Below are 56477 nucleotides of genomic sequence, written 5' to 3'. Positions count from 1 at the left end.
AGGCTGGAACCGCAGAGGCGGTTGACCGTGCTGGCAGGGGTGGACGCCGGCAGGCCGGCCAGCAGCGCGGCCATGCGCGCCACGTTGCGGTTGTCTTCGCCGGCCTGGTTGGCGCAACCATAGAGCACATCGTCCAACAAGGCCCAGTCCGCGCCCGGATTGCGTTGTTGCAAGGCGGCCAAGGGCAGGGCGGCCAGGTCGTCGGCGCGCAAGGCTGACAGCGCGCCGCCGTAGCGGCCGAAGGGCGTGCGGATGGCGTCACAGATATAAGCCTGTCTCATTGGACATCTCCTTGGCGGGCGTCGGTCAGCCGAACCGGAGTCAGCCGCTGCAATTCATCGAAATCCAGGCCAGGCACGCATTCGCGCACCAGCAACTCTCCGTCGCGGAGGTCTATCACCGCAAGGTCGGTGTACACACGGTGTACACAAGCCACGCCGGTCAGAGGATAGCTGCAGGTTTCCACCAGTTTGCATTCGCCCTGTTTGTTCAGATGCTCCATCATCACGAACACTTGCTTGGCGCCGATGGCCAGGTCCATCGCGCCGCCCACCGCCGGGATGGCGTCCGGCGCGCCGGTGTGCCAGTTGGCCAGGTCCCCGCGTCTGGATACCTGAAAGGCGCCCAACACGCAGATGTCGAGATGACCGCCGCGCATCATGGCGAAAGAATCGCCATGATGGAAAAAGCAGCCGCCCGGCAATAGCGTGACCGGCTCCTTGCCGGCGTTGATCAGGTCTGGGTCCGCCTGACCTGGAGCCGGCGCCGGCCCCATGCCCAGCAGGCCGTTTTCACTGTGCAGGAAGATGTCCAGCTCCGGCGGCAGATAGTCGGCCACCCGGGTGGGCAGGCCAATGCCCAGGTTGACGTACGCGCCCTCCGGGATGTCGCGCGCCACCCGCGCCGCCATCTGCTCGCGATTCAGTCGTTTATTCATGCCGGCCTCCTTGCGTTAACTGGCCGCCGACGCAAACCAGCTTGTGAACGAAGATGCCCGGCGTCACCACGGTTTCCGGGTCCATTTCGCCTAGCGGCAGCAGCTGCCCCACCTGGACGATGGTCTGGCGCGCGGCGGCGGCCATGATGGGGCCGAAGTTGCGTGCCGCCTTGCGGTATTGCAGATTGCCCCAGCGGTCCCCTCGGCAGGCCTTGATCAGCGCGAAGTCGGCGTGGATGGGGAGCTCCAGCACATAGTCGCGGCCATTGATCCGGCGGGTTTCCTTGCCTTCCGCCAGCAGAGTGCCGTAGCCGGTGGGCGTGAAGATGGCGCCCAGCCCGGCGCCGGCGGCCTGGATGCGCGCCGCCAGATTGCCCTGCGGCACCAATTCCAGTTCGATGTCGCCGGCGCGGTAGAGCGCGTCGAACACCTGTGAGTCCGCCTGGCGCGGAAACGAGCAGACGATCTTGCGAACCCGGCGTGCCCGCAGCAAGGCGGCCAGCCCGGTTTCGCCGTTGCCGGCGTTGTTGTTGACGATGGTGAGATTGCGCGCGCCATGGTCTATCAGCGCGTCGATCAATTCCGCCGGCTGGCCGGCGACGCCGAAGCCGCCAATCATTACCGTGGCGTCGTCGTGGATGTCGGCAATGGCGGCGGCGGGCGAGCTTACCGTTTTATCTATCATCGACTGTCCTTTGCGGGCTGCGTGCAGCCATAAAAGAGGTTGTGCGATTATCGAACCAAATAACTTTAATCGCGCATTCAGCATGCTTGCCGGCCAGCCGCGGGGTCAATACGATGATCGCAATAGTGTGCGGCAATCGCTCAAGATGAAAAAAAGGAGGCAAGATGCAACAGCGGCAAGACCCCATTTCCGAAGAAGGCGTGGAAGAGACCTTTAGCGGCGACCCCAACTACATGGCCTCGCTGGCGCGGGGCTTGGCTGTGATTCAGGCGTTCTCCGCACAGCGGCGCCTGCTGTCCACTTCGCAGATCAGCCAGCGCACCGGCATTCCTCGCGCAGCGGTGCGACGCTGCTTGTACACCTTGAACAAGCTGGGTTTCGTGGACAGCGAGGACGGCCGCCATTTCGCCCTGCGGCCGCGCATCCTGGCGCTGGGCCACGCCTATCTGGGCTCAACGCCGTTGGCGCGCGCCGGCCAGCCTGTGCTGCGCCACGTCAGCAGCAGCGTCAACGAATCCAGCTCTATCGCCATCCTGGACGGCGACGACATCCTCTATATCGCGCGTGCCTTCACCAGCCGAATCATGACGGTGGATCTGGATATAGGCAGCCGTTTGCCCGCGACGTGCACATCAATGGGCCGAGCGATGCTGAGCCGGCTGCCCGCCGCCGAGCTCGCTCAACTATTGGACCGGGCGAGGCTGGTCCAGCACACGCCGCACACCATCGTAGAGCGGCCGGAGTTGGAGGCGGAGCTGGCGAGGGTGGCGGAGCAGGGCTACGCCTTGATTGATCAGGAATTGGAAATCGGTCTGCGTTCCATTGCCGTGCCCATCATCGGGGGCGATGGCCGCGCCGCGGCGGCGATCAATGTCGGCGTGCAAGCCGCGCGCGTCAGCCGCGAGGATTTGTTGCTGCGCATCTTGCCGGTGCTGCGCGAGGCGGCGGCGGAACTGGCCTTGCTGCTTGCTTGAGCAAAGCGTTGTCGATGAAGCGGATAGGACATCAGAATTAACAGCGCTTGAGAAAACCCTATGCTAAACCTACAGCAATAAAACATAGGAGAAAGCAGGGCGAGATGTCGTTCAAATTTCCGGAAAAGGTTCCTGCCGCGGGCGCCGCCGGTAATGCCGGCCTGGCTTCCGTCGTAGAGGCCGCCCCGGTGGGGGTGTTGGTGGTGGCGGCCGATGGACGCATGCTCTACGTCAACAGCGCGCTGGAAAACATGTTTGGCTACAGCAAGGCCCAGCTCCTTGGACAGCCGGTGGAAATGCTGTTGCCGGCGGATATTCGCGAACGCCATCTAGATTTTCGTCAGCTGTTTTTTGCCAATCCCACGCCCAGAACCATGGGCAGCGGCCGCGAGCTGTTTGCCCAACACGCAGATGGACGCCAGTTCCCGATTGAAATCGGCCTGGGTTCGATGCCGCACGACGACGAAGTCTGCGCGGTGGCCTTTGTCAGCGACATCACGCCGCGGCGCCGGCTCGAGCATCGCTTTTCCAAAGTGGTGTCTTCACTGCCTATCGGCCTGCTGATGGCGGGCGCGGATGGCAGGATTTCAATGACCAATCAAGCACTGGACGCCATGTTTGGTTATCCGCCAGGCGAGCTGGTCGGCAAGCCCGTGGAGGTGCTGCTGCCGCAGCGCGTGAGAAACGGCCACCCGGCTTTGCGCTCCGCCTTCGCCAAGGCGCCGGAAGTGCGGGCGATGGGTTCCGGGCGCGACCTGCTGGCCCAGCACCGGGACGGCAGCGAATTTCCGGTGGAAGTGGGGCTGACCCCGCTGGAAACCGAAGGGGAGCGGCAGGTGTTGGCCGCAATCACCGACATCTCTTTGCGCAAGAAATTTGAGGAAACGCTGCAGCAGGCCAATGCTCAACTGGAGGAGTTCACTTATGTGGCCTCCCATGATTTGCGCTCGCCTTTGCGCGGCATCGCGGATCTGATTTCGTGGATTCGCGAAGATTTGGATCCGTCCCAGCTCAGCGCGGACATAGAGAAAAACTTTGCCCGGGCCGAAGAGCGCATCGCCCGCGCTGAACGCATGATAGAAGACTTGTTGGAATACGCGAGGGCAGGGCGCCAGGATGAACGAATCGAAGAGATCGACCCCGGCAAACTGGTGCGCGAAACCCTGGAGCTTCTCGATATTTCCCCCGATTTCCGGCTGGATGTTGAAATCAACGCCAGGCCGTTTCCCGCCGCCCGCACGCCGCTGTCCTTGGCGATCCGCAATTTGCTGTCCAATGCCTGCAAGCATCACGGCGGAGGCAAAGGCGTGATTCGCATTACGGTGGAGGAAGAAGGGCGCTTTAATCTGTTCACGGTGGAAGACGACGGCGTTGGCGTGCCGGAGGGCTCTGAAGAGCGTATTTTCAAGTTGTTTCACCGCGCCAGCAGCCAGGCGGCGGGGCATGGCGTTGGACTGGCGGTAACCCGCCGCATGGTCAACAGCAATGGCGGCACCGTGGTTCTGGATCGAAACGGCACGCTGGGCGGCGCTTGTTTCCGTATCCGCTGGCCGCGGTTTCCGCTCAAGGAGATGGAATGATGGCAAGCGCGGTGATATCAAGCGACATTACGGTTTTACTGGTGGATGACGATGACGTGGCCATTGAAGGCGTATTGCGCGGCGTGCGCCGCCAAGGGCTTGAGTGCAATATGGTGACCGCCTGCGATGGCCTTGAGGCCTTGCAAATCCTGCGGGGAACGCACGACAGCAAGCGGATCACCAGCCCCTTTCTGATTTTGCTGGACCTTAATATGCCGCGGATGGACGGTTTTCAATTTCTCGAAACCGTCCGCGCCGACAACCAGTTGCGCAATTCGGTGATCTTCGTGCTGACCACCTCGTCGCGGGACACGGACCGCATGCGCGCTTACGAGGAAAACGTGGCGGGCTATATGATGAAATCCGCCGTGGGTCCGCAATTCGTGAAACTGATGGATCTACTGCATTCTTACGCCCAGTCCGTGGTTTTGCCGGCCCGGTAATCGCAATGATCGACGATGTCGAATGCCTGCAAGAGGCGCCGCAGCAAGTCAGCGTGCTGGTAGTGGACGACGACGACGTCGACCGCGAGCGCATCATCCGCCTGCTGCACAGAAACGCCTTATGTTCGCAAATCCTGGAAGCGGACTCCAAGGCCAGCGCCTTGAGTCTGTTGGGCCGGGAGCTGTTTGACTTTGTTTTTCTGGATTTCAAACTGGACGACGGCGACGGGCGCGAACTAGTGCCCTCAATCCAGCAACGCAATCAATCCTGCCTGATCGTGGCGGTCACCGGCACCGGCAATGAGCGCATTGCCGCCGAGGCCATCAAACTGGGGGTATACGAATACCTGCCCAAGTTCGAGCTGACCGAGGACCGGCTGCGCCAAACCATCAGCGACGGCGTGCGGGTGGCGGCGATGCAAGCCAAGCTGCGTGAAACCGAGCTGCTATTGCAACACCGCAGCCTCTACGATTCGCTAACTGATTTGCCCAACCGCAATCTGTTTCTTGATCGCCTGGAGCAGTTGTGCGCATTGCACGCTCGCAATCAGTTGCCGTTTGCCGTGTTGATGATAGATCTGGACCGCTTCAAGGAGGTCAACGATAAACTCGGCCATCAGACCGGCGATTTGGTGCTGCGGGAAGTGGGCACGCGCTTCGCCAGCCTGCTCAGAGGCTCGGACACCATCGCTCGCCTGGGCGGCGATGAGTTCGCCGCCTTGCTGCTGGAGGTGGATGGAGCGGAATGCGCGTTGGCCTTGGCGGAGAAAGTGGGGCATACGCTGGACGCGCCGATTCTGGTGGGCGAACACGCCTTGTCGATAGGCGCCTCCTTCGGTGTGGCGATGTGCCCGCAACATGGCTGCGACCCTGTCCAGCTGTTGTCTTGCGCCGATATCGCGATGTATCAGGCAAAAAGCAATCTCGGCTCTGTTGCCTTGTACGCGGGCGAAAACGACAAACCCTGGCCCAAGTCGGGGCAAACCACTCAGGCCTTGATTACCCAGCTAACCCGGGCGCTCCAGCACAAGGAGCTGGAAATGCATTATCAGCCCAAGGTCCGACTGGACACCGAGGAAGTGGTCGGCTTCGAAGCCTTGGTCAGATGGAATAGCCCGATACAGGGACAGGTAAACCCCGATGACTTCATGCCCACGCTGGAATCTTGCAATCTACTGAGCCGTTTCACTTATTTGACGCTGGAACTGGTGCTGTCCCAGCAACAGATATGGATCAACCAGCTGCGGGAACCCTTCAAGGTGGCGGTGAACATTTCCGCGCGGATGCTGGAAGATAGTCGGTTTGTGGAAGAGGTGATGGCGCGGCTGGCCAGCTACAAGATTCCACCCAGTCTGCTGGTGTTGGAATTGACGGAAACCGCGCTGGTCATCAACCCGGTCAAGGCTAAGGCGATGATAGAACAACTTCACGCCCATGGCGTGTCCTTGTCGATAGACGATTTTGGGGCGGGCTTCACTTCTTTTACCTACCTGAAAAACTGTCCAATCACCGAGATCAAGCTGGACAAAGCGTTTGCGCAGGGATTGGAACCAGGTTCCTTCAACGCCTCGTTGATTCAGTGCATGGCGGTATTCTGCCAGAGCCGCGCCATTGACTTTATTGTCGAAGGCGTTGAGCGCAAGAAATATTGGCCAGTTTTGATGCGACTAGGCTGCTATTTGGGTCAGGGCTACAGCATTGCCAAACCCATGCCTGCGGCAAAAGTGTTGCCGTGGCGGGAAATGTGGGAGCGCGGCAAGAGACGAGCTTGATTGACGTTCACAACGGAAGCCGTACTCGTTGGGAACGCTGAAAAACAAAACAATGTCGATTTTTATTGTTAAAGTAAAGCTCTTGCAAATTGCCTTGCTCATTTAAACAAGGGCAAAGCTTCTATCTCTGGCTTCGCGTAGTAAAATCCTTGATGCCAGTTTATTCCAATCGTCGAAAGAAACTCAGCTTCTCCTTGGGCTTCTATTCCTTCGGCTATAATATTTATATTTAACTTTTTACATGCAAGCGCAATGGCCTCCACAACCACCTGCCTGGTGTTGTCCAAGTGGATGTCTCTGGTGAGCTCCATGTCGAGTTTTATTATGTGGGGTTGAAATTGCACAAGAAGATTCAAGCCTGAATAGCCAGCCCCAAAATCATCAATGGCCGTCATCATCCCTATGCGACGATATTCGTCGAATATTCTTTTTAGGTGAGCGCTGTTTGAAACCTTTTCCCCTTCAGTGACTTCAAATATCAACCTGGAGTGGGGGAGGCCAAATTTTTTCGTGGCCTCCATGGTGGCGCGAATGCAAGCGGATGGATTGTAAATTGCGTTTGGCAAAAAATTAATGCTTAGCTTGCAGCTTGAATCTTTCGCCAGGCCTAGGCGAGAGGCCAGTTCAATAGCTTTTACCCGGCAAGATTGATCGAATCGATATCGATTCGTATCATCAATTTTTTCCAAAACGCTTGATGCGGATTCACCATTTATGCCTCTCACAAGGGCTTCAAAAGCAATCGGCCTCATAGTCTTGGCATCTAAAATCGGCTGAAAAGCCATGGTGAAATCAAAAGAAAGAGCGGTAAGGCTTTTACAATTCGAACAACCAAAATCATCGAGCATTTCGGTACTTTCCATGGATTTTTTCATTGAGCTTGATATGATATTTTTCCTGCAACAGTGGCTAAATTTTTTGCACGCAAACCCGTGCAGGACTCTCTAGAAATACTGGCGACTGTAGCGGTTACTTGGCAATCAATATCAGTATAGTACCCGGCGGCATAATTTCAATTTTTTATAATGACAAATGAGATTTATGTTCTTGAAAAATATAATTTTTGCCTTGTAAACCCTATAACTTGTTCAAAATTTAGGGCCGCTTTTGCAGGAGACAATTTTTGGGGACGGTGTTTTTAAATGCACTTAACCCGTTTTTGCGACGGTTTCTAATAATTTTTTTAGCAATGGCGACAATGAGCGCCGCTGCACGGTAATAGCATAAAAGGTTTCTTCAACTTGCGGTACTTCACAATATTGCTGTAGCAGCCCTTTTTCCAGTTCGTCTTTGACCACGATGGCAGGCAGCAAAGCTACGCAGCCCGCGTCACGCGCGAGTAGTCGCAACATGGCCATGTCATCTACTTCGGCGCGGATAGCGGGCTGTAGGGTCAGCTCTTCGCACAGTAGGTCAAAGCGCAAGCGAATCTCACTCTTGCGGCTAGGCACCAGCAGAGGCAGCGTAGGCAGGTCGCGCTCGAAGTGGAAGGGCAGCCCCTCCGGCCGAGGCGGCCCCACCAATACTACCGGCTGGCGCGCCAGCGTGCGGCAGCGCCAAGATTGTTTGTCGTCGCCAAGCACCGGCCGGTTGGACAGCACCACGTCCAGTTCGTGGCTCTTGAGCCGCTGAAGCAATTCATTCAGGCTGCCAGACTCAAGTACTAGCCGCACATCGGCTTCTTTCAGCACCGGCTGTAAAAACCATTCTTGGAAATTACGTGACAGCGTCGCCACGCTGCCTATGCGCAAGGTGCCACGCCCTTGGCCTGAAGCGGCGACGGCCAATAGTTCGTTGCCCAGCGCGAAAATCTCCTCGGCGTAGCGCAGCACCACCGCACCTAGCTCCGTCAACTGCAGCTTGCGGCCTTCGCGCAGAAACAGCGGCTGGCCTAGTTGCTCTTCCAACTGACGGATTTGCGCCGATAGCGCCGATTGCGAAACATGCAGTCTCTCCGCCGCACGCGTCAGATGCCCTTCGCTGGCAACAGCCCAGAAATAATGAAGATGGTGGTAGTTGAGCCGGCTCATCGTTCTAAAATAAAGAATAAAAAGTGATATTTAATCTATTTTACTGAACACAATTCGCCAGGCAAAGTGCAATCAGCTTAAACAACGGAGCTCATCATGCCCCAAACCCTGCTGGCCGCGCTGCCGTTCGCTATCGCGCTGGCCTGGTTGTTGCCCACCCTATGGCCTGGCCGCGCATTGCCTCGCCACTGGCGAGCAGCCGAATTTGCCGCCATCGGCGGCGGTCTGTTACTGCTTGCTCCGATATTCATGCCACAGCCTGCGCCCTGGTTTTCCGCCGCTTGGCTCATGCAGGCGCTGATTCAGTTGCTGGGTTGGATGGTTCTGCGCTATTCGCGCCGCTATATGCAAGGCGAGCCGGGACAGGCGCGCTTTTTGCGCGCCATCGGCAGCCTATTGGCGGCAGTGACGGTGGTGGTGCTAGCCAACCATCTCATGCTGATGGCGGCGGCCTGGATAGCTTGCAGCCTGTCTTTGCAGGCGCTGCTCACTTTTTATCCTGATCGTCCAGCCGCACAACTGGCCGCGCGCCGTGAATGGCGCGCAAGCCGGCTGGCCGAACTGCTGTTGTTTGGCGCGCTGTTGTCATGGTCCTACGCCGGGGGCAGCTTGAGTTTGTCGCCGGACGCGCAGACGCCGCTGGCAAGTGACGCTCAGGGCTACGCGGCGGCGGCTGGATTGCTGCTGGCCGCAGCGGTAGTCATCAAGGCCGCCCAGCTGCCTTTTCATGGTTGGCTCACTCAGGTGATGGAAGCCCCGACACCGATTTCGGCGCTGCTACACGCCGGAGTAGTCAATTTGGGAGGCGTGGTGTTGATTAAAGCGGCGCCGATACTGCAGGCCGCGCCGCAAGCCAATATCCTGCTGATGCTGTGGGGAGGCGCCAGTGCGCTGCTGTGCTGTGTGGTCATGCTTACGCGCATCAGCATCAAGCTGCATTTGGCTTGGTCCACCTGCGCGCAGATGGGCCTCATGCTGCTGGAAATTGGGATGGGTTGGTATTCGCTGGCCTTGCTGCATCTGCTTGCTCACTCGTTCTATAAGGCTCACGCGTTTCTATGCACGGGTGAGGCCGTGCGCAAGACCACAACGCAACATATGCGAGGAGAGAAAGCCGCCGCAAGTCTTTGCGCCTACTTGGCAAGGGGACTGCTGGCGGTGCTGTTGCTGGGCGTCTCGCAATGGCTGTGGCAGCGCTGGATATCCGTCGCGGCGTTGCCTCCGTTGTTTTGGTTAGTGATAGGGCTGGGCATGGGCGCGCTGCTGCGCGGCTGGGCTGGCTGGATAACAGCCATAATCTTGACCCAGTTTTATCTGTTTCTACACATCCTGGCAGCCCAAATCCTGCCGTTACATGGCCCGACTCCGCCGGAGTGGGCCCAAAGCTTGCTGGCCGGGATGTTCCTTTTCGTTTTTCTGTTGCAAGGCTGGCTGCTGCGCCATCCGCAAGGCGCGCTGGCGCGTCGGATCCACCCGCGGGCTTTCGCCGGTTTTTACTTGGATGAATGGTGGTGCATGCTGGGCCGCCGCCTTCAAGGCCCAGCCATTCCCTTGCTCCTGAAATGGCCCCAATTGCAGGAGAGCCGCCGTGACTGAGCATGAACAAGCCATAGCCCGAGCCCTGGCCGCTATCGCGCCGGCCTGGCCGCTGGATAGCCTGGTGGCCAGTTCGCCCTACTGGGGGCTGCGAGACCAGCCCTTTCACCAAGCTGCCGATACCTTGCGCCAGGCAGCCAATAGTCCGCTGCACCTGCCTCAAAATGAATATATGGATGCTTGGCGACGTGGTGAAATCAGCCCAGACGCATTGGAGGTTGCGCTATCGGAAACGGGGTGGACCGACGGCGTGCAAGCCTGGCTGGACGCCTCGCCCCCCCAAAGCGACAGCGATTCGCTCTCGTCGCCGGGTGCGCTGGCCACTTATCACCGCGAAGCGGCCGGGCCGCTTAATGTGCAAAGCTGGACAGATGTCGTTATCCAGCAAATCAGCCAGTATTGTGCGGCTTGGTTTGATCGCGATCAGGCCAACTGGCACCTTGACCATGAGCATGGCTTTTATGCGGCCTGGCTGGAACAGATACGCCAACCTTACGGCCTGAGCGTCTTGCCGGAGCGGCGGGAACAGATCCGCCTACGTGCCGAGCAGCTACCCGGCGACGCGGAAGCCATGCTGACGGTTGGTCTCACGCAGCTGCAACCGGAGTCATTATGGCTGACGACTTGGCTGCAGGCTTTATTGATGCGCAATAATGGCTGGGCGGCTTGGTGCGCCTATCTAAACTGGCAGGCAGGGCTGAACGGCGAAAGCGACGGCCACCTGCGCCAGCTATTAGCCATCCAGATAGCCTGGGAATGTTTGCTCGACGACGGCATGCGCGCGCCGGACAGCCCCTGGGCGGCCTGGCGCCGCGATTGGGATCGGTGCCGGCATGGCCGCGCCGACGCGCGCTTGCTGATCTGGCAGCGAGCCCATGAGCTGGCGCTTCATGGTCCGCTAACCCAGGCGTTGTGCCGTGAATCCTCTATGGAAGACGCCGTGCGTCCGGCAATGCAAGCGGTGTTTTGCATCGATGTACGTTCCGAACCGCTGCGCCGCGCACTGGAGGAAACCATTCCTGAAAGCCGCACTTATGGTTTCGCCGGATTTTTCGGTCTGCCGCTGGCTTACCGTGTACCAGGCAGCGAGACGGCCCAGCCGCGCCTGCCGGTGCTGCTAGCGCCGGGCTGGGAGGCGAGCACGCCGCTTGAGCCTAAGCCCCTTATAACGCGGCACGGCTGGCAGACCTTCCAACGCTTGCCTCTCTCAGGCTTCGCCCTGGTGGAAAGCGCTGGTCTTGGCAAGCTGACCGCGCTGATCCGGCGCAGCAAAACGCGCAGCTATCAAGCCACGCTGCCTCAGCTCGACCCCTGGCTTACGACAGAGGCGGCCAAACCAGTGCCGCAAGACCAACTGGGCCTGGAAAAACGCGTGGAAATTGTCTCTGGCCTGCTGCCTGCCATGGGGCTGTCCGGCGTGCTGGCGCCTTGGGTGCTGCTGACCGGCCATGCCAGCCACGCCAGCAATAATCCGCAAGCGGCGGCGTTACAATGCGGCGCTTGCGGCGGTCATGGCGGTCACCAGCATGTGCGGCTCCTGGCCAACTGGCTCAACGATCCCGCCTTGCGCGCGCGGCTGGCGGAGCAGGGCCAGCCCATCCCCGCCGACACGGTATTCCTGCCCGCGCTACACCTTACCCACAGCGACGAAATCCTGTTGCTGGATACCGACGCCCTGCGTGCGGAGGCGCACGCGCGCCTGCCCGAGCTGCAGGCGAAGTTGCGGGCGGCCTCTGCCTTGGCGCGGCGGCGTCGCGCGCCGCTATTGGGTCTGGAGCCGGCAGCGAACGACGCCATTTTGCTGAAAAAAATGCGACAGAAGGGCGACGACTGGGCGGAAACACGGACCGAATGGGCGCTGGCAGGCAATGCGCTGTTCATCGCCGCATTGCGGGCCAAGACGCGGAAGCTGGACCTGGGCGGCCGAGCCTTCCTGCATGAATACGACTGGCGCGCCGATCCGGACGGCAAAGGGCTGCAAGCTATCCTTGCCGCGCCCATGGTGGTGGCTCACTGGATCAATATGCAATACTTCGCCTCCACGGTAGACCCGCGCCGCTTTGGCAGCGGCAACAAGCTGCTTCACAATGTGGTGGGCGGCCGCATCGGCGTGTTCGAAGGCAATAGCGGCGATTTGCGCATTGGCTTAGCCTGGCAGTCCGTCCATGACGGCCAGCGCCTGCGCCACGCTCCGCTGCGGCTGGCCGCTTGCATAGACGCGCCGCCGGACAAGCTGGCGGAAGCGCTGGCGGCGCAGCCCATCCCACGCCAACTGGCGGAAAACGGCTGGCTGCACCTGTATTGCGTGCACGGCGACACGCCGCTGCGCTGGCATGCCGACGGCGGATGGAAACATGACTGAATGTCATGCCGCCTTGCTGACCCGGCACGGCAAGCATGCTGCCATCGCCCCCAAGCTTGCCGGTATTGGCTGGGGCCTGACGCTGGTGGATAGTTTCGACACCGACAGCCTGGGCACTTTTACCGGCGAAGTTCCGCGCGCAGGCAGCCAGCGAGTCGCAGCACTGGCCAAGGCCAAGTTGGCTTGTGAGTTCAGCGGCTTGCGCTATGGCATTGGCAGCGAAGGCAGCTTCGGCGGCGACCCGTGGCTGGGTGTTTGCGGCTGGGGCGCCGAATTATTGCTGTGCTGGGACGCGCAGCGCCAATACGCGGTGGAAGCCTGGGTGAGCGGTCCAGAAACCAATTTCTGCCGCTGGACGCTGAGCCATCTGGCGGCTTTGCCCGACATTCTTCGCCTATCAGGCTTTCCGACACACGGTTTGATTGTCGGCCGACCCGGCGAGGCAGCCTTCCATAAGGGATTAGTAGACGAAGCGGCGTTGCAAGAGCATCTTGCCCTGTATCTCGTCGACGGGCCTCTGCATCTGGAAAGCGATATGCGCGCCCATCGCAATCCAACGCGCATGGCGATGATCGCACGCTGCGCCGCTGTATTGGCGGAAAGACTGATCTGCACATGTCCAGCGTGCAAGGCGCTGGGTTTTGGCGAAATCTCCCCACTAGCCGGAGCCCCATGCAAAGACTGCGGCGCGCTCACCAGCCAAGCCAGTGTTCGCCGCTGGCAATGCCCATGCTGTCAATACCGGCGTGAACAGCGATTACATGCAGCGGTTTCACCGCAATACTGCGACAACTGCAATCCCTAGCCTTATAAAACCTGTTCACGATCTGCTCCGCACCGTTAGAGACCTTGTGCGATAAGTGCCGGCATTCAAAATGCCCGCGTGCCGCGCGAACATTCCACTTCCTCAGCTGTTTTCGCCTTATCTCGCCTTACGACTTTTTTTGGCTTGACTGCTGACTGCTCGTGGCAATGGAAGGCAAGAGGCGGTTGCCGTTCGCCTCTCATGTTAACCGCATATGACTGTCAAATAATAATGCCTTTCGTTTTCTTGATGCACATGGCAAGTCATTTGTATTTATTTTTATTTGTGGAATAATTTTTCAATGGATTAATGTGACGAAGGATCAGTAATTGCGATTTGGTAATGTTGCTTGAGGCATAAAAAGTTATCGCTTTAAGGAAATCCTTATGGATGCATTTGTTTTAAATACGTATTCTCGACGCCACTTGCTGCGGTAGTGAAGCGGGATTTGCTGCTGGTGACAGCAAGCTTTTTGCAATAACAAAGCATCATCTGAGGTGACGCTGAATTATTGCCAATTTTTCATGTGGAGGTTTTTGTGAAATATAAAAGTTTGCTTTTGGTGTTGGGGGTTGCGTTTTCTGGGGTGTCGCAATTGGCTTCGGCAAATAGCGCGGATTTGCTGATTACCGGCAAATTGGTGCCGCCTTCGTGCACGCCGACTTTGAGCGGCGGTGCGGTCATCGATTATGGCGATATTCAGGTATCCGAACTGGGCACTAACGCGGCGACCACACTGGAGGATCGAAAAGTCAGCCTGACAGTAACCTGCCTGGAGGATACCGCGCTGGGCATTCGCATCACCGATGCACGCTCGGAGAGCAAGCCCTTGTTGATAACCGAAATTCCTCTGCCAACTAATCCTGCCGGCAGCCATGCGGTAGCCTTTTCCAACAATCAAACCATGGGTTTGGGGAACGATGTGGCAATGGGAAAGCTGGGCGTATGGTGGCTGAGCATGGAGTTCGACAAGCTGAAAGCAACCAATAAAGCTAATGATGAAGTGGGCGAAACTGGAAAACTATTGTACTCAATTAATAATGGCGTTTCTTGGGGAGAGACGACTACCACCCCACTTGATCCGCATTACATCGGCGGCAATGTCACCACTTTTGCCATCAAAGGAAAAGCGACTAATACCCCTGCGGTAGCCACCGTGCATGAGTTCCCCATGGTGGTGGCAGCGGCATTGAACATCAAGGGACGCTTGAATGTGAAGGACGACACCAAACTGGATGGCAAAGGCACTTTCACTATTTATTACCAGTGATTTGCTTGAGCGAATCAGCGCTGAATAAGTCTTGAGTCAGCGCGCTTGAATACGGGCCGGCGGCATGCTTGCCGGCCCGGTTGATACGGTTTGGCGCGGTGAATAAACGCCGTCCTTGATGGAAAAGAGTTTCATATGATGCATGCGCTGAATGTATTTGCCGTTGCGGTCCGCGGCGGCGCAATGGCCGGCGCCTTGGCGCTGGCCCTGCTGCCCGCGGCGGCCTGGTCCGCCGGCGTGGTGCCGGAAACCTCGCTGGTGGTGGTGGAAGAGGGCGATGGCGAGGGCGTGATCAACGTCAAGAATACCGACGCCCACGCCAGCCTGATGTATGTGCGGCTGGAAAACCTGCCAGAAGACCCGGAGCAGCTATTGCTGGCGACGCCGCCAATTTCCAGGGTGGAGGGTGGGGAGAAACAACTGGTCCGCTTTTTGTTGAAATCGCCGCAGCCGCTGCGGACCGAACGGCTGATGCGGGCGTCTTTCGAGGGGATTCCTGCGGTGTCCGCTGATAAGGGACATCGCATTCAGATGACTTTCAATCAGAACCTGCCCGTGCTGATCCGCCCCAAGGGGCTGCCGCGTGAAAGAGAGCCATGGACCAAGTTGCAATGGAGCCAGGCGGAGAACGGCAAGTTGGAAGTCAAGAACGACAGCCCCTACGTGGTGCGGCTGTCCACGCACAAGGTGGAGTTACAGCCTGGCAAGCAAGCGCTGGAGCTGCCCAAGGCCTATATCCTGCCGGGCGAGCGGCTGCAACTAGAGTCGGCAGGCCAGGCGCTGCCGCTGGATGCTACTCACGTCAAGTTATGGCCGGCAACTAGTTACGGCTATGCGATGGACTCATTCACCGCGTCCTTGAACTGAACGGTGAGGCCTGGCCATGAACATTAGCCAAGCGATTACCGCGGCGATGCGCGTTTCCATGCTGGCCGGGCTGCCGTGCATACCGGCCCTGGCGGCGAACGCGCCATTCGCGATGACGGCCGAGGTGGTGCCCCCCAGCTGCACGCCCAGTTTTTCCCATAACGGCGTGGTCGATTACGGCCTCATCCCCTGGTCGGCCTTGAATCCAGGTGCGACGCTGCTGGGCGAGCGGGAGATCAGCTTGCATGTGCAGTGCGATCAGCCGGCGTTGGTGGGTTTGAGCATACGGGACAACCGCGGCGACAGCCGCGCCACCATCGCCGTCATGGGCCGGCTTCAGCCGACGGGAGGAGGGGCGTTGCCGTCGCTGCCGGCGGAGGCGGAACAGACCCTGGGGCTGGGCCTGGATAGCCGAAAGCAAGCGTTGGGCTATTGGTGGCTGAGCCTGATCGAGGCCCATGCGGACGAGCATCCAGCGACGCTGATGCGCAGCGCTGGCCGGCAGGAGGGCTGGTTGCAAGCCAACGCCGAACCGTTGGATTTGCGTTACGGCTATGCACTGGGCTCGCCGCAGCGCCAGACCTTACAACCGGCCCGCTCCCACGCGTTCAAGCTGCGCGTCGGCGCGGCGCTCAGGGGGCGGCAGACACTCAGCGCGCGCGAACCGGTTAACTTGGACGGTCACGCCACCATCACGGTCTTCTATCCCTGATCTCTCCATCCAAATCTTGGGTCCTGTTAGATGAAGTATTCAATTGAATGGCTGCTCAGGCCCATCCCGTTATTGCTGTGGCTGGCCGGAACGTTCCCGACGGCGGCACTGGCGAAGAACGAAGCCCGCGACATAAGCGGCGAGGGCGTGCAGTTTGACTTGGGCGTGTTGAAGGCGAGCGGCATCGACCCTGGGGTGGCGGAGTACTTCAGCCTGGGCGCGCGCTTTGTGCCGGGCAGGAATCGGGCGTCCTTATCCGTCAACGGCGCGGATCGCGGCAGCGCCGAGGTGAGCATAGACGAGGGCGGCCGCCTGTGCGTCGACGACGGATTCTGGACGACGGCCGGTTTGCAGCCCACGGCCGGCCCGCCGCCGGCAGAGGCCGGCTGCCGGGAGTTGACGGCCTTTTATCCGCAGGCGGTGGTCAAGCTGCGGCCAGAGCTGGCACGGGTGGATATCCTTGTGCCCAGCGGCGCCTTGCGGCGCAAGCAGGAGCAACTGGGCGCTCACGATAGCGGCGGCACGGCCGGCGTGTTCAATTATGAGGTGTTGGCCATGCGCAGCAGCGGAGGCGGGCGGAGCCAGCAGTATCTGCAAGGTTTTACCGAAATCGGCTTCAATTGGCAGGACTGGATGGTGCGCAGCCGGCAAAGCTTCGCGCGCAACGGGACGAGCAATCGCTTCCAGTATCTCTACAGCTATGCGCAGAAGACCCTAGTGAACAGCAAGGCTATCCTGCAAGTGGGCGAATTATCGCTGAACAACCCCTTGTTTGCCGGCGTGAACTTCTCCGGCGCGCAGTGGCTGCCGCAAGGGGCCTTGCTGCCGCGCGGCAATCTGCCGCAGGTCAGGGGCATCGCTCAGAGCGAGGCCCGGGTGGAGGTGAGGCAGGCAGGTGCTTTGGTGTACAGCACGCTGGTGCCCCCCGGCGCTTTCGAACTGAATGATGTGCCCATCCTTTCGGCGGGCTTCGACCTGAATGTCACCGTTACCGAAAGCGATGGCGGCCAGCACGCCTTCACAGTGCCGGCGGCGGCGTTTTTTGCCAGCCCGGGCGGCGATATCGAGGGTTTCAATATGACGGCGGGCAAACTGCGTCAGTTCAGCGGCCAGGATGGCGACACGCCTTGGTTGTTCTCCGGCAGCCGCAGCTGGCGGCTGGGCCGGGAACTGGATCTCAGTTTGGGAGGCATGTGGTCCGAACGCTTTCATTCCATCGGAGGGGCCTTGTCTTATCTGTTAAGCCCTGGAATGGTGGCCGGCATGCGTGCCGTGACCTCCCGCGACGGCGAGGCGGGAAGGAGCGGCGCGCAATACAGCGCGTCCTTGAGCGCGAGCTGGAGCGAGCGCCTCTCCGGCGCGCTGAACCTGAGCCGGCAGAGCGCCCATTTCCGCACGCTGTCGGATTATGCGGCTCGTCGGCAAGAGGCGCCGGCCGCGCTGACGCAGTACGGTCTGTCCCTGTCCTACAGCCATGAGTTCTTGGGCGTGTTCAGCCTGAGCGCCACGCGCTCGCATAACGGCGGCGATGCTTCCCCGCGCTTGAATGGAGGCTGGTCACGGCGAGTGTGGGACGCCAATGTTTCCTTGAACGTGGGCCGAGATCTGAGTCAGGGCTCTGGCGCGCATCGTAATCAGTTTTACTTGAACGTCGATCTACCGCTGGAACGCGCCAGCTTAAGCGCTTATCTACAACGCTATGGTCAAAGCCAGACTTTGGGGACCAGCTACCGAGAAATCGTCAGCGATAGCTTGAATTACGGCGTGGCGGTGGATCGCGACGCCGACCAGAACAGCACCGGCTTCAGCGGCAATTTGCACTGGATTCCGCGTTACGCACAGTTGGGCCTCGGCATGAGCCAGCGCGGCGGCACCCAGTCGTACAACGCCAGCCTGCGCGGCGGCGCGCTGCTGCATGAGCGCGGCCTGACCTTCTCGCCCTATCCGCTGCGCGACAGCGTCGGGGTATTGTCGGTGGGCGGCTTGCCCGGCGTGAAGTTCAGCACGCCCAGCGGCCCGGTGTGGAGCGATAGCGAAGGCCATGCGGTATTGGCCAATCTGAACGCTTACGCCGACACCCGAGTGGAGTTGCAGACGCCTAGCCTGCCGCGCAATGCGGATGTGAAGAACGGCTTGAAAGTCGTGCGTGCCGGGCATGGCTCGGTCAGCCGGGTGGACTTCTCGGTGCTCAAGACCCAGCGTTTGCTGATCCAGATCGCGACAGAGGACGGCGAGGCCTTGGCATCCGGCCTGAGCGTGGTGGATGGGGAAGGGCGCTTCATCACGATCACCGGGAGCGGGGGCGAGGTGTTTCTGGATCAAGCCACGGCGCAAAACGGGCTGTATGTGGAATCTCCGCCAAGACGGCGTTGCCGCTTGGACTATGCCTTGCCGGAGGAGGACACCTCCGTGATCTACCAAACCATCAGGGCGCGATGCGCGCCGGGCGCGCAGCTCGAAGTGGACGCATCGGACCGCAGGCTCGCTGGCTGAGATGCTGTTCACCGCCAGCGACAGGAGTAAGTATCCATGTGCCGAAGGAATAAAGATATGAGAATGAACAAGTGGATTTTCATCGTGCTGACACTGCTGAGCACCGGCGTCGCAGCCGAGGAGCCGCCGTGTGTATTGACGTTGAGCACGCCCAGTCTGGACTATGGCGCGGTGCCGTTGGCCGCACTGCGCGAGGGTTTCGACCGGAGTGCGCCGAGCGGGGGCCTAGAGGCACGGATTTTGAGTTTGCAAGCCGTCTGCGAGCGCCCCCAGACGCTGGCCCTGCGTTTCAATGGTCCGGCGGCGGATGCGGCATCCTATCGTTTCGGACCTCAGGGCGTGGTGCGCCTGATCATGCGCTCGGCTACGCTGGATGGTCGTGACGCTTACTTCCTTGATGAAGGGGGGAGCGGCGGTGAGCGCTTGCGCTCCGTCCAGTTGCGTCCTGGTCAACTGGTGCATATCCATCCCGACAGCGGCGGCTCGGGCCGGGCTTTGCAGTTGGAACTTGAGGTACTGCCGGCCTTGCCGATTGGTACGGCGCATGCCCGCGAACGTGAGCGCTGGCAAATGAACGGGGTGTTCGAACTGCAGGCCTCCACCGCGGAATGAAGCGCTGGCCTCCGCCATTTACGGTAAGTGCTGCATTGCGCCGGTTAGCACGTCTCGACGCCACCTTCTGCGACCGCATTCTGGTAACGGTAAAACGTCTAGCCATGGGGTTACTCCTGCGCTTGCGCGCTGTTTTTGAGCCTGGCTTGCGCACATTGGCGTCTTGCTCTCTTTCCCGAGATGCAAAAACATCTGTTTAATCCTAGATTCGACATCCATTTTCATGCATTTCTTTCTGGACGTCCCTGAGCTTTTGCATCGTATCTGGTTCTTTATTCATCCCAGGCTCTAGCATTCGATCGTAGTAGTTCCGTATTTGCTTGAGCATTTCACAGCTTCTTTTCACCTGGATCACTGGCGCTGAATTTTGTGACCCTTGTGCCGCAGCGATACTGGGATCTCTCGTGTTGAAGTTAATGCCCTTGAAACGTGTCCCGGCCGGGCAAAACTGCGCGGTCGTATACATGATTTGTGATTCGCTAACATAGCACTCCAGCACCCCCGCCTGCAGATTGGGGCGTCGAGTAGGCTGCTGTGCAGCTCTGGGGGCTATGGGTCTAAGCAAGTCGTCCCCTTGAGCTTGGCCCTGAGTCATCTGTCGTTTAAATGTTGTGCCAGGAGGGCAGGTGGCCTCATTGGTGAGGTGGCTTTTCCCGTCCTTTGTTTTGCACTCAATCACGCCAGCCTGTGCCGTGGCGGCCCATGTCACGATCAACACAAGACTCATTCGCTTCATGCCTTTTGCTCCAGCCATCACCTGGGCTCATGCTAAACGAATTTTTCACTGAAGGGCTAGCGGCAGGGCATGAAAATACCCCCCCCCGGTAACAACCGTCAGGATTTTGCATTTAATCGTTACCGTAACGAAAAATCTTCTGCGGAGCCGTGGACCGGGCGAGCATCTGAGCCCTTGACGCCATGACCGCATAAAACCCTCCGGGCTGTGCCCGGGGATTGAGGGCTTGCCCGAGCATCCCCGGGGACTGCCTCCCGGCGAGGGGCTTGGCGCTGAATGCCATAGGGCAAGCCTGCGAGCGACGCTGAGCGCTCCAGCGGAGCAGGGCGCGCAGCGCGGGCGGCGTAAGCCGCCCATCAAGACGGGTGACTCAGTAATACCGGTCTTTTGTCTCATTTTGAAACTTCATCACCGAAGGGAGCCCGCCTTTAATCGTCGCCCAGGAGCCTGTTCAACAACATGCCGAAGCGGGCTTGTCGGTGGCAGTTGTCGCGGTAGAAATTGCGCTGAGTCATCAAGCGTTCGATGAGGTCAGCTTGCTGGGCTGCTAGGCGTCGAGCATTGCGGTACTCGCTCAGGAAGGCGACTTCTTCATAGTTGATGCGTTCTCCTGTGGCTGGGCACACATAGGCTAGCTCCTGAGCAGGCATGCCAAGCTCATTGGCCATCTGCTCGATGTCACCAAAACAAACAGCTCTGACAAGCTCGTCAGGGCTGCATTCAAACTCACACCACGGATTGCTGCGTTTCATTTCTTGTACTGAATGTCGTTGTCGGAACATCAAAAAGACAGGTGTTTGAGTGCCTGGAGCAGGCTGCGGGCCTGCGTCGCATATTTCTTAATTTGACATAATATACATTATGCGAACATTGGTTAATTGAGTCTGCCCCGTACTCTTGAGTTAAGTTGGCTCATCGACTAGTAACGAATCACGCGGTAGCCTCGCGCGGCTAGTTCTTCGCAGAATGGCCCCGTCCATCGAATCATCTGTGTTCCCAATCCGGCAATGAGGAGGATCGTGGGGTTGGCTTCGTCGCCAAAGCTTTCGTAAGCCAGCTTAATGCCGTTTGCTTGTATGGTTTTCATCGTCCTGACCCGGATCAAGTTGGGAGCTGAAGCTAACTCAATGGTGTGCTGCGCCAGCCAAGTGCTACTGCGTGGTCGCGCACATCTTCAGGCCAATTTGCGGTAATTTCGTTAAATCGTATGTGGTCATTGGCAAATAGCGCACGCGTAGATTCTTCAAATCCGGGGAGATCCCCAGCGATCGCAGAGATGAAGTGATACGCTCGTTCGTGCGCAGCGCGGCGATTGTCCCGTGGATTATTCGCACGTCTGGCGTCCTCGACGAGCTTCCGCAATGCCACTGACGCTCCTCCTGGCTGCGCCGAGAGCCAATCCCAATGCCGTGGCAACAGCGTGATCTCACGCGCCACGACTCCCAGTTTTGGACGACCCCTGCGGCGACGCACGCCATGTTCTGACTCTCTGCTAGATCCGTTAATACAGTTGGAGTCTGTCGCTGCCTGTGTGATGCGTGAAATAATTTCATCGTCTGTGCCACGGAGATCGACATCGGTTGTGCGGCCCGTCGCGTTGTCGAAGATCAAAATGGGCTCCGTAGAGCCATTCTCCATCACGCGCTTTACCGCCAGTGCGACTGATGCGAGCAGGCCGGATGCGATATGTCGATGCCCATCAAACGCGGTATAGGACGGCAATGTGGTAGCTGAGTCCATATATCAGTCACCAGAGTTAAGATGCGGCCAATTTACACCCGGGTAAAATTTCTGCCTATATTACCCGGGTAAATATCGCCATTGTGCGGCACTGCGCGTTGTTCTATCGCTTGGCCTCTGGCTTGTGAAAGCAGTCCGGCGGCGGGTTGCCTTTGATGGCGGCTCTGTAAATTTTCCTGGCCAGCGCGAAATCGGGTTCGCCATAACGCGCCGGATCGGCCTTTAGCGCCTGCTCCAGCATATTGGTCAGGTGTGCCCACTCTTTATCATTTAACGTAACGGTGACGGTATTTGCCCGATACTTGCGCTGCCGTTCAGCACCGGACATCGCTAGGCCTGTGGTTGGCCGGCCGCGTTTCTTGGTGGTGACGTCAGACTTTTCTTGCAACGGCTCCGTGTTCATCGTGTGCCCTCCTCTGCTTGTCTGAGCTCATTATGCGTTACGGTGACGGAAATTAAAAATTACCGTCACCGTAACGTAAAATATCTGCTGAGTTGCTCCGCCACGTAGCGCTTGTGCCAGTCACTTCGCCCTGTATGCATAATTAATTCGAAGGATATATGGTATTGAGATGCTATTTTTTTTGTTTTTGGATTAAAATTTGGAATAAAGTAAATATGTGACAGGTATTTGCATGGCATTTTATTTGTCGAGTTCGCCCGCTAGAGCGATAACCAGCAACACTGGCTGCGCGCAGCCGGAAGCAACGATCTAAATGACCAACAAAAACATAAAACTACATAATCAACGGCTGCCCCAGCACCTGCTGCGGGCACGAGAATCGGTGATGGCCTACTTCCGTCCGATCCTCAACCGTTACGGGGTGACAGAGCAACAGTGGCGCATTTTGCGAGTTCTGGAGGACTTTGGAGACCAAGAAGCCGGCGTGATCGCGGACCGGGCTTGCATCTTGCCGCCCAGTCTGACCGGCATCTTGGTCCGCATGGAAAAAGCGGGGTTGATCCATCGCCAGCGTGATCATATTGACAGCCGGCGGCTGATCATTTCAATGTCGCGAGACGGGCGCGAGCTGATTCAACAGATCTCTCCGTTGGCGGAAGACTGTTATCGGCAGATCGAAAGCCACTTGGGCCAGGAAAAACTGACGCAGCTGCTGGGCTTGCTGGATGATCTGGAGAAACTGCCGGCGCCGCGGGTCGGCTGAGTCAGCGCTCGGGTTCTGGGGTGGGCACCCCCTCGGGTTCGGGCAATCTCCTTGCCGGGTCTTGCCGATAGAACAAGGCAAGCTGCTCATAAAGCTCCGGGTAATCCAGCTTGAGATGATGCGGCAGCTCGAAAAAAGCCTCGCTTAACACGGCGAAGAACTCCGCAGGGTTCTCTGCCGCATACGGATCCAGCCAACCAGGATCGATTCCGCGATCCAGCATGCGGCACAATAAACGATAACTTTGAGACCAGGCGCGGCTCCATTGCGCCTGGTTCATTCCTTTGTGCAAAGGTGGCGACCCGTTGGCCGGGCCGCTTAACATGTCCAGTTTGTGCGCCACTTCATGGATCACCACATTCCACCCGTCCAGTTGCTCAGAGGCTCGCGCGTCCGGGAGCGACAGCACTACCGGGCCGTCCTGACGAGCCTGGCCTATCAGCACGCTCTCGCTTTCATGCTGCAGGCCGATGCCATCCATCCAGATGTCGCGCGCGACAAACGGAGACGGGTACAGCACCACATCGCTCCATCCGCTCAAGGCGGATTTACCCAGATTCATGGCAGGCAGCGCCATTTGCAAGGCCACGCTGGCGCAGGAACGGGCGCCTAGCCGCACCCCATCCTGTCCGGAAAAGCTTTTGCTGCGCAAAATCCAGGCGGCCAACTCTATCAAGCGCAACAGCTCCGCTTCGTCCAAACCGGACAGCAGCGGCATGCGCGCAGCCTGTTCTCGCAGCACGGCCATCGTTTCCGGAGCGGTTTTGCCGGATAACGCGCGGCGAATCCACTCTATCGCCATGAACTCTCGTCCCGTTTTATCGTCTCTCCTACTCTGAGGGCGATTTTGCGCATTTCAATGCGCGCCCCATCCGATCTGTCGCAAGACGTCAATATTCCGCTTTCGCTGCGCCGGCCCAAGCTGGCGCAACAGTCAAAATCATAAAATAAACGGGGGAATTATCATGAGCCTGCCTTGGCAAACGCTGGCGCTCAATCCTTTGGCGGCATTCGGCGTGCTGCTGTCGCTGGGGGTGATAGGCGGCCAGATCGCTGTGCGGGTGGCGCGGCTGCCCGCCATCGTCGGCTATGTGCTGACCGGCTTGCTGATTGGGCCGCACAGCCTGCGGCTGCTGGACGAGCAGCTATTGCAGCAAGCGTCCATTTTCGTGCACTTGGCTTTGGGCATCGCATTGTTTGAAGCCGGCCGCCGCGTGGATCTACGGTGGCTGCGGGTAGAACGCACCTTGTTGCTGACCACCTTGTTCTATTGCCTATTGACCCTGCTCGGCCTGTTTGCCGCTTTGCAGTTGTTTGGCCTGGGGCTGGCGGCCAGTCTGATGTTGGCGGCGCTGGGCGTGGCCACTTCTCCGGTGGTCACTCTGGAAATCGTACGGGAATCTAACGCGGACGGTCAGGTCAGCGAGCGTCTGTTGGTGGCCACCGCGCTGTCCAATTTGCTGGCGCTGCCCTGCTTCGCGCTGGCCTTGTCTTATGGACACCTCTCCGGCAACAACGGAGTGGAAAGCGGTATTTTGCTGCCAGGCTGGCTTACGCTGGCCTCCTGTGCGCTGGGCTTGCTGGCCGGACTCGCGGCGATCCAGCTTAATCGCTGGCTGGGCGGCCGGCAGCGCGAATCGCAAAAGGTCATGCTGTTCGGCTTGATCGCGCTGGTGGTCGGGGTGGCGGACATGCTGCAGGTTTTGCCGTCTCTGGCCTTGCTCACGGCGGGCCTGGCCACTCGCAATCTCAAACACGGCCACACTGTGACCGAACGCGGCATCATGTCGTCGGCCCATATCTTTACCGTGGCGTTCTTCGTGGCCGCCGGCGCGCAATTGGCGCCGCAGTCGCTGGCGCAATTTTGGCCGGTGGCTGCGGCCTGCCTGCTGCTGCGAACCGGCTTTGCCGTATTGATTTGGTGGCTGGCCGCCGGGGCCAACGGCCTACCCAAGCGCCATGGCGCTTGCCTGGGGCTGGCGCTGAACTCCTGGTCCGGAGGCACTTCGCTGCTGATGAGCCTGGGCGCGATTTCCCTGGGAGCCGCCGCGGGCAACTTCAGCGGGGTGATGATGGCCATCTTGGTGATCAATGAGCTGTGCGCGCCGGTGTTGACCCGCCTGGCCTTGAAGCTGGCCGGCGAAACCCGGCCGCAGGAGTAAGTGATGCTGGAATTCAACCGCAGTCAGCCGCTAACCCTGGGGGTGGAGCTGGAGCTGATGATTCTCAATCGGCGAGATTACAATTTGACCCGCGGCTCGGACGATTTGCTTCTGCAGGTGAATCGTCAGCAGCACGGTTTCGACATCAAGCCGGAAATCACTCAGGGCATGATAGAAATCGGCACCGCTGTGCACAGCGACGTCAACATGATGCTGGAGGAAATTCTGGCTATCCGCGAGCTGCTGGTCAACAGCGCGCGCAAACTGAACCTGGGGCTGGCCGGTGGAGGCTCGCATCCGTTTCAGCATTGGGACGAGCAGCGCATCTACCCCAAGGAGCGTTATCACCTGGTTTCCGAGCTGTACGGCTATCTGGCCAAGCAATTCACCGTCTACGGCCAGCACATTCACATCGGCTGCCCGGACGGCGACAGCGCAGTGCGGCTAACCCATTATCTGGCGCGTTACATTCCGCACTTCATCGCACTGTCCGCCTCCTCTCCTTTTTACCAGGGCGTGGATACGCTATTCCAAACCTCGCGACTGACTAGCGTCAACGCTTTTCCGTTATCCGGCTGCATGCCTTGCGTCAATAATTGGGAGCAGTTCAACGACTATTTCCGGCGCATGGCCAATCTGGGCATTGTCGCCAGCATGAAGGATTTCTACTGGGACATCCGACCCAAACCGGAATACGGCACGGTGGAAATCCGCATTTGCGATACGCCCTTGTCGGTGGAGACCCCGGTATTGCTGGCGGCTTACGCGCAGATGCTGGCGCATCGCTGCCTGGGCGAGCAGCAGGACGAGGTGTGTCAGGAACATTATCTGACCTATAGCTACAATCGCTTTCAGGCCTGCCGCTTCGGTTTTGACGGCATGTTGGTGGATGCCGGCAACAATAGTCAGATCGGACTGCAAGAGGATTTGCTCAACACGCTGAATCAGTTGGAACCGCAGGCCGAGGCTTTGGGCAATCAGGCGCAGCTGGTCGCCTTGCGGCAACGGGTGCTGAAGCGACAGTCCGACAGCGCTTGGCTGCGTCAAGTGTTCGACGGCAGCGGTTCTTTATCCGAAGTTGTGCGGCAACAAAGCGAACACTGGATGTACGCGGCGCCGGGAGTGGGCGTAAACTAAGCGGCTACGACTTTATCACTAGCCGCCATGCCATTCGACCTGCCCGCCCTGCCCGACCCCGCCCTGCCTGCCCGTTACTGCATTTTCGAAGGGTCCAAGATTCTGCTATTGGATCAGGCCTTGCCGGATGAGCGCGCGCGCGGCTGGCCTCTGTCCCAGCAACTGTTCATCGGCGTACATGATGGTCACAATCTTTATTTGGCGGAACTAGTGGGCGCGCCGCCGGCCGGCTGCAACTGGCTGGCTCTGCGGCCGGCCTTGCTCAGCCTGCCCTCCGGGCTGACGCCCGCCATCGCCCGCGCCGCGCAGATCCGCCAGTTTCAGCGCACTCATCGCTATTGCGGCCGTTGTGCCGGACCGCTGCTTCAGCGGTCCGGAGATAGCGGCAAACGCTGCTCCAGCTGCGGCCAGCTTTACTATCCCAAGCTGTCGCCGGCGATGATGGTGGTGATTCATCGCGGCCGAGAATTACTGCTGGCGCGCAGCCCTCACTTCGTTCCCGGCGTCTACAGCGCGCTGGCCGGCTTTGTCGAACCCGGCGAAACACTGGAGGAATGCGTGCACCGCGAAGTCTTCGAGGAAGTGGGCGTTCGCATCAAAAATCTGCGCTATGTCTGCTCGCAATCCTGGCCCTTTCCCCACTCGCTGATGTTGGGCTTTACCGCCGAATACGACAGCGGCGAGATCCTGCCGCAGGAGGGGGAAATCGAAGACGCCGGCTGGTTCGACATCGACGCCCTGCCGCAAACCCCGACGCCCATCTCCATTGCCTATCAATTGCTGAACCATACCGTGGCTTGGTTGCGCGAGAGGAATGAGGGACGGGGCTAGCTGGATAGCCCCATGGCGGACCCTGCCCGCCCCTCCGCCACACGACATTCATCCTTCCATGGCAAGCAGGTCGACGCGCCTGCTTGCTTCCATGCATCGTTTTGTGACAAAGACGACAGTCCTCCCCTGACACCAGAACGGCGGCAACCCTCACTTTCTGATTTCGCCAAGAACAGGGGCATTCTGGCCCAAGTCAGTTTCGCGAGGCGGCAAGCAAGTTTGACACGAAGACCCGCGCCAACACATTTGAACTGTATTCGCCAAGGTAAAGAGAGCGCTCGTCAGGTGAGAGGATTATTTCACGGGGAAACTCTCCAGCACGGAATGAACGCAGAACGGCGGCAGCGCCTTTGCCGGCCAACGCAGAGGGGACGCTCACCACACTTAGGCTCCCTATCTGCCCCGTCGTGAATCGGTTGCTATTGGCAACGGCGATATAGCGGCCGTGGTCGAATAAAGCCAAGCCTACAGGGGAGGTTCCAACTGGCGTCGTTGAGATCAATGCTTGCCTGCCTTTGTCTGCCAAGCGGCCGGTACGCAACGCCAGAACCGTATTGTCACCTCGCGCCGTAACCCACGCGACGTCTTCGTCTTTGGATAGCACAACACGTACTGGCTGGCAGCCTGCCGCCAATTGGGTTTGCACTGCCTGCTTCGGAAAACTTTGAGCAAGGCGCAGGTCAATCACGCTCAGGCTTCCCTGTCGCTCCCTTTGAGTAGGCGAGCCAAGGCGTGGGCATGCATTCGGACTGCTGCCGTGCAAAGACGGATCAGCAACTTGGCTTGTGACATATAGCAGGTCGCCATCATTGGAAACTGCCATACCGACAGGAGCCGTCCCAACCCTGATCGACGATATCAATGCATCAGTGCCCGCCAAGGCCTTTCTGAGGTCCACGATGGCAACCTGGCCCGAGGTTTCCTCCGCCACAGCCAGCAAGTCCCCGTTCGGCGTCCATACCACGTTGATGGGCCCGGACTTGGGCGGCAAGCTCACGGAAGCCACCTGGGCCAACAACTTGCCGGCCGCCAATTGGCCGGCATCAAAAATCAGCAAGGCCGGCGCGTTGTGGTCATTCACCACCGCCGCCAAGTAGCGCCCGTCTCGACTTAACGCTACCCCGAATATCGGCCCATTGGTCTTCACTACTCTTGCTAGTTTCAACCAAGGGAGCCGTCAAAGTAAAATCAATGACTTACAGTCTACAGCAACAACAAATCACTGTCAAATCCTTCTAGATATACCCTAGACTTCTCTTGACGCTCCAGCTAAACCCCGGCAATATATAGCTGTCTTGTATTCTGGAAACGTCAGCATAAGAACAATCTAATGACAACTTTGACGCACCCCTATGGGGAAATACGGCTTTCGGATTATTCAAAATACCGTAACAAATTTTTCAGCCATTTTTGAGCTTCCCTTCTACCACTGTAGATAAACGGAATTTCCGTAAATCTCCCTGAATGGCTCATTATGAATAATCCTTGACAAAGACTATTTATAATGATCTATCCTTTATATCTCTAGCACTACTTGACAGGTATATCTCTATGGTATCTATCAAGTTTATGTCTATCACTATTCTCTAGTTGACAATAGAGCCTACAGGGTATCTATAGACTCTATAAAGAACACTACTGCTCACCTCCTTTCAATCCTCCTTAATCACCATTTCCATAATCATCCTTATCAACATCCATGAGGAAACCATTCTCATAATCTCCATCAAGATAACCAATATCATTGCCACTACGTTCGTCAAGAATCCCACATGTGCCATACCTCCCTTCAGTGATGTATAAAGATACCCATAGGGCTTAAATGGCCCCCCTACCCCCCATAAACTTCCAGGGAGTAGGGAGACACTGGCCCTTCCTCTGCTACTGTGTGTTAATTGAAAATGGGTGTGTGCTAATTGGTTTGGTCCTGTAACCACGCCTGAACAGCGCAAGTCAGGTGCCGCATATCGGTATAGCCGCCGTTGCTTGCATCGCGTACAGCGTCCATTACAAGCCCGCCATGATGCTTCTCTAGATACATATCCAAGACGGTATGGAGTTCCAAGCGCTCTTTCTCGCTCTGCTCCATGCGGATACCGTCAGCGCTTTCTACGGACTTCAGGAAAGGGGCTGCAATAACCAGATCGGCACCTGCGGAGCGCTGTAACTCATGCTCCATTCGTTCATCAGAATATCCGCCGTAGGCCACAGCGCTGAATAGCGGGTTATCGGTCACTACGGCGTCGTAAAGGCGCTTCAGTCGTACTTCACGCTCAAGCTGGCGCAAGAGTACCAAGGTTTGTTCTAAGCGCGTCAGAGCGCCATCTAGGCCCAATATAGCGCGCTTCTCAAATACACTGCGGACAGCTTCAGGCAGATAAACAGCGTTGACGCCTGCTTTCTTGAGCGCTGCGGTCAGCTCCAGGGCGATAGTTGTCTTGCCACATGCAGCCGCGCCATTTACTACGATTAACTTCCCCATGCTGTAATCTCCTTATTGTTGTTGATCTAGAAAAATGAAAGGCTCTCGAAAGCGTCATCTACATCCGTCATCAGGACTCTGAAGCCATTTATATCGCCGTCCCAAGTAGTCACTTCAGGCTTATCAAGCTGTGCCTGTAGCCAATCCTCCCGCTTTGCTTCCATGCCTTTTTCCGCGTCTACGGCCATGTAATCCAGCCAGAAGCGGATAGCCATAGCCAAAGCATCTAGTCTGTCGTCGTGCGCTAGAGCGCCCTTCTCACGGCAAATGCGGGTCATTTGATAGAACAGGGAATACGCGGGATCGCGCATATAGACTTGATAGTCGTCAGTGACAACGCTTTGATTCACGATTAGCTTGTGGCTCTCTATTACCGGCTCTAGCGTGTCGATAATGCGAGCTTCCTTCATCGTGGTACTGCGGACTTCTTCAATCCCGACTGGATGGCCCGCCTTTTGAAAGATAGGCGTAATCAGTTGGGTAAACATGCCATCACCGAAGTTTGATTCAATGAGGACATTAGAGACATTCCAATACTTCGCCTTATTCGCCAGCGTCTGCAATACAGCTTCCCCGTAGCCGCCCTGAATCCCTCCAACCTCCATAACGAACAAATAGCCGTTTAGGTATTTGACGATTGCGTAGGCGGTTTCGTCCTTGCCGCGTCCAGACGGGTCAATAGCCATAACGCCGCCAGAGAAGCCATAAACGTCCTTGGAGCGCACGAAAGGCCCATAGAGGGCATCGCCCTTCATTCCAACGCAAGGCACGTCAGAGAGCCTTGTAGCGTCACAAGCGGCCCAATGCCAAGCCATCGAAGTGCTATCGCGGTCTAGTTGTGTGACGATAAGACTCGCCATCTTCAGCGGGTACTTCTCAGCATCCGAAAGGGATGTATCAAGTAGAAATTGAAGGGCGAAGCCAGCAGCGCCATAGGACAGCCGCCGCTTAGCAACATCTTCCATAGAGAAGCGCAAAGGCTCTGTAGTGGTGCCAGCTAGGCCGGGATCGGAAGCCAATGCATCCGCAATCATCGGAGCAAGGTTCTTCCCGTAGTTGGAAAGCCTGCGCTCGTCTTCGGGATAGAGAAGCGGCCAGATGCGACAAAGGTAGCCACGCTGCTGAAGCTCGTTGTAAAGCGAGGCTTCGCATTGAGGCGTTCCAAGGTAGATGATTTGTCCACCCGGCTTCAGAATCGCGTCGTATTCCCGAACAAGCTCGCCCAACTTATCCCGCTGGATTTGCGTTGCAGAGTTCTTCGGCACTTCCACGTCATCTGAAATCAAGATGTCAGCACGCGAGCCGGTAATCTGGCCGGTGATACCAACTGACTTGATAGACGGGGAAATATCGGGGAGTGCTGGACCAACATCAAAGATATTCTGTGAATCTCTCTGTTCGGGACCGGCTTTCAGATGCTCCAAGAAATGAAGCGTGTGAATGATCTTCTTCACAAAGACCGCGTTAGCATCCGCCCTATCTTTCGATGCGGACACAATCATTACTTTAAGGTTTGGATTCCTCCACAAACACCACACAGCAAAGGCGCAAGTCACAAAGGACTTAGCAGCTCCACGGAAGGCCATGATGATGAAACGATCAGACGGCGGACGCTGAAGAGAATCCGCCATGTCGTATTGAATCGGTGTAGGCGCTGGAAGCCCAATCGCCTGCCACACAATCCACAAAAATACTCGAAAGTCTTCATAAGCATCTGCAATGATGTTCGTTGGAAGAATCCTTGTATCTAGGATATCTTCCGCTGCCATTCTTATTATTCTCCTTCTTTAAAGATGCCCTTAGTTCAGGGAAACGCGAACTCCTTCATGGAACACCGGCATACCGCGCTTCTCAAGTTCTTCAATAAGGCCACGTACCGGACCATCTTTAGGAACTTCAGTAAACTCTAGCTGCTGCTTCTCCAAGACTTGCCGAACGACATTCATGAATTGAGTGGACTTCCGCATTTCAGGGTCTTTAATATTTTCAAGCAACAAATCCCACCAAAGCGCATCAAGTTCATGTATCTTCTCTTTACGTACGTCAAGATTCTTTTTGCTATTCATCCTTCTTTTCCTCCTTCTTCTTGCTGCCGTTATCACGAATCTTAAAACCCAACGCAATTACCTGAAGAATCAGATAAAGAATCGTGGCGATGTAAACCCAATCTTGCAGCGGTATTCCAAAGAACGAAGTGGTAGCCACTCCCGCCGCTGGGGTTATTTTAATAATTTCGGATTTAAAGTCGTATTCGAGCATTTATTATTCTCCTTTATTTCGAATGGACAAAAGAAAAGCGCCCCAAGAAATCTTGGAGCGCCTTGATTACCGTTAGAAGCTAGTCTAATCGGCCAAATCGTCTCGATATTGATTAAGCACTTCTTGCACTTGTGCGTTCGTTTTATACTTCTTATCGAGCTTTTTAAATTTACGCTTCGCCACGCCGCACGTCTTATTGGCCTGCTTAACAAGCCTCCTCTGTTCGGCGGTCTTCTCCCCGCTCAGCTCACCAGATAGATGAATACAAGTATCTGCACTATCAACAAAACTCTTCACATCGGGCTGCTTAGGAACGGCCTCTGACGCCATTGCTGCGCCTGAAATCAGGGATACCGCCAGAGACGCCCCCACCAGCAATCTAAGTATTTTCATTTTCACCTTCCGTCAGTGGACCAGTGCGGCTTATCCGCCGCCCCTTTCCAAAACTTAATAACGCCGTATGACGCCCCGACCTCGTGGAGCTTGGTATTCATCCCTGTCTTGGGAGATGTTTCAATCTTCACATCTACGCCACTAGCATCCTTGACCGTCAGCACTTTTGCGGACCAAGTAATCGTCATGTCGATAGCCTTCCGCTCGGTGTGACGACTGCGCAATGCTGGGGCAACATGCAAGGCGTTCATGCCATATGCTGAAACCATCGCGGAAGCGGCTTTTATAGACGCATCGTCGTCGCCGTGGTCCCACTCAATATTTACGCCGTTCATTGGGGGAACCTTATCAGGCTTTACCTTCTTGTTCTTGATCTTCCAAGACCAGTGCATCAGGTAGGCCCGCTCAGGCGGTCTATATGTGGCGGCGATTGATACACGGGCACCAGCAGTCCGCATAGCGGCAATGAACTTGTCTACAGCGCCCCCAAAGGTAGGCTCAAGGTCCGCAGTAGAGCTACTACCCGCGAATCGTTGAACCCATTGGGAACCACTCTTCTCTTTCTCAGGCAATCTCACTGAGACAGGAGCCGCATCCGCAGTCGGAGTCAGCCTCGTCTGTGTCGTCGTGTTGGTTGTCGTCATAGTATGGGGCGATGATGGTTGCAATTGCGGGATAGGCGGCGGATATCTTCTCGGTCAGTCCCTTCTTGTCGGTCTTACCAAGTATTTCCGTCCCATCTTCGAGGGTAAGCTTGTACGGAACATTAGCGAGTGGCTTACCTGACTGCTCCCCTTCTAAAACGAAGTGCATGTCATAGCCCAGCTTTGGAGCGCCCGGCAGAGCAGCCAACAGTGGTGACATGTGTGCTGTTCCGGCAGAACCAGAACCACTACCCTCATATGAGCGCCCAACTTCGGGCATTGTCGATATGAGAGTGGCCCCACAGCTAACCTTGTGTCCCTCCAATGCAACTCCACGCCCACCAACAGTCCAAGAGGGATCGCCTTCAACTATTACGCAATTGACATGTCCTTGCTGGGGGCAGCTTACCGGATCACCAATAAGCGCCACCTGCTTGCCAAACATGGAAGTTGTGGCGGACGCTCCAGTCACCGCCCCACCGTGGTCTGTGGGATCGCCTAGGCGGATAACTCTCTTCATAGCCATACCATCCCTATGGTTAATGAGGCGGAAAACCTTAGACCATTTTTTATGATGTGTCTGCTGACCTTTAGACCAACGCTGAGTCAGTAATCGAATGCATAAATGGCAAGACCATAATAAACACCGGAATTCCCGTCAGCGCCTAGGGCTGAGAAGCTCGCGCCCCCATTAGTGATGCGTATGGAATTAGCACGCCCCGCGACGGTGAATTGCTGGTGAGTGTAGTAATAAGCGCCATCTCCGTAGATGTACATAGGAGGGGACATTGGTAGTTGGGACTGGTGAACGACAAGCCACTTTCCTATCACGTTCTCACTAAAATTCCCGCCCGTGGTGTTGTTGATTCCACTGTCAAACACAAGTCGCCACCTTGAAGTGCGACTAACCGCCGCTACTTCTTCCTTAGCGATTTCCCTAGATCGCAGCTCAATGTGGGTGGATAGATATCCATCGCGCCACAGCGGACCCATGACGTTACCGTCCTCCGCGATTTGCTTGCGGATTTCTACAGTCGATAGCTCACGCGCACGATGCTCGATATGTAGGTTTATGAAGCCATCTTGCCACAGCGTACCTTTGATATTGCCGTCCGGAAGCACTACTTCTCGAAATGACGCGATGCTGAGCTTATCTGGGTGTGAGCTGACGTCCCCGTTATGAGCCTTGATCGCCTCTTCGACATTCTGCCCGGCCACTTCTTGCGCCCACTTCTCTGCATTGTCTTCAGAAACCTTAGCTGCGGCTGCGCTTGCCGCCGCGCCCTCCTGAGAGGCTTTAGCCGCCTCCGCCGATGCTCTAGCGTTTGTCTCGCTTTTAGAGGCTTCATCGCGCTGAATCTTGGCATTGTCTTCAGAAGCTTTAGCGGCCACTTCAGACGCTTTAGCAGCACCTTCAGAACCTTTAGCTGCCGCTTCCGAAGCCTTAGCCGCGTCTCTTGCCGCCTCCGCCGCGACTCTAGACTTATACGCGCCGTCCGCGTCATCTTTGTAGACACGTAAGTTGATTGCGTCTAAAGGGTCTTTCGGATCGCCCACCCGCACGCCGCGCTTGTATCTAAAATCAATGTTGCCTTCATCATCCACGCCAACAGTGTTCACCATGTAATCCCGCGCTTCTTCGGATATGTGCAAGGTCTGCAAAGCGGATACATTCAGATCAACAGACTTCAGGATAGAGCCGTCAATGAATTCGATGATTCGATCAGACGGAGTGAGGCGCTTCAAAGTAATCAGTGCCCCCTCTGTGGCCGGAGCCGCTAAAGTGATTTCAGTGTCTTGACTAAACCACCAATCACCCTCGCCCGGCTTTGTACCAGGCGTCAAGCGTGTTCCATCAACTTCAACGTGCATGAAGGACTTGCGGAGGTAATCAATGGAAAATGGATAAACGGTTGTGGTGCCATCAGCAATCCACGTTTGAAATGACTTGGTGTCGTTTCGATTGGGTGAAACATTCAAATTCGGAATAGTCATCTATTCTCCTTTTTTATTTTCTTTAGAAAAGCTCCTCAGCCTTGGCGCTCATGGTGTCCAGCATCAAGCCAATCGGCATCAAGTTAGGAACCACGGCGGATTTTAGGGAGCGGGATTGCTCTTTGGTCCATTCATAGTCTGGATCAAGGATGCTGTGTGCGCCCGCGCTGCCCACCTGAACAAGCCTTGTGAGCGCCTGAAGTGCCGGGGGACTTATGCTTGTCGAATCGGTGCCGGTTGTTCGCATATTGGTCAGGCCGGGAACATCAAAACCACCCATGCCGGCAACAGGCCCCAGCGCACTAGGAATCCATGCCGCCGTGGAAGACCGCCCAAAGCCGACTACAGCCACGTTCATTTCATCCAGGTACTTATCGCGGTATGCCTGCGGATCGTCTTGGGAAAGGCTGTTGTAGCCCATGCGGGACATATAGACCATTGCACCGCCCAGCGCCGTCCCCAAGAACTTGCCTATAGCGATGCGGTCATGATCCTTCACCAGCGGAAGCGTTGCGTTAGTCCATGCTGCCATCGGGAAGCTTTGGAACTGAAATAGAAGCTGTCCAACTGGCGTATTCATGAACTGAGGAAGGTCATTGGCGTGATGCTTCTGGGTCATTTCCCTGTTCACTCGCTCAATCAGCGTGCGCGCCTGTATAAATGTATCTAGGCTGTCCTTCTTCCACTTGCCGGAATCAAAGAACCCGCCCTTATCCTGATACTTCTTCACATCATCCAGTATCTTCTTGAAGCTCCTTTCGTCTAGTCCGTACTTGCTGAGGCGCTCAGGCGTTACGAACTTAGTAAGTCCGTTCTTTTCTCCTCTCGCCATCGCGTTCAGGTCCACCATTGCCTGTAAGCGCATTCCTTCTGAAATGTTCTTTTGGAAGAAATCAAAGCCGGAATACTTAGTCACTAAGTTGGAACCCAACTTGCCCAAGCGCCCTGCGATGTTGCCGGCCTTCTCCAAGCCTGTCTTGGCATTCTTGAAAACGTCATCGCGGTCCGCCAAGGTGTCTCCAAGGCTTCGCCTCATGCTGTCCCATGCCCCGAACTCCTCCATAGCCTTGAGCTGGAGAATGGCCTCCCTATCGCCCATCTTCACCTTCTTCAAGACTGGATCAATTCCCGTGAAAAGCTGCTTAGCGGCCCTCCATCCGTACATGGAAACCGCGCCCGCTGCCTCTCCAATCGTGTTAAGGCCGAAACCGCCAGCAGAAAGGCTATAGGCGTAGTTCCTAGCGATGCCCAGCGCCTTGATGCCGTTATGGTCCGAGTAGTGCGGGTTGAAGCCCATTGCTTGCGTAAGGCCGTCTTTAGCGGTTTTCAGCAGCTTAGCGCGTTCAGTTGTGGTTATCTTTGAGTCGGAATTCAATGCGTCCTGAAGCTCTTTCAGAACCTCATTGGCTGGTTTACCGTGGCGCATCCTTACAGAGAACTCAGCAGCGTATTGCCGGCTGTACTGGCGATACATCGACCAAAGATTCCCATCGGTCAAATCCCACAGCGAAAAGGCTTGCCCATCCGTGCCAACGATCTCGCCTGCGCGATTCATCTTCACAGCATGTTCCGTAAAGCTCGGATCGGAACCCTTCAGAGTTCTCTCCCCACGCATGATGTCGGTATCGTAAGATGTTTCAATCTTTGTTCTCGCCCATCCTTCCGCCATTGAGTGACGGTAAGAGTCCAAGGATGTGTCTTTCGTCACCTTCCCTTCAGCTATAGCCTGTTCCCACCGCGTCTTTACATAGTCGTCGTCAAGATGCCTCAGCGCCCAATTAGTTGTGTTTTCAATCAGCTTGTCCTTGCTGCCAAAACGCTCCACAGCCGTTTGCACACCTGAATCTGTTGCGCGCATCGGGAAATAGTGACGGTCTATGTCCAGATGATTGAAAATGCCCAAGCCCTTACCGGTATTCAGCTTTTCCGCCATATCCGTTCGGATTAGGTCAGCCGCCTTACGTATGTGCGGATCAGCGCTGGAGTATGAAACGCCAGTCCTATCCATTACCGCGTTGGCAATCTTTTTCCCCTCCTCCCGCAAAAGCTCAGGATTCTTGTGAATACCCGGCCTCGCACCATGCAAGAGGCTGTCCAGCTCTCGGAGCGTCCCACGGTCGCGCCCCACAGACATATCCTGAAACTCTGCGATGGTTGTCGCCTGCCCCCTTAGCGTCTGGTCAGGGCTTAACGTGGATGCAAAGCTGCGGAGCTTCTGATTCTCAGTCTTCATCAGCTTACCAACTACGTCGTAGCGCATGATGCCATAGGACTTATCGAACTCCTGCTCAGCATCCTTGTAGATCGGGTTCAGGATGTTATGCGGGGACTGCGGCGCATGTTCAGTTGGGAATGTTTCGATGCCCTGCTGTTGAAGCTGGTGCGCCGTAAAGTCTCGCTCTAGGCCCCTTGCTGCCGCGTCAAGCTCAGGCGTCCTGTTCGCGGCATTCGGGATGGTGGACATTCGATGCGCTATCAAGCCACCAAAGACGCCGAAGCCGGCACCGAGGGCAGCAGATGCGCCATAGTCCACTTCACGGCCAGCCATCTGCGAGGCAAGACCTTCAGCGACTACATTGCCAGCAGCACCAACGATGGCATGTGAGGCAATCTGAGCGGCAACGCCACGGCTGGCGAATAGCCCAACGCGAGCTAACGCGCCCCCAGGAACCAAAGACAGCGCGATATTCTCAGGGGAAGTGAGGGCGGCGGCTGTGTTGATGATGAACTTTGCAGCAGCGCCGTACTTGCCGGTTTCAGCGTCGTCAAGCGCCCGCTGTTGATACATGGAAAGCTGGGTCTGCACATTGTCGCGGCCGCGCCAGTTATCCCGAATCAGATCCCGCATCGGGCCTTCAGTCTGCGTATCCAGCCAAGCTAGGTCTTCTTCAGACGGCCCGAAGCCATCATAAGCAACTTCGGTCGCTTTAGAGTTCTGGTAAGCCTGATAAACAATATTGTTAGTACGAAAGGCGGCGGCCAGCGCCCCGCCCACCCCCTGTATTAATCCCTCCTCTTTGGTTTGATGTAGTTGTTCAATCTCAGCCGTCCGCTCTGTGTGAAGGCTTTCACTAGCGGCTTGCAACCTGCCTTGGTCAATGCCCTCAGTTTCCCCAAAAAGACGCTTTACTTCCGGCTTAGGGATTTCGAGCTTCTGTTGCTGGCCCTGAAAGATGTTCTTCAGGTATCCGCGAGTCTCTTTAGGAAACTTCACTTCATTAGCCTTGCCCCCATTTGCCTTCAGATGCTTATCAACATTCCCAGGCCCCCAATTGTAAGCGGCCGCTGCTAGTCTTTCATCGCCCTGATACTTTTGAAGATGCTTAGAAAGAATGTTTGCAGCAAGCTCAATAGACTTGTTTGGGTCTTTAAGGTCCACAGCCGTTAAGCCGTAGTCTGATGCAGTTGAAGGCATTATCTGCGCGATGCCAACGGCCTGTTGATCGCCGGCCTTACGTTTCTTTAGGACTGGCCCCATCGCTTCAGGATTAAAGCGGGACTCTTGATAGAGAAGCGCCTTTAGGAATTCAGGCCGAAGACCTTTCTTCTGTGCGTTCTCATTGATTACCCCATCCCACTGGCTTGACGGTAGTGTCAAAATAATTCCCTCCCTTTAGTGTTGCATCGGGAAGCCCCAAGCTCTTAGCAGAACCGGTGTAATAACTCCCACCCCTCAATGAGCGTTCTTCAGCTTCTTTTCGATTAGCTTCGATGCTCTTAAAGAACTGTTCATTGTTCTGCTTCTTCTTAGCCTTCTCGATCACCTTTTTATCTTCTTCACTGCGCACCTTATCGAACTCCTCCCCTGCCCTTTGCCGCATTTCCGCAAAGTCGATATGCTTAACGGGATTACCTGCATAGTTCAGTTGAAAGCCGTTCTTTGTGACAAGCATCCGCCACTTCTTATCGTCAAAATCATCACCTACAGCCTTGCGGATTTCCCCACGGCCTATAGCGTCTATCGTGACTGCCGCGTCCTTCTCAGCCATCGTGCCGCCCATGATGTTCTTCGGGATGCGCCCCACAATGTGCGGAGTTGAATCAAACCAACCATGCGCAGCACCATCAATGAAGTTCTGCTCAATGCCGGCTGTCAGGTGTTTGGCTATCTCTTTGTCGTCACCGAACTGGCCGGAGCGCTTGAGCGTTACAGCCGCGTCACGTAGTGCCATCGCCTGCGCCTCCGTCCCTCCTAACTTGTTAAGCTCTGCATAGAGCGCCGTCAGCTCCTTATCGGATGGCCGGATTCCGCTTTGCTTAGCTTGCTCTTGATAGAAAAGCGCCCTATCCGCACTCTCGCCTGTGGCCTGTTGAAGCGTCAGAGCGGGCCCAATAATCTTCTTCAGGTCTTCAGGGATGGATGCAGGGTTTAGGGAATTCGCGTCTGCTGCGATGTAATAGGCCCGCATGATGTTGTCCGGCCACTTACCAGTTTTATCAAAGTGCCGCTTAACCTGCGGATCAGTCATGGCTGTTTCTAGGATGCGCGTTACCGGAGTGAACACAGTTCTTTCAGCTACGCCCACCCCCGCCACTTGTAAGCCACGGTCCAGCATGTACAGCCTTGCGGCGGCTTTAGAAAGCTCGTCGCGGTTTGCACCATTGACGCCACCTACAATCTTCTCGGCCATGCTGGAAGCGCCGCTTACGAGTGCTTTACGCTTTTCCGCTGCGGATACAACCACCTGTTCACCTTTGATAGACAGGACTTCATCATTGAGCGTGATAGGGTTGTACGGGTCTTTCTGGATAGCTTTAAAGGCTTCCTGCGCCCAATTGGCTGAATAGCTTTGTTTGAGCTGCTTTACTTCCTCTTCCTGCTGCATCTGGTAGCGGCGTTGGGTGTTATGGCGGAACTGCCTTTCCTTTTGGATGCGATACTCTTCATTCCCTGGCGGAAGGCTTCCCATCTTTTGGTCAAACTTCGCAGCGGCTTCAGCGGGGTTAAAGGGCCGGCTCAGATCGAGGACGCCATCTACAAGCTCGTCAACGCCAATCTTGAATTCTGTTTCACCATTGTTGTTAAGACGTGCGGACGCCACGGAGGCGCGCATTACCATGCCCTTTTGGTCGCCAACGAATTCGCCGTAGGTCAGCTCGCTGTTCGGCATCTTCATGCCTAGCAGGGTTTCTAAGTGCTGCGGCTTACCGGACTTGATAAACCTGTCTGCCAGCTCAAAGGCCATTTGCTTACCGTAAGACTCGCTAATGCCGTAGGCGCTTGCTAGGACGCCATCAATAGCGCCCACTTGTGCAATCTGGTCATTGGCGGGAACCGAGAGGATTTCAGCCTGTGCAGAGCCTAGACGTTTCTGGAATGAATCCTTCTTCATCCTTTCACTTCTTTGGCGCTCCACACTTCCAGCAACATTCACCAGCGCTGGCGTCATCACATTTGAGAATGCGGCCAACTGGATATCGTTACCGGAATCAAAGCCATCAGCAGCGGCCCGTTTAATCGCCAACTCTCGAATAGCGGCTGTGGCCTCCTGTGCTGTCATCCCCTCGAAATCTTCACGCCCCTCAACTTCAGCCCTAGCCGCATCAATGTGCTTAGTCGCCATGAATGCACCAACATCCCTGTTGTATACCTTCATGGCCCACGGATTCCATGAGAAGGGCAGATTGCTCTTATCTGCAACCCGGCCAAACTCTTCAGGGCTTAGCTTCCGTTTGGCAATCAGGGCGGATACCTCTTTCTGTGCTGTCGCCTCCACAGAATCATTCATCTGGTTCGCAGTATCCACCATCCCCGTTAAGGCCCCCCACAGCTCATTAGCTCGTGATGCGCGATTATGGGCAGCAGCAGCCATTGCCCCAGGGTCAGCATTTTGAGCCTTCGGGATTCCGTAGGACACTTGCCGAATCTGTTGCGGCTGCTGTGAATACTGTGAGGCGACGAAAAGCGAATTCTTCAGAGTAGTAATTCCACTATCGGCATTTCGTCTTGCCATTGTTAGCTACCTCCTTTAATCAGAAAATCAAGATTGGTCCCAAAAGCATAGCCACTATTGAAACCTTTCATGCCGCCACCCAAGGCGTTTAGGAAGTTCGCAGCGCCACTTTGCTTTCGCTTTCGCATCATCGACATATTCGAGTTGCGGGAGTTTGCCTCACGGATGATTGCTTCCTTTTGGGAATTGAGAGCAGAAACTTCATTTTCAAAGTTCTCCATCATACTCGTTACCGTTCTCCCAAATTTACCGCTTACGCCTCTTACGGCAGTGTCTTGGCTTCTCCCCTCTACTCCTGTTTCCCCTGCTGCGGCTTGTACTTGGCCCTCCATTTCCATTTGTTGTATGCGTAACTCCATAATGTCATTTACTGCCGCATCGTTTAACGCCTGTTGCTGTCTGGTAGCTTCCGCCACTGCGAAATTAGCTTCAAGCGTATTGGCCTTAATGTTGGCCTCGATAGCGGCATTTTCAGCGTCTATGGCTGCATTCTGGCTCCTGCCCCCCATTAAGGATTCTAGAGCGCCTACAGCAGCCATCCCACCGGCCATCCATCCAATCATACTTTCAGCTCCTCCTTATGAATTACGAAGGGTATAAAGCTATTGCCATTCACCATACGCGCATCGTCTGTGTATATATTGGCTCCACACCACTTCAGCCAATCCAAATGGTCTTTATGCTTCTCCCAAATATGGTTAGTGAAGTATTCGATAGGCCCACCGTTAAGCTCTGCCGCCTTCTTAAAACCTACACGCCAAAGCCACCCGCTAGAGCGCAGATATTCCAACTTACAGCGCAACACGGCAGCAGTATTCAACAGCCAAGCTGTATTCAAATTGTGTCCAAGACCAGTGACAGCGACAATGCCTTCTTTGGTATGCTCCACCACGCGGATACACGCACTTTCATAAAAGGCGCGTTCCAGAAAGCCCATAGGCGTTTCGCCGGCCGCATAGACTTCTTCAGCGTCCAGAGCCGCCAAGTCAAGCGCAACTGTCCGCAATTCGCTTAGTGTTGTTTCACGGATAATGAATGGCATTCTTCCTCCTTCGTTATATTTGATTTGTCCGTCTCGAATAGACGCCCTCCCAGCCCGCGCCAATAAATGAACAAGCGTAAGGGTTTGTATTGATGATGGTTACTTTTGCATCCATCGCTTCACGCCCAATCGGGAAATTAAAGCGCCCTGTTCCGATAGGTATACTGCCTACCTTGTTAGACATACCGCCAAGCTGTCTCCCTGTGTATGAAGACTCTCTTCTGGTGCCATTCGCCACGCTCGTAACTTCCACCACGAAAGGCCCTGAAGCGTCAAAGTTGACATGCCCCCTCCGCAACTGAAGCCGCCCTTCTGTCTCAGTAACCCATCCGTTTTCATTCTGGTTCTTGATTAGGAATCGGCTGAATGTATAGCGTAAGGCAAACAGCTCTCCCACCCAGCCCTTTTGTCCCAGGTAGTTTCCAAAGATACGCACAGCGCCCTGCTCGTCCCATTTCACATCATGTGTATCCCCATCTTGGTCTACCATCACATATTGGCCCGTCTTCGGAATTACCCCGTAAACATCCCCAATATTGAAAACCGTCTCATTCGTGTAGGCATCAAACTCAACCTTCTTGACCTCATTACCCTCGAAAGAGAATTGAGCAAGACGATTTGCGTATATCTTCCACGGCTGTTCAGGGTATTCAAAGATATCAGGATTGGTTTGAAGACTTTCCATAAAGAACCCGGAGCCAGATTTCACCAGCAGATAAAGATGCGTACCAATGAAATCAAATGAAACGACACTAGCCGCCCCGCCCCAATCCCAATAGCTCCAAGAGCTTTGAACGCGCCCTTGATCGCTAAACAGGAACTTATAGACGTATATGCGTGAAGGTGTTTTAGTCGAGTGCAATAAAAGCATGTTCTCAGCACTAGAGCCGCGTAAGGAAGTGATTTGGTCAGGAATATACGAATTGACGTGCGAAGTAATTGGCAAGCCATCCATAGACTCTTCTTGGCCGCTAGCAAAGAACTCAACAACATCAACTGCGCCCGTCTTCTCAGATACAAAGTAGGAATTTCGCCCGACTGTGATAGGCCGGACCAAGGGAGAGTTGATAAAGTCTGTTGTTTTATCTACGCGGATTGTCTTGGGGGATAGGACGCCATCCGACTGCATAATGAACTGAGCGTCCTTAGAGAATAGCAGTAATTCTTCATTAAACGGGACAGCGTGTTGTAGCAGCGAAACAGCGTTATTAGACACCGCTACGTCAATCGGGTCCGTATCCGTTGTTGTCGTCGCGGTATTATTCCAGAACTTAAAGAACTTACCAGATGCCGAAAGGATTACATTCTCGTCCGCAATAACGCCTAAGCGATTACGGAAAAAGAAGATATCTTTTAGCTCATTCCCAATAAAGCTAGGAATTGGATTCGACTCTTCATCGCCAATCTTTCGGATATCCCAATCGACGGAATCAAATGTGAATGTTCCATCTGCTTGCCGAATTAGAGCGTGCGGCATCGTGGCTTTGTCGATGGTTGTCAGGATGTCAAAGGCTACAGACTCTTCCCACGTCTTTTCAGCAAGTGAATACTTCAGCCAATAGTTATCGGCATTTGTACTCTTATCGCCAGTCACTTCAACTACGTAGCCATCCGGCGCGGACTTAGGAAGATCAGAAACCTTTTGCACCTTATGCTTAAACACAAACATGGCTTGATCCCCAAAGCCGTCAGCAGTCGTAACGATATCTTCAGGCTGCGCCGGGTAAATCCGAATCCAGTTAGGACCGTTTGTGAAGTTGACTCCACTTTCTTTCAACTTCGCTACAAGCCCTTCGGTTATCTTTGTGGTGTCAATTTCGGGACTATGCTGCGGCTGTGAGCCGTCTGGTGTCGTATGGACCGCTTTAGCTTCCCCATTAATCATGATTTTGTACGTCTTGCCGTACTGGCCTTGCTTTACGTGGACTAGGTGTTCGTTTTGAGCGCTATGACTCTTGTCATCGGTCATTTGTGTAACCTTCAAGCGATTCATTACGAAAGTGTAATCAGCCACCGTCACAGCGCGTATGACGCCACTCAAGCCGCCTGAAGCGCCCGCAAGGTAATTCATGCCAGATTCAGACATGCGGACAAGGTATTCATTTCCTTGCATATCAAAGACACGAATAGAAGAGTTCATCATAGGCTTTTCGCCTTGGCCCTCTTCTGAGTCATCAATATAAAAGACAATCTTGATAGCGCCCTGCTCGCCGGGTTGACCGGGATTGCCACCGTATGACTCCCAGTTGTTGACCCTGCCCCCTGCGCCTACGTAGCAATCAATGATTGAGATTTCACCCGCCTCGCTACGCGAGAAAGCAGCGTGAACATAGCCACCGGAACCGCCCCCACCACCTGAAGGCGCTGAGCCATAATCAGAATGCCCTTGTCCGCCATAGCCGTAAGTCCCGCCGAAGACGTTATCAGGCGCGACACCGCCTTGCCCACCAGTCATTGCGCTGCCCCACTGTCCGGGATTGCCGTTTGGCGCTCCGCCCGCTCCGGGCGCTTGGAATTTGTCACCTGTCTGGCCACCACCGCCCTCAGCTACAGTTGATACACCAAACTTCACATATGACGACTGGCCGGGATCGTTAGGAACTCCCGTCTTCCATCCGGCTCCTGAGCCACCACCGCCAAGCACGAACACTTCGATATCTTTGGTGTTCTCCGGTATTGGAACTTGCGAGCCTCCTACGGTCGTCAGCAGTATTTCGCGCTTCTCTTGAAGCCTTGGCGCACGTCCAGACTTGTTGACGCCACTTGGCGGCAATGGGGCGTCCGTGTAGGGTGTAATGAGCGCCATGTACTGTTCGCTTTCATCACGATTGATCCAATGCACAAAGGCGTTTGCTACTTCCGTTTCTGTTAGATTCAAAGTTGCGATGTACTTTGACGGCGGGCGCTTCATCAATCCCCGTGATTCCGACGAATAACAATTGATCTGCTCGTCCGCTTGGTCAGGCATCCTCAGAATCTGGGGCTGCTGCGAGACGCCCGCCACCATGTTCTTAATGCTTTGCGATACCAGGGACATTTTTAAGTCCTTCCGGTGATCGCTTGGACGGCTGGGGACTCCATCATTGAAGTGTTGTCTTCATCAATCCACCACTGCCGGAAAGTAAGCCAACACTCTTGCAAATGCTTGTTAATGGCGGCTTCCACAACGTCAGAAGATACCCAGCGGTCATTCATTGTTTCAGCCGCACGGATTACGATGTAATCAAATACCGGCGTAGGAATAGAGCCAAAAGGAAGATCAAAGATGCCTTCAACTTCAAGCGGCATTGTAAACTTCGGGGAAAAGCCTTCATCCGGCTTCACGATATAACCAGCTTGATTCAAGATTCGCGTGCCGTCAGTCGCCTTGATTTGATACACGTTATCAGGCCAGCGGATGAAGCCATCCATATCAGGCTGAAGCGTCACGATGAAGGTATTGAAGTCGAATCCTTTACCCAATATGCCACGGGCAGAGTCTCGAATACATTTGATGGCATTAACCAAGTCCAGATTACTTTGATCTTCAAGGGAAGACACACCATCAATACCGCATTCATTCAATACGGAATTAACAGCATCTAGTAACAGCGGGTCACTTTGATAATTTTGGAGTCTCTGCATATAGACCATAAGCCTCCTTCTTTAGAGCAAAAAAAAAGCCCCCACTGAAATTAATCAATGAGGGCTTTGCTTGCTTAGTTAGTGGTTAAAGGGATTAAGCTCGGGTGCGTGCGGTCTTCTCGCCGCCACCAGTGTCCTTACCCACAAAGATGCCGCCTACTGCTTCAGGGCGCAGGCCACCGTGGCCGGTAGACATCTTCGCAACCAAGTGAGTAGCTTGACGGGTGGAATACCGCTGCGTCTCGAAAGACATCGCCATCAGATTCACAGTGCCCACAGCGCCCTTATGGGAAATCAGGCAGTAAGTTTTGCCAGCCATGTCAGCCGGGAAAACGTGGCCTTCAGAGTTCAGGGACGTGGAGAAGTCAATACCGGAGTCGCCCAGGTGCGGGACCACGACCAACGGAATATTGGCAATAGTGATATCGCCCCACTGAGACAGGTAAGCAACGCCGTTGGTATCTACGCCACCAGCGGACAGGTAACGCGACAGAACGGCCTTAACTTCCGGCGTAATGTAGCCGTATCGCTCGGATGCCGGCACATAGTTCTTATCCAACTGCGCGGCGATGCGCTGCACATGCAGGACGAACAGCGAGCACCACTTGAACAGGTCTTCATGGCCTTCAACGGTTAGCGGCGGCATGGGACCTATCTCGGTCTTAGTAGGAGCGCCAAGGCCCGGCAAATTCTCCTTACCGGCTGCAATCATCTTCGCTACTTCGGCCAATACATGCTGGTCTTTGGCGATTGCCAGAGATTCACCAAGCTGGGATGCGTACATAGCCCGGAAGGCGTCTTGCGACATGGCTTCGTACAGGTCGGAAACATAGCAGTCCGAAGTCAGCAAGCCATCAATCTGGATTACCTTCTCAGTCTGCTTGAAGTCTTGGCCGTCCAGCTCGTCACCCGGCTTCAAGAACTTCGCACGGCCACGGCCCATAACCGGGAATTGAGCGGATTTACCGCCTTTGATGTTGATTTCCAGATGCTTACCGGAAGTCTTTGCAGTGCGGGCATAAGCTGCCAGCGTTTCACCTGCAAACAGCTTCAGGAACATCGTGATATCGGTCGATTTGGAGTCGTTGGAGTCCTTACCCGGTTGAGTAGTATTGAATGCCATTGTTATTGTTCTCCTTATTATTTTTGTTATGCGGAGTCTTTACACCAATGATCTTGTTTTCGTTTTGTTTGATGGATGAAATAAAAGTCATGGTCTGAATGCCCTGAAGAGGATTTAAGAAATGTAAAGACGGCCTATAGAGAGGAGACACCGCGGAAGTGTCTTCCTTGCTACTGTGTGTTAATTGAATTTAGGGTGTGTGCTAATTGCCCATGGCGAGGATTTTGGCCTTCACTGCTTCGGTGTATGCGCGGTCAGAGTTGTAGCGCGGATCGTTAATGGCCTTAATCATCGCCGCTTCACTAGAAAAGCCCTTCGGACCCGTAGCGGATGCGCTAACATCGCCGCCCATCACATGCTTGTTCTTAGTTCCGTACTTGCGAGCATGGGCGGATTTCTGCTCACGTTGAAGGCTCTTTCCGATAGCCACGGCTGTTTGAAGATCATCGCGCTCAATAGCCAGATTGAAAGCATCCACCAGTTGCGGATCACCATTCTTTGAGGCCCATTCTGTCATTGCTGTGAATGCGGATTCACCACCAAGGGAGTCGAGAAACTGCCGGCGAACTTCATTTGCGGCCGCTGTAACGCCGCGCAAGTAGCCTTTAATGAGCTGTTCAGAATAGCCAGCCTCTTTGACCTTCTCCAGCGTCTTTTCGGAAATCTTGCCGTTGCCGTCAATGAACTCCTGATGAAGATCATCCAAAGACAAGCCAACAGCGGCCAACTTGTCACCCTCAGCGCGGAAAGAGTCGTTCAGGTCTTTTGCGGTTTCCAGTGCATTAGAAAGGCCGGTACTTTGTGAAGCGTCTACAGCTTCATCAGCATCTTCAGCGGGAATGTCAGAATCTTCAGTAGAATCTTCAACGGCTTTATCATCGAAACGAAGGGTTTCGCCATCCATCTTAATTTCGATATCCGTAAGGTCAGGCGTGCCATCCACCGCACCGCCATTAGAAATTGCATCAGTGTCCTTAATATCAGAATCATTCAGTTCTACCTCCACTTTGATTTCGTCTTGGTTCATAGGTTATTACCTCCTTTACATTGCTTGTTGAACATCATCTACGGTCCCCATTTGAAGAGAGCCGTCCGCCACACCATCACGCATCGCACCGCCTATACCACTGGCAATCCCCGGAGCGCCTTTCATCATCAACTCCTGCTGATTGCGGGCTTCTTGCTGCTGCTGGATTTCCTCTTCGGTCATGACGAATTCACTGGTATCCACGTCGCAAGCGTTGCCAATAGCCGTGATAAGCACATTGGTCTTGATGGACCCTAGGGCGCCGGGAAGGGCCGCAATCACGTTTAGGAAAGTCTGGTACTTGATTAGCTTCTGGCCGCGTCCAAGAGCCTCTACGCCTGTCGTAACAGTCGGCTCTACGATGCCTTCGGGAAGTGCGGGAACCTTTCCTAGCTCCTCCAGAATGCTCAGAATGCGGCGAGCTAGTGGAAGCTGGAATTCTTGGGTCAGCAGCGAGTAAAGACCGCCTAGCAGTTCTTCAAGCTCTGCTGCCATCATCCGAATTTCTTCGGCTGTAACGCGCTCTGCGTTGCGTTGGATGCTGGAATTCAGAAGGAAGGCCCGTTCGATTCGCCTTTCAACACGCTCAAGCTGCCAATTGGCCGTTTGCATGTCGGACTGCTTATCGAGCTGAATGGAGTAAATCTCTCCCTTCCGTGCCATCGTGAAGCCGCCATTACGGGTCTGCGTCAGCTTCTTCAAGCTGCCTTGGTAGGTTGGCTCAACGCCGTACAAGACACGTGCAGCGGCCCCCGCAAGGTCATTGAGCGCCTTTGACAGCTTAGAGATAGTGACAAGGTCTGCTCTGTAGTCATCCACATAAGCGCGCCCGTAGGCTTCCCCGTCTTCCTTAGTCATGCGCAGCGGTATCCATGGGCAAGCATTCAACGGGTATGTGTTTTCCGTTCCCTTGATTAACTCGCCCTCAATTTCCTGATACGAATACCATTCATCACCAAGCCGCTGAACATGTGTGTAGACTAAAACTTCTTCGGTCGGGTCATCTTGGTTGATGTTCTTCACGGCGGGCTTAAGTTCTTCCGGCAAGGCCATGTAGGCCACGGAATCCACTGCGATAATGTGAAGGACGTTCCCAATCGAATCACGCTGGACAACATAGCTGGGGAGCTTGTACAGCCTTACCCCTTCAGACTCAGGGGGCATGAACATGAGCGCATTGCCAACAATGATTAGCTGACGCATTCCCTCTACAGTTGTTACGCGGATTTGTGTTGTTTCCACATATGTATTAGCGGTTTGCTCCATGCGAGACAGCTCAGCGTCTACATCCGCCTTCTTATCAGGCTCGCCGGCAAGAGCAAGCATCGTTGGATGGTCCGGCTGAAGACTGAAGAAAGGAACCCCAGGCGGCAACAATGCGGAAGTGAGCTTAGACGCCAGCGAGTTCACACCAAGCGCCCCTAAGCTCTGCTGGTTGTCATCAAAGTCCGCGTTACCGTCTTTACCCTCTTCTTTCAAAGCAAGCGCCAACGTAATCTTTGCGTTTTCACGTCCTCGCTTAATGTATGGTTCGCGCTTGCTTTTCAGATTGTCATAGAGCTTTGCCGCGCCTGTAATTGGCTTCAGCTTTGCACTAGCCATTAGATATTCGTCCCTGTGCTAGTGGAAGCGCCGCCGCCACCCGCGTTGCTGCCGTCACGGGACTTACGGGGAATCTTCAGGTTCCCTTTACCACGCCGCTTCAGCAGCTCCTCACGCTCACGGTCTTCAAGGGCGGCATCGGCCTTAGTGGATTCAAAGTTTTGTGCGGGTGGAGCAGGCGGAGGCGGTGGGGGCGGAAGCTCTACTTTCGGGCGCTCAAGGCCCAATGTTTTCTTTAACCATCCCATTACTTTCCTCCATTCTTATTTTTGTTATTGAAAGTCATACCGCCACGATTAGAACCAGTTGAAGATGGTCCAGAATCCGGCCTGTCTTTCTTGATCTTCAACTGGTTCTTGCCTAGGGCCTTCGCATTCCGCCCAGGTTCATCCGCGCCGATCTTTGGCGCTACAGGGTCTTCAATTGGCTTTACATCAGGCGGGACGATTGGTTGTGGTGCGGGCGCATTGATTGTTGGCGCTTTAAAGATGCACATTAATTACCCTCCTCTAGCTCCTCTTTGTTGTTTGTTTGAAAGTTGATTTGATCTACAACGAATTGAATCCCTCGCAGGAAATCAAGCGTTACGGCTTCATCGTGGATCGCTTTGCGCACATCAAACTGCTCGTTGAGTTCGCGTAGTTGCAGCTCTGACAGGATCAGCATTGTGGTATCGAATCTCCTTTTTTTAGAATGCGAGCAAGATAAAACTGACGTTCAAACATTTCGTCACCTTTTCTCATTGCTTGCTGTGTCTTTTCCTCGAAACCTTCTTTCATGAAGTATCGCAACGATAGACCTTCAAACATCTGTTTAAACGCCACTTTCGAGAACTCTTTAATCGCGGCGAACTCCATTTCACTTGCCGTCTTGCAGTCTTCAAGAATCTCTTTAGCTTTCTTTTCTCCAATGCCTGAACATCCCGGATATCCGTCAGTGATGTCACCCGTTAGCGTCTGAGTGATTAGATTTCTGTAAGCGTCAAGCGCAGAAAGCTCATTCAGCTTGTTGTCGGTTAGACGTATGAACTTACCCGGAATTGTCTTAAAGTCCTTATCCAGCGCGACAATTACATTTTCGTATTTGTCTGTATCTGATGTTGCCAAGATTCCCGCCACGTCATCGCCCTCTAGGCCATCGCGTGATTCAACGTAGCAACTAGACTTCACGTAGTCGATTAGCCATTGATAGCCAACAGGCTTGCGATTGATCTTTGTCTCTTTGCGGCGACTTGCTTTGTATGTTGGCTCATACTTGATGCGCCAGTTATCGCCCTCAGACAGCACATAGACAATCTCAGCCTGCTTGAACTGCTCTTTTGAGTAGTGCTTTAACACGGCCTGTTTATGGGCATCCAGTACGGTTTTTAAGCATTTCAAGATATCGCTTTCTTCGGCGTAGACACTCCAAAGCCCATCGCCCCAATTAATATCCCTTTCAGCCCCCGCACATGCTCTGAAGGCAATGGCGTCCAGGTCATAAATCAGGCGTAAGCGTCTAGTCATCGGGGTATTCCTCTAGATAGGCTTCAATCGCGTATTCGTAGCCGCACCAGTTGTCAACGCCGGCACCCTGAAGACACAGCAGCATGTGCGCGTCCCTTTCTAGTTCTTCCAGACGCTCAAGCGGGACTTCAACCATACCCGGCGCGCTCACAGAGTCACCTTAGCGTTAGCCATGAAGTAAACGCCCGCATCAGTGACATACCATTCGCCACAATTAACGCCGCCTCGCAAACAAGACACATGGCCACGGCTGGCCGCTTCAGCGATAGAGCGGGCTTGAGCGCGGGAAAAGTCGGATTGGAATTTTTGGGGAGTCATTCGGATATGCAGCAGGACTTGGATATAATGGTTCATTTATTTCTCCTCTGTTTTACAGGTAGGTTTTTTCGGATGCTTCAATCAATTCGAAGCTGGTTTTCTTCGGAGTTACTTTTCCGGAGATTTGAATACGGTCGAAGCCATCACGCTCCAGAAACTTTTTCAAGCTGCGGCGTAAATCGGCCTTGAGAACAAGCTCAGGAACCTTATTCGGATCATCCAAAGCACCGGCCATCAGCCCCATAGCAGCTTTATTGCCTTCCATGTCCATTTCTTGTATTAGACGGACAGCCTTCTTTACCTCTTCAGCGTCCTCTACCAGACGGCACTTGATGGTCATTTCGAGGTCGTAAGTGCATTTGCTCATTATTATTGTTCCTTTCAGTTTTAGTGACATTCCGCCCAATTGACGCCAATCTTTCCTTCAGTATCAAGTTGCGCACGGAATTTAAAATATGCCTGTGTATCACGCATCGCCTTTTGGGCAAGTTCAATTACCTCTTCAGCGATTTCGTATCGGCAAGCTAACTGCACTTCATCATGGACCCAAGCCATATACGCATAATCTCCATCCCAGCCATGCTTATATCCCGCCTCGCGCAGCAGTTCATCCACACGGACAATCCAATACTTGCAGATCAGAGCGCCGGCAGATTGAAGCAAGGTATTTAAGGAAGAATGGAGACTGCGAACATGAACCTGTCGGCCATCTAGGCCCTCTAGCCAGTCGCGTTCAAGGATTTGGCGGCGAGTCTTTGGATTGAACTTGGCACCTAAAGCGCCCGCCAAGCTATCCTTCAGCTCTTTCAATGCTGGAGTACGCGCTAGGAAGGTTGCCTTCAGCTTCTTGCCCATTGCAGCATCACCGCCGGCATTCTTGCCTACCAGTTCATCCCCCGCTCCATATAGGTACGAATAGATAAACGTCTTTGCTAGGCCACGAACCTTTTCATGGTAGTCATCAGACTTGTCCCGAACCGTTCCAGGCTCAATAAACCCGGCTGCTTGGCAGTTGGTCCAATGAATATCCCCTTCAATCACGTCATGGGCATAAGCTCCACCATCGAAAGGGAACATGAAGTGAGCCAGACAGCGCAGCTCTAGGCCGGAAGCATCCACACCAACTTGAACCCACCGCGTTATCCGCCCATTAGGCCCAAATAGCGAGCGGCACTCATGTCCGTATTCAGCACGGCTTGACGGAACTTGCGCCATGTTCGGGCTTGAGTGCGTTGCGCGGCCCGTTACAGCGCCATTAGGGTTCACAAAGCCGTGGATGAAGCCTTGAGGCGTCACACACTTCAGCCACCCGTGTTTTCCATCTGCAATCTGGCCTAGCCGCTTAGTGAGCATGAAGTATTCCGCAAGCTCTTTAGCGAGCTTTCGCAGCCCTTCAGGCGCTTCGGTGTCCTTTGCGATATATGCGAAGGTTTCATCATCCAGCTTCAAGCGGCTTACCGTTTCTTCCTCTACTTCCTTCTCTTCGAAGAGTTCGGGATTGTCGGGTAGGTAATTGAAGACATTCTGAAGAATCCAAAGCACTTGCTGACGACTACCCGGATTGAACTCTTTGTAGCGCTGAATAGGCACGCCGACTTTATAGCCCTTTGCGGCGTTGTCTCGTTTTGGAATGAACACTTTATCCGGAATGGGCGGAGCCATCGCCTTCAAGTCTTTTTCCAAAACTTCGAATCGCCTTCGCAGTTGGCTTTCTAGAGCTTTCGCGCCTTCAGTATCGAATGGAAAGCCGTTACGCTCCATTTGAGCCAGTAGCCAAGCCACTTTATGTTCAAGCTCGATAGCTCGTTCTGAGTACCCCTTCACCACCATCTTTTCAAACAGCGATAAAGTAACGCGGTCATCCTGCTCGCAGTAATCAAGCATATCTTCATTGAAGAATGCCCAAGCGTCTTCATGATCTTCCGCGTATGTCCCCTTCAGGACACCCAAGCGATAACCCCACGCTTTCAAAGAGTGTGCACCAAAGAGCTTTCCGGGTAGCGCACCAGAGCGTAGCGCCCTATGCTCAAGCCCCATGTTCTTCAGGTTTGAGTAGATCAGGCGCGAAAGAACCAAGGTATCCACGATGCGAGGATGGAAGGTTTCAGGGAATACAGCGCGGCCCAGCAGCTTGTTTAAAGCTGGGATGTCATAGCCTATGATGTTGTGCCCAATGACTAGGGTTTTCCCGTCAGCGAGATACCCGCTAAGGCGGTCCACAAAAGTACGGAAGTCTTCAGGGCGGAAGCGATAAAATCGTTTAGATTTCGATTCGTATATCACACCGCAATGGAATCGGCTTACGGTATTCAGCAGGCCATTAGTTTCGATATCAAAGATGATGAATGGAGTATCGGCAATCTTCATTACCATCCCCCTTCACCCGCAGGGGATTCGCCATCATCCGGCAACGAGTCAACAGGGTTCAATCGCCCTGTAAAATGGTCGTAAAGCAGATAACCACCTATGCCCGTCAATCCCGTATAGCGGACCTTCAGAATTCGGACTGTGGTGTAATCCCTCAGAACTTTGTCTTGAGTGTTTCTCTCAAGTCCAATTGCTACATCAGCAAGTTGAAGAATTGCGCCGGAACCTCGAAAATCCTTTGTCGAAACCTGTCCGCCCTCTTCATGTGCTTTGCCATCACCCGCTTTTCGGGTTAGGTGCGAAACAACAATCAAGGTGCATCCAGTTTCTTCAACGATACAGCGAAGGTCCGTCATCAATTTGTCGATCAGTTTTCTTTCGTCAGAGCCTTCAAGGCCGGAGATTGCAATCGACAAATGATCCAAGATGATATATTCGCACTCTTCCGCAACAGCCAAGTAACGAATTCGAGACAAAAGATTGCCAGATTCGATACTCCCAAAAGCATCGTAAAGGGCAAAGTTACCACTGCCGAGAGTAGCAGAAAAAGCGTCTTCCCAAGTTGTTTCATCTACATCCTCCAAATGAAGTCTAGTTCCGCAGTGATAGGACATTAGAGCCTGCCCGGTTTCTACTGCGCTTTCTTCCAGATATACCATGCCGATTTTGGTATCCTTTTGGACGCCAAGATAATAAGCAAGGAATCTGGTAAATGTTGATTTGCCAACTGAAGAACCCGCACCAACAACTATCAATTTCTTTTTAGGTATTAGCTTGGTGTATTCAACGATTGGCATGTTTCGCCATGCTTCAGGCCATTCAAGCCCCTGTTCTTTCCCACGCGCCTTAATAGCATCCTTCAGGCTATTTCCGTTGATGATTCCATCAGGGCGGTAAGGCTGCGCATTCCAAAGAGCTTTCTTTAGTTCCCCTTCCTTGCCCTCCATAAGCATCTTGTTTGCGTCCTTCTCAGACAAAACAAGCAGCTTCGCTTTACCAGGCGGGAGTAATTGGGCGCATTCCGTAGCGGCTTCACGTCCAGGCGTATCCATGTCAAAGGCGATAACAACTTCATCGAATCCGATCAGCCATTCATATTGCTCTTTGAAGACTTTTTTAGCCGCCTTCGCGCCGTTCGGAACACTTACGACAGGCCATTGACAGTTATCAAGCTGGGCAATGCTCAGCATGTCAATTTCGCCTTCAGTGATTACTACTTTCCGCCCTTTGCCGGGGAATAGATGTTGCCCAACAAAGCATTTCGGAGTTCCGCCTAGTGTCAAGAACTCTTTGTCAGGAAAGCGCAACTTTTGATGAATTACATCACCAGACATATCTTTAATGTCAGCGACTTGAACAGCCTTGCCGTTATATCGGCCTACCCAATAGCCGTAATGCTCACACGTCCGGCGACTAATCCCACGCGCTCGCAGGTCTTTGAATTCGCCTTGATGTGTTTCACGACTAATCAGCTCTCCTTTACTCACTCGTCGCGTATCCTCCCTTTCCGTTGTCGGCGTAGATTTTTCACAGACAAAGCAATAAGTATTTTCAGGGTATACCGCCAGTCCATCCGAAGAACCGCAGTCAGAGCAAGGCTGATGCGTCAAAAGTGCGCCTTCATGACTCATAGCCTTATTCCTCCAGCCAGCTCTTTACATCAAAGCACGGGCATTCTTTCGCCACATTCGGGAAATCACGATGGCCTTGAATTACAGCAGCCGGATAGATTTCTTTCAGGGACTTCAAAACGCCGCGTAGTGCTTTGAATTGCGCTTCAGTGAAGTTGTTTTCGCCTGTAACGCCGTCAGATTCCTTAACGCCCCCAATCAGGCAGACTCCAACGGAAACGGAATTGAAGCCCTCTACATGAGCGCCGATTACATTTTCAGGCCGGCCCTTCTGGACTTCGCCGCTTCGGGTAATGATGAAGTGGTAGCCAATGTCGAGAAATCCGCGTTGCAGATGCATACGCTTGATGTCACGGGCTTGGAAGTCTTGGGATGGTTTGGTAGCACTACAATGAACTGCAATATATTTGGTTTCTTTCCTTTCTTTGAAAGCCACGGGATTCACTCCTTCTTTTTGTTTTTCTCCTTCAAAGCGGGATGAAGAGACTTTTTAGCCTCCATCAGCCATTCAATAGGAATTGTTTTCTTGGAATATAAGAAACCCTCTTTCTCACACCATTTGGCGTAAGTAGTGGGGGAACCCTTATAAAGTTTTGAATTGGGATTGGAAAAGACAAAGCGGATATCAATGTCGGGATATTGCTTTTTGATAAGGACATGCTTCTTTCGGTCTTCAGTGTCGAAAAGACCTTTTGACTCGATGATGATGCCGTTATCCAGGACGAAATCAGGCGTGTACTTGTGGTCGCTTGCGGGGACCAGATAAGGAAGGTAGTAGCGCTCATAGTCTGCGCTGACGCCTTTACTCGCTAACGTGGCTGCAATGTCCTCCTCTAGTCCACTCCGGTATGATTCCGCTTTGTGACAGCTCCAATGCGCCTTACCAGTCTTCCGCTTCGCCGCCGGCATCGTGGCCTACTTGACGTGCAAACTCGCCGTCGCTTTCATCTTCAAACGGGTTGGAGCCACCAAGGCCCTCACCCTGCTGAATTAGCTGAACACCGTCGATATACATGGTCACACCATAGTTTCGGTCATTGATTACGTAAGGACGGATGCGAACAGCAACCTTGACGATTGCACCATGCAACACGTCTTCTTCAGTTGGCTTGGCGGCTGCATCCCAGACGCGGACAGGCTTATTCAGCTCGCCTTCGCTGTTGCGGTGATTGGTACTCGCTTTAAACAGCATTCCGCCAGTCTTTTCGTCTTCCTTATACGGCATATTCGGACGGTCAAAGTCGTCCGGGTCTTTCTCCACTGCTTTGACGTTCTTAGCGGTCAGGCCCCATGCTTCGGGATCGTCAAGCAGGGATTGCCACGCGGCTTCGCATGCTTCGATAAGCTTTGCATCGTCTTTCGCGTCTTGATGAATCCAGCCAATCTGCCGCTTATTTGTCGGCGTACCTTCAAAGATGGTTTCATCCCGCAGGGACGGGAAATATGCGGTGCCTTTGCCGGAGCGCAGCAGCGCCATTTTAGGTTGTTTCTTTGCCATATTTAAATCTCCTCTGTTTGTTAAATGTTGAAATCGCGGAATAGCTGCTTTTCAATCTCCGCCATCATCTTCTTCTTTGTGTATTCGTATCCGTAGCGCATAC

At 54.7% G+C, this 56477-nt stretch carries 56 protein-coding genes and 1 pseudogene (2 of these 57 cut by a window edge); 16 read left to right on the top strand and 41 right to left on the bottom strand.

The genetic code is table 11. The features are described 5' to 3' along the window. The 3 genes in view from pcaF to ACUXV1_RS16160 are tightly spaced (each overlapping or abutting the next) and all read right to left on the bottom strand, a layout consistent with a single transcriptional unit that may run on beyond the window. Positions 1-281 carry the 5' portion of a 3-oxoadipyl-CoA thiolase gene (gene pcaF / locus ACUXV1_RS16170; protein WP_114152906.1) on the bottom strand. 922 nt of this gene lie to the left of the window's left edge, so the window shows 281 of its 1203 coding nt (coding positions 1-281); it begins with the start codon at positions 279-281; the stop codon falls past the left edge of the window. Next, positions 278-937, bottom strand: coding sequence for a 3-oxoacid CoA-transferase subunit B (locus ACUXV1_RS16165; protein WP_043634759.1), 660 nt, complete (start codon positions 935-937; stop codon positions 278-280). The genes pcaF and ACUXV1_RS16165 overlap by 4 nt, the downstream gene beginning before the upstream one ends. Further along, the gene (locus ACUXV1_RS16160) at positions 930-1622 is read right to left on the bottom strand and encodes a 3-oxoacid CoA-transferase subunit A (protein ID WP_043634756.1); all 693 of its coding nucleotides are present in this window, start codon (positions 1620-1622) and stop codon (positions 930-932) included. The genes ACUXV1_RS16165 and ACUXV1_RS16160 overlap by 8 nt, the downstream gene beginning before the upstream one ends. Before the next feature lie 164 nt (positions 1623-1786). On the opposite strand from ACUXV1_RS16160, the gene ACUXV1_RS16155 reads away from it, so the two are divergent. From ACUXV1_RS16155 to ACUXV1_RS16140, 4 genes are all read left to right on the top strand, one after another. Beyond that, positions 1787-2596 carry an IclR family transcriptional regulator domain-containing protein gene (locus ACUXV1_RS16155; RefSeq protein WP_043634753.1) on the top strand — a complete coding sequence of 270 codons (810 nt, stop codon included), beginning with the start codon at positions 1787-1789 and terminating at the stop codon, positions 2594-2596. 104 nt (positions 2597-2700) lie between these two features. Further along, complete coding sequence (locus ACUXV1_RS16150; RefSeq protein ID WP_194426335.1) at positions 2701-4176, top strand: sensor histidine kinase; 1476 nt, start codon at positions 2701-2703, stop codon at positions 4174-4176. Then, on the top strand, positions 4173-4619 hold the full coding sequence (locus ACUXV1_RS16145) for a response regulator (protein ID WP_114152904.1): 447 nt from the start codon (positions 4173-4175) through the stop codon (positions 4617-4619). Before ACUXV1_RS16150 ends, ACUXV1_RS16145 begins: the two co-directional genes overlap by 4 nt. Before the next feature lie 5 nt (positions 4620-4624). Further along, complete coding sequence (locus ACUXV1_RS16140; RefSeq protein WP_114152903.1) at positions 4625-6391, top strand: putative bifunctional diguanylate cyclase/phosphodiesterase; 1767 nt, start codon at positions 4625-4627, stop codon at positions 6389-6391. A gap of 98 nt (positions 6392-6489) precedes the next feature. Here ACUXV1_RS16140 and ACUXV1_RS16135 read toward each other — a convergent pair whose 3' ends face one another. Together ACUXV1_RS16135 and ACUXV1_RS16130 are read right to left on the bottom strand one after the other, a co-directional pair. Continuing rightward, positions 6490-7254 (bottom strand): EAL domain-containing protein, encoded by a 765-nt coding sequence (locus tag ACUXV1_RS16135; protein WP_446015761.1) that lies wholly within the window; start codon positions 7252-7254, stop codon positions 6490-6492. 285 nt (positions 7255-7539) lie between these two features. Next, positions 7540-8421, bottom strand: a complete 882-nt coding sequence (locus ACUXV1_RS16130) for a LysR family transcriptional regulator (RefSeq protein WP_194426338.1) — start codon at positions 8419-8421, stop codon at positions 7540-7542. A 96-nt stretch (positions 8422-8517) separates the two neighbouring features. Between ACUXV1_RS16130 and ACUXV1_RS16125 the strand changes: the two genes are divergently transcribed. The 8 genes from ACUXV1_RS16125 to ACUXV1_RS16090 all read left to right on the top strand — a co-directional run bounded on the left by ACUXV1_RS16125 (position 8518) and on the right by ACUXV1_RS16090 (position 19138). After that, entirely contained in the window at positions 8518-10017 is a 1500-nt protein-coding gene (locus ACUXV1_RS16125) for an NADH-quinone oxidoreductase subunit L (RefSeq protein WP_446015762.1), read from the top strand. Then, entirely contained in the window at positions 10010-12379 is a 2370-nt protein-coding gene (locus tag ACUXV1_RS16120) for a YbcC family protein (RefSeq protein ID WP_446015763.1), read from the top strand. The genes ACUXV1_RS16125 and ACUXV1_RS16120 overlap by 8 nt, the downstream gene beginning before the upstream one ends. Next, the gene (locus ACUXV1_RS16115; RefSeq protein WP_446015764.1) at positions 12351-13184 is read left to right on the top strand and encodes a DUF6671 family protein; all 834 of its coding nucleotides are present in this window, start codon (positions 12351-12353) and stop codon (positions 13182-13184) included. The genes ACUXV1_RS16120 and ACUXV1_RS16115 overlap by 29 nt, the downstream gene beginning before the upstream one ends. 538 nt (positions 13185-13722) lie before the next feature. After that, complete coding sequence (locus ACUXV1_RS16110) at positions 13723-14454, top strand: DUF1120 domain-containing protein (RefSeq protein WP_162179196.1); 732 nt, start codon at positions 13723-13725, stop codon at positions 14452-14454. A gap of 135 nt (positions 14455-14589) precedes the next feature. Continuing rightward, positions 14590-15321: a fimbria/pilus chaperone family protein gene (locus ACUXV1_RS16105; RefSeq protein ID WP_446015765.1), complete on the top strand. Its 732-nt coding sequence runs from the start codon at positions 14590-14592 to the stop codon at positions 15319-15321. A 16-nt stretch (positions 15322-15337) separates the two neighbouring features. Continuing rightward, positions 15338-16033 (top strand): DUF1120 domain-containing protein, encoded by a 696-nt coding sequence (locus ACUXV1_RS16100; protein ID WP_194426343.1) that lies wholly within the window; start codon positions 15338-15340, stop codon positions 16031-16033. 30 nt (positions 16034-16063) lie between these two features. Beyond that, complete coding sequence (locus ACUXV1_RS16095; protein WP_446015766.1) at positions 16064-18526, top strand: fimbria/pilus outer membrane usher protein; 2463 nt, start codon at positions 16064-16066, stop codon at positions 18524-18526. A gap of 63 nt (positions 18527-18589) precedes the next feature. Then, positions 18590-19138, top strand: coding sequence for a hypothetical protein (locus ACUXV1_RS16090; protein WP_446015767.1), 549 nt, complete (start codon positions 18590-18592; stop codon positions 19136-19138). Between the two features lie 202 nt (positions 19139-19340). On the opposite strand, the gene ACUXV1_RS16085 is transcribed toward ACUXV1_RS16090, so the two are convergent. From ACUXV1_RS16085 to ACUXV1_RS16070, 4 genes are all read right to left on the bottom strand, one after another. Next, on the bottom strand, positions 19341-19874 hold the full coding sequence (locus ACUXV1_RS16085; protein ID WP_194426347.1) for a hypothetical protein: 534 nt from the start codon (positions 19872-19874) through the stop codon (positions 19341-19343). A 428-nt stretch (positions 19875-20302) separates the two neighbouring features. Next, positions 20303-20626 (bottom strand): hypothetical protein, encoded by a 324-nt coding sequence (locus ACUXV1_RS16080; RefSeq protein WP_446015769.1) that lies wholly within the window; start codon positions 20624-20626, stop codon positions 20303-20305. Between the two features lie 367 nt (positions 20627-20993). Further along, positions 20994-21614: a DUF2239 family protein gene (locus ACUXV1_RS16075; protein ID WP_446015770.1), complete on the bottom strand. Its 621-nt coding sequence runs from the start codon at positions 21612-21614 to the stop codon at positions 20994-20996. 103 nt (positions 21615-21717) lie between these two features. Then, positions 21718-22017: a hypothetical protein gene (locus tag ACUXV1_RS16070; RefSeq protein WP_446015771.1), complete on the bottom strand. Its 300-nt coding sequence runs from the start codon at positions 22015-22017 to the stop codon at positions 21718-21720. Between the two features lie 313 nt (positions 22018-22330). Here ACUXV1_RS16070 and hpaR point away from each other — a divergent pair, with 313 nt between their 5' ends. After that, positions 22331-22780 carry a homoprotocatechuate degradation operon regulator HpaR gene (gene hpaR, locus ACUXV1_RS16065; RefSeq protein WP_051002808.1) on the top strand — a complete coding sequence of 150 codons (450 nt, stop codon included), beginning with the start codon at positions 22331-22333 and terminating at the stop codon, positions 22778-22780. 1 nt (position 22781) lies between these two features. Here hpaR and ACUXV1_RS16060 read toward each other — a convergent pair whose 3' ends face one another. Continuing rightward, entirely contained in the window at positions 22782-23582 is an 801-nt protein-coding gene (locus ACUXV1_RS16060; RefSeq protein WP_446015772.1) for a M90 family metallopeptidase, read from the bottom strand. A 163-nt stretch (positions 23583-23745) separates the two neighbouring features. On the opposite strand from ACUXV1_RS16060, the gene ACUXV1_RS16055 reads away from it, so the two are divergent. Genes ACUXV1_RS16055 through nudC form a run of 3 tightly spaced genes read left to right on the top strand, consistent with a single transcriptional unit; the run spans position 23746 to position 26910 of the window. Next, positions 23746-24942, top strand: coding sequence for a cation:proton antiporter (locus ACUXV1_RS16055; RefSeq protein WP_231138190.1), 1197 nt, complete (start codon positions 23746-23748; stop codon positions 24940-24942). Positions 24943-24945: 3 nt separating this feature from the next. Then, entirely contained in the window at positions 24946-26079 is a 1134-nt protein-coding gene (locus ACUXV1_RS16050) for a YbdK family carboxylate-amine ligase (RefSeq protein ID WP_446015773.1), read from the top strand. A 27-nt stretch (positions 26080-26106) separates the two neighbouring features. Further along, the gene (gene nudC, locus ACUXV1_RS16045; RefSeq protein ID WP_446015774.1) at positions 26107-26910 is read left to right on the top strand and encodes an NAD(+) diphosphatase; all 804 of its coding nucleotides are present in this window, start codon (positions 26107-26109) and stop codon (positions 26908-26910) included. Between the two features lie 193 nt (positions 26911-27103). Here nudC and ACUXV1_RS16040 read toward each other — a convergent pair whose 3' ends face one another. From ACUXV1_RS16040 to ACUXV1_RS15890, 31 genes and pseudogenes are all read right to left on the bottom strand, one after another. After that, positions 27104-27991, bottom strand: a complete 888-nt coding sequence (locus ACUXV1_RS16040; protein WP_446015775.1) for a YncE family protein — start codon at positions 27989-27991, stop codon at positions 27104-27106. A gap of 831 nt (positions 27992-28822) precedes the next feature. Beyond that, positions 28823-29392 carry an AAA family ATPase gene (locus ACUXV1_RS16035; protein ID WP_446015776.1) on the bottom strand — a complete coding sequence of 190 codons (570 nt, stop codon included), beginning with the start codon at positions 29390-29392 and terminating at the stop codon, positions 28823-28825. 26 nt (positions 29393-29418) lie between these two features. Then, the gene (gene terL / locus ACUXV1_RS16030; RefSeq protein WP_446015777.1) at positions 29419-31161 is read right to left on the bottom strand and encodes a phage terminase large subunit; all 1743 of its coding nucleotides are present in this window, start codon (positions 31159-31161) and stop codon (positions 29419-29421) included. Between the two features lie 30 nt (positions 31162-31191). Beyond that, positions 31192-31458, bottom strand: a complete 267-nt coding sequence (locus ACUXV1_RS16025) for a hypothetical protein (protein ID WP_446015778.1) — start codon at positions 31456-31458, stop codon at positions 31192-31194. Beyond that, positions 31451-31651 carry a hypothetical protein gene (locus tag ACUXV1_RS16020; RefSeq protein WP_446015779.1) on the bottom strand — a complete coding sequence of 67 codons (201 nt, stop codon included), beginning with the start codon at positions 31649-31651 and terminating at the stop codon, positions 31451-31453. The genes ACUXV1_RS16025 and ACUXV1_RS16020 overlap by 8 nt, the downstream gene beginning before the upstream one ends. Before the next feature lie 84 nt (positions 31652-31735). Then, positions 31736-32044 (bottom strand): hypothetical protein, encoded by a 309-nt coding sequence (locus tag ACUXV1_RS16015; RefSeq protein WP_446015780.1) that lies wholly within the window; start codon positions 32042-32044, stop codon positions 31736-31738. A 2-nt stretch (positions 32045-32046) separates the two neighbouring features. Then, positions 32047-32436: a hypothetical protein gene (locus tag ACUXV1_RS16010; protein WP_446015781.1), complete on the bottom strand. Its 390-nt coding sequence runs from the start codon at positions 32434-32436 to the stop codon at positions 32047-32049. Between the two features lie 172 nt (positions 32437-32608). Next, positions 32609-32908 carry a hypothetical protein gene (locus ACUXV1_RS16005; protein ID WP_446016000.1) on the bottom strand — a complete coding sequence of 100 codons (300 nt, stop codon included), beginning with the start codon at positions 32906-32908 and terminating at the stop codon, positions 32609-32611. Between the two features lie 75 nt (positions 32909-32983). Continuing rightward, a pseudogene (locus ACUXV1_RS16000) lies at positions 32984-33208 on the bottom strand (PAAR domain-containing protein); the annotation flags it as partial. 86 nt (positions 33209-33294) lie between these two features. Further along, positions 33295-34683, bottom strand: coding sequence for a phage tail fiber domain-containing protein (locus ACUXV1_RS15995; protein ID WP_446015782.1), 1389 nt, complete (start codon positions 34681-34683; stop codon positions 33295-33297). Between the two features lie 22 nt (positions 34684-34705). Then, entirely contained in the window at positions 34706-38281 is a 3576-nt protein-coding gene (locus ACUXV1_RS15990; RefSeq protein ID WP_446015783.1) for a lytic transglycosylase domain-containing protein, read from the bottom strand. Next, positions 38241-40637, bottom strand: coding sequence for a hypothetical protein (locus ACUXV1_RS15985; RefSeq protein ID WP_446015784.1), 2397 nt, complete (start codon positions 40635-40637; stop codon positions 38241-38243). Before ACUXV1_RS15985 ends, ACUXV1_RS15990 begins: the two co-directional genes overlap by 41 nt. A 2-nt stretch (positions 40638-40639) precedes the next feature. Further along, complete coding sequence (locus tag ACUXV1_RS15980; RefSeq protein WP_446015785.1) at positions 40640-41200, bottom strand: virion core protein, T7 gp14 family; 561 nt, start codon at positions 41198-41200, stop codon at positions 40640-40642. Next, positions 41197-41679: a hypothetical protein gene (locus ACUXV1_RS15975; protein WP_446015786.1), complete on the bottom strand. Its 483-nt coding sequence runs from the start codon at positions 41677-41679 to the stop codon at positions 41197-41199. The genes ACUXV1_RS15980 and ACUXV1_RS15975 overlap by 4 nt, the downstream gene beginning before the upstream one ends. A 13-nt stretch (positions 41680-41692) precedes the next feature. Beyond that, the gene (locus ACUXV1_RS15970; protein WP_446015787.1) at positions 41693-44716 is read right to left on the bottom strand and encodes a phage nozzle protein; all 3024 of its coding nucleotides are present in this window, start codon (positions 44714-44716) and stop codon (positions 41693-41695) included. A gap of 2 nt (positions 44717-44718) precedes the next feature. Continuing rightward, a complete protein-coding gene (locus ACUXV1_RS15965) occupies positions 44719-45312 on the bottom strand; it encodes a hypothetical protein (RefSeq protein ID WP_446015788.1) in 594 nt (197 codons plus the stop codon). An 85-nt stretch (positions 45313-45397) separates the two neighbouring features. Beyond that, positions 45398-46426, bottom strand: coding sequence for a hypothetical protein (locus ACUXV1_RS15960; protein WP_446015789.1), 1029 nt, complete (start codon positions 46424-46426; stop codon positions 45398-45400). A gap of 202 nt (positions 46427-46628) precedes the next feature. After that, positions 46629-47453, bottom strand: a complete 825-nt coding sequence (locus tag ACUXV1_RS15955) for a capsid assembly protein (protein ID WP_446015790.1) — start codon at positions 47451-47453, stop codon at positions 46629-46631. Positions 47454-47468: 15 nt separating this feature from the next. Further along, on the bottom strand, positions 47469-49055 hold the full coding sequence (locus ACUXV1_RS15950) for a portal protein (RefSeq protein WP_446015791.1): 1587 nt from the start codon (positions 49053-49055) through the stop codon (positions 47469-47471). A gap of 247 nt (positions 49056-49302) precedes the next feature. After that, complete coding sequence (locus ACUXV1_RS15945; protein ID WP_446015793.1) at positions 49303-49551, bottom strand: hypothetical protein; 249 nt, start codon at positions 49549-49551, stop codon at positions 49303-49305. Beyond that, positions 49551-49721 (bottom strand): hypothetical protein, encoded by a 171-nt coding sequence (locus tag ACUXV1_RS15940; RefSeq protein WP_446015794.1) that lies wholly within the window; start codon positions 49719-49721, stop codon positions 49551-49553. The genes ACUXV1_RS15945 and ACUXV1_RS15940 overlap by 1 nt, the downstream gene beginning before the upstream one ends. Next, positions 49715-50560: a hypothetical protein gene (locus ACUXV1_RS15935; protein ID WP_446015795.1), complete on the bottom strand. Its 846-nt coding sequence runs from the start codon at positions 50558-50560 to the stop codon at positions 49715-49717. Before ACUXV1_RS15935 ends, ACUXV1_RS15940 begins: the two co-directional genes overlap by 7 nt. Then, positions 50553-50696, bottom strand: a complete 144-nt coding sequence (locus tag ACUXV1_RS15930) for a hypothetical protein (RefSeq protein WP_446015998.1) — start codon at positions 50694-50696, stop codon at positions 50553-50555. The genes ACUXV1_RS15935 and ACUXV1_RS15930 overlap by 8 nt, the downstream gene beginning before the upstream one ends. Before the next feature lie 11 nt (positions 50697-50707). Beyond that, positions 50708-50914: a hypothetical protein gene (locus ACUXV1_RS15925; protein WP_446015796.1), complete on the bottom strand. Its 207-nt coding sequence runs from the start codon at positions 50912-50914 to the stop codon at positions 50708-50710. 16 nt (positions 50915-50930) lie between these two features. Further along, positions 50931-51245 carry a hypothetical protein gene (locus tag ACUXV1_RS15920; protein WP_446015797.1) on the bottom strand — a complete coding sequence of 105 codons (315 nt, stop codon included), beginning with the start codon at positions 51243-51245 and terminating at the stop codon, positions 50931-50933. Positions 51246-51265: 20 nt separating this feature from the next. Continuing rightward, on the bottom strand, positions 51266-53245 hold the full coding sequence (locus tag ACUXV1_RS15915; RefSeq protein WP_446015798.1) for a DNA polymerase: 1980 nt from the start codon (positions 53243-53245) through the stop codon (positions 51266-51268). After that, positions 53245-54876 (bottom strand): DnaB-like helicase C-terminal domain-containing protein, encoded by a 1632-nt coding sequence (locus tag ACUXV1_RS15910; protein WP_446015799.1) that lies wholly within the window; start codon positions 54874-54876, stop codon positions 53245-53247. Before ACUXV1_RS15910 ends, ACUXV1_RS15915 begins: the two co-directional genes overlap by 1 nt. Positions 54877-54880: 4 nt before the next feature. Continuing rightward, a complete protein-coding gene (locus ACUXV1_RS15905) occupies positions 54881-55312 on the bottom strand; it encodes an N-acetylmuramoyl-L-alanine amidase (protein ID WP_446015801.1) in 432 nt (143 codons plus the stop codon). Between the two features lie 5 nt (positions 55313-55317). Beyond that, the gene (locus tag ACUXV1_RS15900; RefSeq protein ID WP_446015803.1) at positions 55318-55785 is read right to left on the bottom strand and encodes a hypothetical protein; all 468 of its coding nucleotides are present in this window, start codon (positions 55783-55785) and stop codon (positions 55318-55320) included. Next, positions 55757-56374: a hypothetical protein gene (locus tag ACUXV1_RS15895; protein WP_446015804.1), complete on the bottom strand. Its 618-nt coding sequence runs from the start codon at positions 56372-56374 to the stop codon at positions 55757-55759. The genes ACUXV1_RS15900 and ACUXV1_RS15895 overlap by 29 nt, the downstream gene beginning before the upstream one ends. A 20-nt stretch (positions 56375-56394) precedes the next feature. After that, positions 56395-56477 carry the final stretch of a hypothetical protein gene (locus ACUXV1_RS15890; protein WP_446015805.1) on the bottom strand. It continues 139 nt past the right edge of the window, so only the last 83 of its 222 coding nucleotides appear in the window; its start codon lies beyond the right edge, outside the window; its stop codon occupies positions 56395-56397.

It is taken from the genome of Chromobacterium sp. W521, assembly GCF_052805975.1.
Note: the sequence above shows the minus strand (reverse complement) of the source record. Positions and strands in the feature narration are given on the sequence as shown.

What these genes read in the sequence shown, in the direction of transcription:
- ACUXV1_RS16165 (WP_043634759.1), bottom strand. Translation starts at nt 937, where the DNA reads ATGAATAAACGACTGAATCGCGAGCAGATGGCGGCGCGGGTGGCGCGC.
- ACUXV1_RS16160 (WP_043634756.1), bottom strand. Translation starts at nt 1,622, where the DNA reads ATGATAGATAAAACGGTAAGCTCGCCCGCCGCCGCCATTGCCGACATC.
- ACUXV1_RS16155 (WP_043634753.1), top strand. Translation starts at nt 1,787, where the DNA reads ATGCAACAGCGGCAAGACCCCATTTCCGAAGAAGGCGTGGAAGAGACC.
- ACUXV1_RS16150 (WP_194426335.1), top strand. Translation starts at nt 2,701, where the DNA reads ATGTCGTTCAAATTTCCGGAAAAGGTTCCTGCCGCGGGCGCCGCCGGT.
- ACUXV1_RS16145 (WP_114152904.1), top strand. Translation starts at nt 4,173, where the DNA reads ATGATGGCAAGCGCGGTGATATCAAGCGACATTACGGTTTTACTGGTG.
- ACUXV1_RS16140 (WP_114152903.1), top strand. Translation starts at nt 4,625, where the DNA reads ATGATCGACGATGTCGAATGCCTGCAAGAGGCGCCGCAGCAAGTCAGC.
- ACUXV1_RS16135 (WP_446015761.1), bottom strand. Translation starts at nt 7,254, where the DNA reads ATGGAAAGTACCGAAATGCTCGATGATTTTGGTTGTTCGAATTGTAAA.
- ACUXV1_RS16130 (WP_194426338.1), bottom strand. Translation starts at nt 8,421, where the DNA reads ATGAGCCGGCTCAACTACCACCATCTTCATTATTTCTGGGCTGTTGCC.
- ACUXV1_RS16125 (WP_446015762.1), top strand. Translation starts at nt 8,518, where the DNA reads ATGCCCCAAACCCTGCTGGCCGCGCTGCCGTTCGCTATCGCGCTGGCC.
- ACUXV1_RS16115 (WP_446015764.1), top strand. Translation starts at nt 12,351, where the DNA reads ATGCCGACGGCGGATGGAAACATGACTGAATGTCATGCCGCCTTGCTG.
- ACUXV1_RS16105 (WP_446015765.1), top strand. Translation starts at nt 14,590, where the DNA reads ATGATGCATGCGCTGAATGTATTTGCCGTTGCGGTCCGCGGCGGCGCA.
- ACUXV1_RS16100 (WP_194426343.1), top strand. Translation starts at nt 15,338, where the DNA reads ATGAACATTAGCCAAGCGATTACCGCGGCGATGCGCGTTTCCATGCTG.
- ACUXV1_RS16095 (WP_446015766.1), top strand. Translation starts at nt 16,064, where the DNA reads ATGAAGTATTCAATTGAATGGCTGCTCAGGCCCATCCCGTTATTGCTG.
- ACUXV1_RS16090 (WP_446015767.1), top strand. Translation starts at nt 18,590, where the DNA reads ATGAACAAGTGGATTTTCATCGTGCTGACACTGCTGAGCACCGGCGTC.
- ACUXV1_RS16085 (WP_194426347.1), bottom strand. Translation starts at nt 19,874, where the DNA reads ATGAAGCGAATGAGTCTTGTGTTGATCGTGACATGGGCCGCCACGGCA.
- ACUXV1_RS16080 (WP_446015769.1), bottom strand. Translation starts at nt 20,626, where the DNA reads ATGAAACGCAGCAATCCGTGGTGTGAGTTTGAATGCAGCCCTGACGAG.
- ACUXV1_RS16075 (WP_446015770.1), bottom strand. Translation starts at nt 21,614, where the DNA reads ATGGACTCAGCTACCACATTGCCGTCCTATACCGCGTTTGATGGGCAT.
- ACUXV1_RS16070 (WP_446015771.1), bottom strand. Translation starts at nt 22,017, where the DNA reads ATGAACACGGAGCCGTTGCAAGAAAAGTCTGACGTCACCACCAAGAAA.
- hpaR (WP_051002808.1), top strand. Translation starts at nt 22,331, where the DNA reads ATGACCAACAAAAACATAAAACTACATAATCAACGGCTGCCCCAGCAC.
- ACUXV1_RS16060 (WP_446015772.1), bottom strand. Translation starts at nt 23,582, where the DNA reads ATGGCGATAGAGTGGATTCGCCGCGCGTTATCCGGCAAAACCGCTCCG.
- ACUXV1_RS16055 (WP_231138190.1), top strand. Translation starts at nt 23,746, where the DNA reads ATGAGCCTGCCTTGGCAAACGCTGGCGCTCAATCCTTTGGCGGCATTC.
- ACUXV1_RS16050 (WP_446015773.1), top strand. Translation starts at nt 24,946, where the DNA reads ATGCTGGAATTCAACCGCAGTCAGCCGCTAACCCTGGGGGTGGAGCTG.
- nudC (WP_446015774.1), top strand. Translation starts at nt 26,107, where the DNA reads ATGCCATTCGACCTGCCCGCCCTGCCCGACCCCGCCCTGCCTGCCCGT.
- ACUXV1_RS16035 (WP_446015776.1), bottom strand. Translation starts at nt 29,392, where the DNA reads ATGGGGAAGTTAATCGTAGTAAATGGCGCGGCTGCATGTGGCAAGACA.
- terL (WP_446015777.1), bottom strand. Translation starts at nt 31,161, where the DNA reads ATGGCAGCGGAAGATATCCTAGATACAAGGATTCTTCCAACGAACATC.
- ACUXV1_RS16025 (WP_446015778.1), bottom strand. Translation starts at nt 31,458, where the DNA reads ATGAATAGCAAAAAGAATCTTGACGTACGTAAAGAGAAGATACATGAA.
- ACUXV1_RS16020 (WP_446015779.1), bottom strand. Translation starts at nt 31,651, where the DNA reads ATGCTCGAATACGACTTTAAATCCGAAATTATTAAAATAACCCCAGCG.
- ACUXV1_RS16015 (WP_446015780.1), bottom strand. Translation starts at nt 32,044, where the DNA reads ATGAAAATACTTAGATTGCTGGTGGGGGCGTCTCTGGCGGTATCCCTG.
- ACUXV1_RS16010 (WP_446015781.1), bottom strand. Translation starts at nt 32,436, where the DNA reads ATGCACTGGTCTTGGAAGATCAAGAACAAGAAGGTAAAGCCTGATAAG.
- ACUXV1_RS16005 (WP_446016000.1), bottom strand. Translation starts at nt 32,908, where the DNA reads ATGTCACCACTGTTGGCTGCTCTGCCGGGCGCTCCAAAGCTGGGCTAT.
- ACUXV1_RS15995 (WP_446015782.1), bottom strand. Translation starts at nt 34,683, where the DNA reads ATGACTATTCCGAATTTGAATGTTTCACCCAATCGAAACGACACCAAG.
- ACUXV1_RS15985 (WP_446015784.1), bottom strand. Translation starts at nt 40,637, where the DNA reads ATGGCAAGACGAAATGCCGATAGTGGAATTACTACTCTGAAGAATTCG.
- ACUXV1_RS15980 (WP_446015785.1), bottom strand. Translation starts at nt 41,200, where the DNA reads ATGATTGGATGGATGGCCGGTGGGATGGCTGCTGTAGGCGCTCTAGAA.
- ACUXV1_RS15975 (WP_446015786.1), bottom strand. Translation starts at nt 41,679, where the DNA reads ATGCCATTCATTATCCGTGAAACAACACTAAGCGAATTGCGGACAGTT.
- ACUXV1_RS15970 (WP_446015787.1), bottom strand. Translation starts at nt 44,716, where the DNA reads ATGTCCCTGGTATCGCAAAGCATTAAGAACATGGTGGCGGGCGTCTCG.
- ACUXV1_RS15965 (WP_446015788.1), bottom strand. Translation starts at nt 45,312, where the DNA reads ATGGTCTATATGCAGAGACTCCAAAATTATCAAAGTGACCCGCTGTTA.
- ACUXV1_RS15960 (WP_446015789.1), bottom strand. Translation starts at nt 46,426, where the DNA reads ATGGCATTCAATACTACTCAACCGGGTAAGGACTCCAACGACTCCAAA.
- ACUXV1_RS15955 (WP_446015790.1), bottom strand. Translation starts at nt 47,453, where the DNA reads ATGAACCAAGACGAAATCAAAGTGGAGGTAGAACTGAATGATTCTGAT.
- ACUXV1_RS15950 (WP_446015791.1), bottom strand. Translation starts at nt 49,055, where the DNA reads ATGGCTAGTGCAAAGCTGAAGCCAATTACAGGCGCGGCAAAGCTCTAT.
- ACUXV1_RS15945 (WP_446015793.1), bottom strand. Translation starts at nt 49,551, where the DNA reads ATGTGCATCTTTAAAGCGCCAACAATCAATGCGCCCGCACCACAACCA.
- ACUXV1_RS15940 (WP_446015794.1), bottom strand. Translation starts at nt 49,721, where the DNA reads ATGCTGATCCTGTCAGAGCTGCAACTACGCGAACTCAACGAGCAGTTT.
- ACUXV1_RS15935 (WP_446015795.1), bottom strand. Translation starts at nt 50,560, where the DNA reads ATGACTAGACGCTTACGCCTGATTTATGACCTGGACGCCATTGCCTTC.
- ACUXV1_RS15930 (WP_446015998.1), bottom strand. Translation starts at nt 50,696, where the DNA reads ATGGTTGAAGTCCCGCTTGAGCGTCTGGAAGAACTAGAAAGGGACGCG.
- ACUXV1_RS15925 (WP_446015796.1), bottom strand. Translation starts at nt 50,914, where the DNA reads ATGAACCATTATATCCAAGTCCTGCTGCATATCCGAATGACTCCCCAA.
- ACUXV1_RS15920 (WP_446015797.1), bottom strand. Translation starts at nt 51,245, where the DNA reads ATGAGCAAATGCACTTACGACCTCGAAATGACCATCAAGTGCCGTCTG.
- ACUXV1_RS15915 (WP_446015798.1), bottom strand. Translation starts at nt 53,245, where the DNA reads ATGAAGATTGCCGATACTCCATTCATCATCTTTGATATCGAAACTAAT.
- ACUXV1_RS15910 (WP_446015799.1), bottom strand. Translation starts at nt 54,876, where the DNA reads ATGAGTCATGAAGGCGCACTTTTGACGCATCAGCCTTGCTCTGACTGC.
- ACUXV1_RS15900 (WP_446015803.1), bottom strand. Translation starts at nt 55,785, where the DNA reads ATGCCGGCGGCGAAGCGGAAGACTGGTAAGGCGCATTGGAGCTGTCAC.
- ACUXV1_RS15895 (WP_446015804.1), bottom strand. Translation starts at nt 56,374, where the DNA reads ATGGCAAAGAAACAACCTAAAATGGCGCTGCTGCGCTCCGGCAAAGGC.